This is a genomic window from Methylibium rhizosphaerae, from assembly GCF_006386545.1.
GTDB lineage: Bacteria > Pseudomonadota > Gammaproteobacteria > Burkholderiales > Burkholderiaceae_C > Pseudorivibacter > Pseudorivibacter rhizosphaerae.
On sequence record NZ_SWAR01000010.1, the window covers coordinates 112607 to 158025 of the forward strand.

The 45419-nt window shown below is 69.0% G+C and carries 44 protein-coding genes and 2 tRNA genes (1 of these 46 cut by a window edge); 21 read left to right on the forward strand and 25 right to left on the reverse strand.

Translation table 11 applies throughout. The annotated features are described in order from the left end of the window. The 12 genes from E8D38_RS10100 to E8D38_RS10155 all read right to left on the reverse strand — a co-directional run. A protein-coding gene (locus E8D38_RS10100; RefSeq protein ID WP_140628713.1) for a head GIN domain-containing protein crosses the window boundary here: on the reverse strand, positions 1–727 show its 5' portion. It extends 8 nt beyond the left edge of the window; the window shows 727 of its 735 coding nt (coding positions 1–727); the start codon lies at positions 725–727; its stop codon lies off the left edge, out of view. 23 nt (positions 728–750) lie between these two features. Beyond that, positions 751–1110: a hypothetical protein gene (locus tag E8D38_RS10105; protein ID WP_140628716.1), complete on the reverse strand. Its 360-nt coding sequence runs from the start codon at positions 1108–1110 to the stop codon at positions 751–753. Further along, complete coding sequence (locus E8D38_RS10110; protein WP_140628719.1) at positions 1094–2725, reverse strand: DUF4384 domain-containing protein; 1632 nt, start codon at positions 2723–2725, stop codon at positions 1094–1096. Before E8D38_RS10110 ends, E8D38_RS10105 begins: the two co-directional genes overlap by 17 nt. A gap of 32 nt (positions 2726–2757) precedes the next feature. Next, positions 2758–3099, reverse strand: a complete 342-nt coding sequence (locus E8D38_RS10115; RefSeq protein ID WP_140628722.1) for a hypothetical protein — start codon at positions 3097–3099, stop codon at positions 2758–2760. Between the two features lie 76 nt (positions 3100–3175). Continuing rightward, entirely contained in the window at positions 3176–3532 is a 357-nt protein-coding gene (locus E8D38_RS10120; protein ID WP_140628725.1) for a hypothetical protein, read from the reverse strand. 127 nt (positions 3533–3659) lie between these two features. Continuing rightward, a complete protein-coding gene (locus E8D38_RS10125; RefSeq protein ID WP_140628728.1) occupies positions 3660–5225 on the reverse strand; it encodes a caspase family protein in 1566 nt (521 codons plus the stop codon). Continuing rightward, a complete protein-coding gene (gene tagF, locus E8D38_RS10130) occupies positions 5222–5824 on the reverse strand; it encodes a type VI secretion system-associated protein TagF (protein WP_140628731.1) in 603 nt (200 codons plus the stop codon). Before tagF ends, E8D38_RS10125 begins: the two co-directional genes overlap by 4 nt. 26 nt (positions 5825–5850) lie before the next feature. After that, complete coding sequence (gene tssM / locus E8D38_RS10135) at positions 5851–9450, reverse strand: type VI secretion system membrane subunit TssM (protein ID WP_140628734.1); 3600 nt, start codon at positions 9448–9450, stop codon at positions 5851–5853. 16 nt (positions 9451–9466) lie between these two features. Next, the gene (gene icmH, locus E8D38_RS10140; RefSeq protein WP_140628737.1) at positions 9467–10798 is read right to left on the reverse strand and encodes a type IVB secretion system protein IcmH/DotU; all 1332 of its coding nucleotides are present in this window, start codon (positions 10796–10798) and stop codon (positions 9467–9469) included. Positions 10799–10824: 26 nt separating this feature from the next. Further along, the gene (locus E8D38_RS10145) at positions 10825–12261 is read right to left on the reverse strand and encodes a serine/threonine-protein kinase (protein ID WP_140628740.1); all 1437 of its coding nucleotides are present in this window, start codon (positions 12259–12261) and stop codon (positions 10825–10827) included. A 40-nt stretch (positions 12262–12301) separates the two neighbouring features. Further along, entirely contained in the window at positions 12302–13174 is an 873-nt protein-coding gene (locus E8D38_RS10150; protein ID WP_140628743.1) for a c-type heme family protein, read from the reverse strand. Positions 13175–13183: 9 nt separating this feature from the next. Further along, positions 13184–14119: a FecR family protein gene (locus tag E8D38_RS10155; RefSeq protein ID WP_140628746.1), complete on the reverse strand. Its 936-nt coding sequence runs from the start codon at positions 14117–14119 to the stop codon at positions 13184–13186. A gap of 311 nt (positions 14120–14430) precedes the next feature. Between E8D38_RS10155 and tagH the strand changes: the two genes are divergently transcribed. Beyond that, entirely contained in the window at positions 14431–15480 is a 1050-nt protein-coding gene (gene tagH, locus E8D38_RS10160) for a type VI secretion system-associated FHA domain protein TagH (RefSeq protein WP_181179019.1), read from the forward strand. Here tagH and E8D38_RS10165 read toward each other — a convergent pair whose 3' ends face one another. The 3 genes from E8D38_RS10165 to E8D38_RS10175 are packed head-to-tail and all read right to left on the reverse strand — an operon-like array spanning position 15481 to position 17985. Further along, on the reverse strand, positions 15481–15849 hold the full coding sequence (locus E8D38_RS10165; protein ID WP_140628753.1) for a DUF2784 domain-containing protein: 369 nt from the start codon (positions 15847–15849) through the stop codon (positions 15481–15483). A gap of 54 nt (positions 15850–15903) precedes the next feature. Continuing rightward, positions 15904–16413 carry a hypothetical protein gene (locus E8D38_RS10170; RefSeq protein ID WP_140628756.1) on the reverse strand — a complete coding sequence of 170 codons (510 nt, stop codon included), beginning with the start codon at positions 16411–16413 and terminating at the stop codon, positions 15904–15906. A gap of 15 nt (positions 16414–16428) precedes the next feature. Further along, on the reverse strand, positions 16429–17985 hold the full coding sequence (locus E8D38_RS10175) for a helicase HerA-like domain-containing protein (RefSeq protein ID WP_140628759.1): 1557 nt from the start codon (positions 17983–17985) through the stop codon (positions 16429–16431). 56 nt (positions 17986–18041) lie between these two features. Between E8D38_RS10175 and E8D38_RS10180 the strand changes: the two genes are divergently transcribed. From E8D38_RS10180 to E8D38_RS10225, 10 genes are all read left to right on the forward strand, one after another. After that, on the forward strand, positions 18042–18767 hold the full coding sequence (locus E8D38_RS10180; protein ID WP_140628762.1) for a YebC/PmpR family DNA-binding transcriptional regulator: 726 nt from the start codon (positions 18042–18044) through the stop codon (positions 18765–18767). After that, positions 18764–20044, forward strand: a complete 1281-nt coding sequence (purD, locus tag E8D38_RS10185) for a phosphoribosylamine--glycine ligase (protein WP_140628765.1) — start codon at positions 18764–18766, stop codon at positions 20042–20044. The genes E8D38_RS10180 and purD overlap by 4 nt, the downstream gene beginning before the upstream one ends. Then, positions 20041–20976, forward strand: a complete 936-nt coding sequence (hemF, locus tag E8D38_RS10190) for an oxygen-dependent coproporphyrinogen oxidase (protein ID WP_140628768.1) — start codon at positions 20041–20043, stop codon at positions 20974–20976. The genes purD and hemF overlap by 4 nt, the downstream gene beginning before the upstream one ends. Before the next feature lies 1 nt (position 20977). Then, a complete protein-coding gene (gene nadD / locus E8D38_RS10195) occupies positions 20978–21610 on the forward strand; it encodes a nicotinate-nucleotide adenylyltransferase (RefSeq protein WP_181179020.1) in 633 nt (210 codons plus the stop codon). Continuing rightward, positions 21611–22321 (forward strand): ribosome silencing factor, encoded by a 711-nt coding sequence (gene rsfS, locus E8D38_RS10200; protein WP_140628774.1) that lies wholly within the window; start codon positions 21611–21613, stop codon positions 22319–22321. 24 nt (positions 22322–22345) lie between these two features. Further along, complete coding sequence (rlmH, locus tag E8D38_RS10205; protein WP_140628777.1) at positions 22346–22816, forward strand: 23S rRNA (pseudouridine(1915)-N(3))-methyltransferase RlmH; 471 nt, start codon at positions 22346–22348, stop codon at positions 22814–22816. A 1-nt stretch (position 22817) separates the two neighbouring features. Next, positions 22818–23420, forward strand: coding sequence for a Maf family protein (locus E8D38_RS10210; protein WP_140628780.1), 603 nt, complete (start codon positions 22818–22820; stop codon positions 23418–23420). A gap of 73 nt (positions 23421–23493) precedes the next feature. Then, positions 23494–24966, forward strand: coding sequence for a ribonuclease G (gene rng, locus E8D38_RS10215; RefSeq protein ID WP_140628783.1), 1473 nt, complete (start codon positions 23494–23496; stop codon positions 24964–24966). A gap of 34 nt (positions 24967–25000) precedes the next feature. Next, the gene (locus tag E8D38_RS10220) at positions 25001–25936 is read left to right on the forward strand and encodes a hypothetical protein (protein ID WP_140628786.1); all 936 of its coding nucleotides are present in this window, start codon (positions 25001–25003) and stop codon (positions 25934–25936) included. Further along, on the forward strand, positions 25933–27054 hold the full coding sequence (locus E8D38_RS10225) for a glycosyltransferase family 9 protein (protein WP_140628788.1): 1122 nt from the start codon (positions 25933–25935) through the stop codon (positions 27052–27054). Before E8D38_RS10220 ends, E8D38_RS10225 begins: the two co-directional genes overlap by 4 nt. A 9-nt stretch (positions 27055–27063) precedes the next feature. Here the strand turns inward: E8D38_RS10225 and E8D38_RS10230 are convergent, their stop codons facing one another. Genes E8D38_RS10230 through msbA form a run of 8 tightly spaced genes read right to left on the reverse strand, consistent with a single transcriptional unit; the run spans position 27064 to position 35603 of the window. Then, positions 27064–28056, reverse strand: coding sequence for a glycosyltransferase family 2 protein (locus tag E8D38_RS10230; RefSeq protein ID WP_140628791.1), 993 nt, complete (start codon positions 28054–28056; stop codon positions 27064–27066). Further along, entirely contained in the window at positions 28053–29165 is a 1113-nt protein-coding gene (locus E8D38_RS10235) for a DegT/DnrJ/EryC1/StrS family aminotransferase (RefSeq protein WP_140628794.1), read from the reverse strand. The genes E8D38_RS10230 and E8D38_RS10235 overlap by 4 nt, the downstream gene beginning before the upstream one ends. A 13-nt stretch (positions 29166–29178) precedes the next feature. After that, positions 29179–30675: a glycosyltransferase gene (locus E8D38_RS10240; RefSeq protein WP_140628797.1), complete on the reverse strand. Its 1497-nt coding sequence runs from the start codon at positions 30673–30675 to the stop codon at positions 29179–29181. 52 nt (positions 30676–30727) lie between these two features. Then, positions 30728–31141: a sugar 3,4-ketoisomerase gene (locus E8D38_RS10245; protein WP_140628800.1), complete on the reverse strand. Its 414-nt coding sequence runs from the start codon at positions 31139–31141 to the stop codon at positions 30728–30730. Then, positions 31138–31629: an acyltransferase gene (locus E8D38_RS29300; RefSeq protein WP_140628805.1), complete on the reverse strand. Its 492-nt coding sequence runs from the start codon at positions 31627–31629 to the stop codon at positions 31138–31140. The genes E8D38_RS10245 and E8D38_RS29300 overlap by 4 nt, the downstream gene beginning before the upstream one ends. After that, the gene (locus tag E8D38_RS10255) at positions 31626–33029 is read right to left on the reverse strand and encodes a rhamnan synthesis F family protein (RefSeq protein WP_181179022.1); all 1404 of its coding nucleotides are present in this window, start codon (positions 33027–33029) and stop codon (positions 31626–31628) included. The genes E8D38_RS29300 and E8D38_RS10255 overlap by 4 nt, the downstream gene beginning before the upstream one ends. Continuing rightward, positions 33026–33844: a glycosyltransferase family 2 protein gene (locus E8D38_RS10260; protein ID WP_181179024.1), complete on the reverse strand. Its 819-nt coding sequence runs from the start codon at positions 33842–33844 to the stop codon at positions 33026–33028. The genes E8D38_RS10255 and E8D38_RS10260 overlap by 4 nt, the downstream gene beginning before the upstream one ends. Positions 33845–33863: 19 nt before the next feature. After that, positions 33864–35603 (reverse strand): lipid A export permease/ATP-binding protein MsbA, encoded by a 1740-nt coding sequence (gene msbA / locus E8D38_RS10265; protein WP_140628814.1) that lies wholly within the window; start codon positions 35601–35603, stop codon positions 33864–33866. Between the two features lie 164 nt (positions 35604–35767). Between msbA and E8D38_RS10270 the strand changes: the two genes are divergently transcribed. The 8 genes from E8D38_RS10270 to E8D38_RS10305 all read left to right on the forward strand — a co-directional run bounded on the left by E8D38_RS10270 (position 35768) and on the right by E8D38_RS10305 (position 41447). Continuing rightward, positions 35768–36571 (forward strand): glycosyltransferase family 2 protein, encoded by an 804-nt coding sequence (locus E8D38_RS10270; protein ID WP_140628817.1) that lies wholly within the window; start codon positions 35768–35770, stop codon positions 36569–36571. After that, positions 36561–37874: a Tol-Pal system beta propeller repeat protein TolB gene (tolB, locus tag E8D38_RS10275; RefSeq protein WP_140628820.1), complete on the forward strand. Its 1314-nt coding sequence runs from the start codon at positions 36561–36563 to the stop codon at positions 37872–37874. Before E8D38_RS10270 ends, tolB begins: the two co-directional genes overlap by 11 nt. Before the next feature lie 49 nt (positions 37875–37923). Continuing rightward, positions 37924–38454 (forward strand): peptidoglycan-associated lipoprotein Pal, encoded by a 531-nt coding sequence (pal, locus tag E8D38_RS10280; protein WP_140628823.1) that lies wholly within the window; start codon positions 37924–37926, stop codon positions 38452–38454. 2 nt (positions 38455–38456) lie between these two features. After that, positions 38457–39239 carry a tol-pal system protein YbgF gene (gene ybgF, locus E8D38_RS10285; protein WP_342779529.1) on the forward strand — a complete coding sequence of 261 codons (783 nt, stop codon included), beginning with the start codon at positions 38457–38459 and terminating at the stop codon, positions 39237–39239. A gap of 48 nt (positions 39240–39287) precedes the next feature. Next, positions 39288–40406 carry a YeeE/YedE family protein gene (locus E8D38_RS10290; RefSeq protein WP_140628826.1) on the forward strand — a complete coding sequence of 373 codons (1119 nt, stop codon included), beginning with the start codon at positions 39288–39290 and terminating at the stop codon, positions 40404–40406. Between the two features lie 7 nt (positions 40407–40413). Then, a complete protein-coding gene (locus E8D38_RS10295) occupies positions 40414–41262 on the forward strand; it encodes a tRNA threonylcarbamoyladenosine dehydratase (RefSeq protein ID WP_140628829.1) in 849 nt (282 codons plus the stop codon). 13 nt (positions 41263–41275) lie between these two features. Further along, positions 41276–41351, forward strand: a tRNA-Lys gene (locus tag E8D38_RS10300). Positions 41352–41371: 20 nt separating this feature from the next. Then, positions 41372–41447 (forward strand) — tRNA-Lys (locus tag E8D38_RS10305). A 69-nt stretch (positions 41448–41516) separates the two neighbouring features. Here the strand turns inward: E8D38_RS10305 and E8D38_RS10310 are convergent. Together E8D38_RS10310 and E8D38_RS29480 are read right to left on the reverse strand one after the other, a co-directional pair. Further along, positions 41517–42629 (reverse strand): tyrosine-type recombinase/integrase, encoded by a 1113-nt coding sequence (locus E8D38_RS10310; protein WP_140628832.1) that lies wholly within the window; start codon positions 42627–42629, stop codon positions 41517–41519. Then, positions 42629–43282, reverse strand: coding sequence for a DUF4224 domain-containing protein (locus tag E8D38_RS29480; protein ID WP_425462763.1), 654 nt, complete (start codon positions 43280–43282; stop codon positions 42629–42631). Before E8D38_RS29480 ends, E8D38_RS10310 begins: the two co-directional genes overlap by 1 nt. A 35-nt stretch (positions 43283–43317) precedes the next feature. Here E8D38_RS29480 and E8D38_RS10320 point away from each other — a divergent pair, with 35 nt between their 5' ends. Then, positions 43318–44607, forward strand: a complete 1290-nt coding sequence (locus E8D38_RS10320) for a DUF1173 family protein (RefSeq protein ID WP_181179026.1) — start codon at positions 43318–43320, stop codon at positions 44605–44607. Further along, on the forward strand, positions 44604–45419 hold an 816-nt coding region (locus E8D38_RS10325), incomplete at its 3' end, for a spermidine synthase family protein (protein WP_219851700.1). The genes E8D38_RS10320 and E8D38_RS10325, both read left to right, overlap by 4 nt.

Sequence of the window (45419 nt, forward strand, 5' to 3'; positions counted from 1 at the left end):
TCTGACCGCCCGATGCCGGGCGCACGCTGCCGGCGCCGTCGACCGTCTGCTGCACCTGCGGGCGGCCGTGGTAGCTCACGTCGCCGCTGCCGCTGCCGCTGATGCGGGCGACCAGCCGCTCCCGCACCGCCAGCTCGATGTCGCCGCTGCCCTCGAGGGTGGCGTGAGCTTCGCGGCTGGCCAGCGCCGGGGCGCTGTGGCGGCCCGAGCCGGCCAGGCGCACACGCTGGGTCAGCACGCTGCCGCCGTCGATGGTCACGTCGCCGGAGCCTTCGAGCTGCACGTCGAGCGAGCGAGCGTCGAGGTGGGCGAGGTGGAGGTTGTCGCTGCCGGTGAGCCGCAGCGCCAGCTCCGGCGTGGCCAACGCGCCGATGCGGATCTCGCCCGAACCGCCGGCTTGCAGTGCGCGCAGCGACTTCAGCTCGAGCCGGAAGCGGATGGGAGCCTGGGTTTGCACCCGCCCGGGCGCGAAGGCGATGCGCAGCAGGCCCTGTCGGACTTCCGCGATCACCTTGGCCAGCACGGCGGGTTCAGCTTCGATGGTGAGGCGCTCCCGGCCGGTCTGCTCGATGTGCAGCTCGCCGACGGCGTGCCAGTCGATGCGGTCGAAGTTCGCGACCGGACGCTGCTCGGTGGTGGTGGCCGCATGGGCCCGCGGGCTGAGCCGCAGGCCGAGGGCGGCCCCGACGAGGGTGGTGAGCGCGAGGCGGCGGTTGGGGTGGTCCATGAACGGGGTCCGTTGTTCGCGACCTACCGCGTCAGCGCCCGCTCCGCCGGCATGCCCTTGACCATGCAGGTGGCGTTTTTCGTGTCGGCCAGGTAGATGGGGCGGCGCTGCCGGTCGTGGCCGCGCAGCTTCAGGCCCTGGGCGGTGAGGTCGTTGGGGAACTGCACGTCGTTCTCTTCCAGCACCAGGCGGCCTTCCTGCCAGCAGCGCACCTGGTAGAGCGTGCCCTTGGGCTGGCTGGCGGCCGCGGCGGTGGCGGCGTCGAAGCCGTTCTTGCGGTCCTCGGTCGTGACGCCAGCCCGGGTGATGCCGGCCACCAGCGGCAGCAGGCAACAGGCGGCAGCGGCCAGGGCGACGGCGCGCTTCTTACTTGGGTTGAACATGGAAGTACTCCTGGGCGATGTTGCCGCCGCTCACGGTGACGAAGGCTTCACGCAACTGCTCGAGGCTGGCGATCGGCAGGGGTTCGAAGTCGACGCCGGCAAAGCTGCTGGGCAGGTCGGCCATGATGTCGCGCTCGGTGGCGAAACACGACACCGTCTCGGGCTTGGCGCGCGGGTTCATGCGGATCTCGAAGCGCATGGCGCCCGGCAGCTGCAGCCCGCGGCCGGCTTCGACCCGCGAGTCCTTGCGGAAGCGGTTGGGGAAGAAGCGGCTGATCTGCAGGTTCTCGTCCTGCAGGTAGCAGTAGACGTGGGCGTTGCGGGTGGGCATGACCGACAGCAGCACCGGCTCGCCGCCGGCGAAGCGGGTCACGTTGTTGAGCGTGCCCAGCTGCAGGGCCAGCCGGCCGCCGCTGGCCGCCGCGGCACCTGCTGCCGCGGCAGCCTTGGTGCCGCCCGCGGGCGCGGCGGCTGCGGCTGCGGCCACCGCGGGCGCCGCGGCGCCCGCCGGGGCCACCGCTTCGCTCACCACCGGCTCCACCCGGGCCGACACCTCGCGGTGGTTGGCCGACAGGTAGGCCTGGAAGAAGTCGTAGCTGAGCTTCGGCTCCCGCGACAGGCCCAGCGCCTCGCGGTAGCGGGCCACGGCCTCCTTGATCTGCGGGTTCACCACGCCGTCGATCGGGCCGTCGTACACGCGGCGCGCGCGCATCTGCTGCTGGAAGTACTCGATGATCTCGGTGGGGTTGGCCAGCATCGCGTCGTACCAGTCGCGCATCTCGCTCTGCACCGCTTCGTCGTTGTTGCTCGCGCCCAGGCAGCTCCAGTAGGGCACCTTGGCCAGGCGGCCGAAGAGTTCGATGGCGGCCAGCTCGACCAGCGAGCGCAGCGCCTGCGACTGGCCTTCCTGGGTGGCGGTGGACAGCGAGAAGTTGATGCCGAACTTGTGGTACTCGGCTTCGCCGTCGAAGCCCTTGCCGGCCTTGAACAGGATGACCGAGTTGCGCGAGGCGACTCCCGGCACCACGCCGAGGTCCTGTGTCGACAGCATGGTGAGGTCGATGCCCAGCACCGAGGCCTGCGAGGTGGAGGCATAGCCCAGGCCGAGGTAGGGCGTGATGCTCACGCCGGCGTCGATGTTGCGGCGCACGATGGCGTCGTCGAACTGGCTGATGGAGCCGCGCAGCGAATACTGCGGCACCACCGAGAAATGCTCGCGGCGCAAGGCCTGGAACAGGAAGCCCACGGTGTTGCCCGAGTCCTGCCCGTAGGCCACCAGGCGGATCGCGCGGCTGCGGCGGGTCATGTCCGACACGGCCGAGATGAGCATGTCCTTGGTGCCGGCATTGACCTTCTTGGTCTGGTCGGCCAGGTCTTCCACGATCACCGCGACGTCGCGGGTGCCGTATTCGAGCAGCAGGTTGTCCATGCAGCGCAGGCCGTTGGCGAAGCTGGTGATGGACTTGTAGGGCGCCGATGTCGGGCCGGTCTTCATCTCCTTGGCCTTGGCGGCCACGTGCTTGTCGGCGTCCAGCGTGGAGCAGGCCGACAGCGCGGCCACGCACAGCGCGAGCGTGGAGCGCAGGAACAGGCGGGCGGGGGAGCAGCGGCTCATGGCGTCGTCCTCGTGGGGTTCTCGTGTCGTCGTCAGCGGCAGCGGTTGTTGGCGTTGATCACGTCGCCGGTGATCACCACCGTGACTTCACGCGGCGTGAAGCCGATGCGGCCGTTGGTGTTGATGTTTCCGATGGAGAGCGCGCCGCATTCGGCCACCGGGCTGGCGCCGGCATCGGAGGTGGAGCGCTTCAGGTCGCGCGAGGCGGCGCTGCGCTGGCTGCTCGTCTTGGCGCGCTCCAGCGCCAGCTTGGACAGCATCTCCGGCTCCAGATCCATCGGCTCGGCATTGGCGTTGCCGGCCTGGGCGGCGGCACAGGCGAGCGCCAGCACGACGATGAGGCCGGTCAGCAGCAGGGGCTTGTTGATCGACATGGCGAGGTCCTCGAATTGGGCGGGCAAACAAAAAGGGCCGAGGCTTCGATGCGAAGCCTCGGCCCTGGCGCTGATCTCACTCGATCACGCCGATCTTCAGCTTCTGCTCGTTGCGGCTGCCGCTTTGCGTCTGCGCGATGTTGCGGGCGTTCACCTGCACGGTGTGGCTGCCCAGGTTCTTGTCGACCTTGCCGATCACCATCGACTGCGTGTTGCGCGAGCCGGACTGGGTCTGGCGGATGTCGCGGGCATTGACGGTGGTGCGGCTGGTGCCGAGCGGGGTGTTCATGTCCACCACACCCATTTCGAGGGACTGCTTGTTGCGCGAGCCGGTCTGCGACTGGTTCAGGTCGTCGACCGTCACGCGGGACTGGTCGGCGAAGGCGGCGCCGGCGGCAGCCAGGGAGGCGGCGAACAGAATGGTCTTCAGCATGGTGAGCTCCTATCGAAGGTTGAGGTTGCGTTCCGGGGTTTCGGTCTGAGCGTTTCGTCTCAGCCTGACCTTCAGTTGCAGCGGCTTCTCTGGCGGTTCAAAGAAGTTTTCTCAACGTTCTAGGGAGTCAGTGCACCCTGAACTCCACCAACTCAAACACCGTCGCCTCCCGCAACGACGCCCCCACATAAGTCGACACCGTGTACTTCACCGGCCGCTTCACCTGCGCCGCGTACCACACCACATGCTCCGCGCTCACCGCCGCGCCGCGCGCGCGGCCCTGGCCTCGCAGCACCACCTTGGTGGCGCGGAAGCGCCCGGCGCCCACCACCACCTCTTCTTCGCCTTCGACGCTCACCCGCAGCGGCACGCTCACCTGCTCGATGCGGCGCTGCTGGTCGCCCAGGCGCTGCCCGGCGCGCAGCGGCCCGGCGGCCAGCAGGTAGGGCGAAAACTCGGGGGGTGACAGGGTCCAGCCCGGCAGCGGGTGGAAGCCTGCCTCCAGCGCCGCGACGGTGGTGCGCACCTTTGCATCCGAGGTGGTGGTCCAGGTCTCGGCCACACCGTCGGCCGAGACGCCATCGACACGTGCCGTGATGAACAGGTCGCCCAGGCGGAACTGGTCCTGCACGCGGTAGCGCCAGGTGTCGCCGCTTTGCGGCAGCAGCTCGGCGCGTGCGCTCGGCGCGGGGCTCGTCGGCTGGGCTGCCGGAGCGGCGGCCGCGACCTGCGGCGCCAGGGCCGCGAGCCGTGTCTGCGCCAGTGCCACGAACCTCCCCTGGGGGTACTGGCGCAGGTAGGCGCGGTACTCGTCGGCGCGGTTCGAGTTCTGGATGCTGTTCCAGAACGCCAGCTCGCCTGCGGTCTCGAGGTCGGTGGCATTGGCCTCGGCGCGCGGCGCCACGCCGGGCACGAAGGCGAACTCGCCTTGCAGCGACGAACTTTCCCAAGGCACCTGCTGCTCCTTCGTGTCGCGCACCACGCCTTCGCGCACCCGCTTGAACACGCTTTCCACCGGCAGCCCCGGCGTGAGCAGGTGCCTGGCGAGGTAGCTCGCGTACAGGCTGTTGGCGGCGCTGCCGCCGCCGCTGTCGGCGGCCAGCTTGCCGGGCGCGGTGGCGAAGGCCAGCAGGGTGCCCACCGGTGCATCCATCTGCGCCAGGCCCTGCGCGGTGGACGACGACGAACGCCCGGCGAACGGGTTGTTGCGGCAGGCGTCGAGGATCACGATGTTGATGCGGCTGCGCGCGAACTGCATGCGCCCGAGGATGAAGCCCAGGTCCAGCCCGGCGATCGGGATCTCGTCTTCGCTGCGGATCTCGGCGTCCACCGGGATGAGGTAGTTGCGGTCGCGCAGCTGCAGCCCGTGGCCGGCGTAGTAAAGCACCGCAACGGTGTTCTCCGACAGCCGCGTGCCGAACTCGCGCATCGCGTTCACCAGCCCGGCGCGGTCGAGGTTCTCGCGCAGCGTCACCGCAAAGCCGGCGCGCCGCAGGCTCTCGGCCACCAGGCGCGCGTCGTTCACCGGGTTGTCGAGCGCGTCGGTGCGGTAGGCCGCGTTGCCGATCACGAGCGCGAGGCGCTCCTCGGTGATGGCGGTGCCGCGCATCTTCTGCGCCAGGGCCGGCGGCAGGGCAAGCACCAGCAGGCAGGCCGTCAGCGCCAGCACGGACCTCAACGACAGCCGGCTCATGCAACAGCCTCCGGCGCGGTGAGCAGCGACACGCTGGCCGCGGCCGAGGGCAGGGCCGCGAAGCAGCGGTACCGGGAGGCGTCGTCGGCATCGCCGCACCACCACACGCTGGCGCAAGTGCCGGCTTCGCCGCCGGACTGCAGCAGCGTGGCGGCAAGCCCGGCCGACGCATCGTCGGCCTCGGCCGGCATCGCCTCCAGCGCAGCCAGCGCTGCTTCGAAGGCTTCGACGGTGTACCCGGTATCGAGCACGCGCCGGGCAGTGGCATCGAGCTGCGCGAACCACGCGCGTGCCGCAATGGCTTGGGCGAGGCTGGCGCCGGGCATCACCAGCGTGAGCGGGAAATGCCGCCCGACGCGATCGACGCTGGGCATCAGCAAGCCGGCCCACGACGTGTCGCCCAGCAGCTGCGGCGCCAGCCAGAAGCGCCGGATGGGCGCCACCAGGTAGCGGGCCAGCCATGCTTCGCCGCCGAGCTGCTCCTGCGCACAAGCCATGCCGCGCTGCAGCCACTCGTCCCATGCATGAACGAAAGCATCCGGCAGCCGGCGCGACGCAAAGTCCCCGAGGCCCGGGAGCTTGCCGTACCAACTGATCATGTCGGCCCGCACTCGATCTACAGGGTCTACAGGCGCTTCGGGCATTGGAACTGCTCCAGCTCGGACCGCAGCAGCGGGTTGTGCGGCGTGCTGCTGCGGATCTCGAAGCGCGCCTTGCGGCCTTCGACGTCGAAGGCGGCGATCACCCGGTCGGGTGTCGGGCCGGGCTCGAGCCGCACCCGGTCGAACAGGCGCAGCAGCGCCCACGGCCCTTCGAACACATGGCCGGGGCCGGCACTGCCGCCTTGCGGTGTGAGCTGCACCTGCACGCGCCCTGCCGGGCCGGCGCCGGGCCAGCGCACGCTTTGCACCGCTGCTTCGGCGCCGCGCCGGCCGGCCGCCCCGCGGGCAAACCGCATCACCTGGCCATCCACGTCGAGCGAGAACGCGGCGGCATCGGCATCGAGTTCGATCAGACGGAAGTCGAGCTGCACGCCGAGGGTGCGCCCGCCTTCGCGGAAGAAGGCCTCGCGGATCGCCTGGGCCCGCTGGAACTGCAGCAGTGCGTCGCTCGACTCGGCCCGAGCCCCGTCGGGCTTGCGGTAGGCCCACGGGCGGATCGACGTGTCGAGATAGGGAAGGAGGTAGCGCTGGAAGAAGCCGTCGACCACGCCGCCGGCGGCGAAGGTGCGCAGGAATTCCTCGCGCGACATCTCTTCGCGGCTGGTGCGCACGAACGGATAGCGCCCGCCGGTGGCGCGCGTGCAGGGGCCGGCCAGCTCGCCGGCCATCTGCCGGGCCAGCGGTTCGCGCATGACGGCAAAGGCCTGGCCGGCGCCGGTGTGGGCCAGGTCGATCAGCATGCCGCGCAGGGGTTCCGGAGCGCGCTGGGCCGCCAGGGCCAGTTCGCGGGTCACGTTGCTGGCCGGCAGCACCGTCTTGCGCCTGGCTGCATCGTCCACCGCGTTGAGGTGCTGCGACAGCCGGCCCAGCAGGGCCTGCATCTCGTCCACCTGGCTCGGCGGGCCGGCGATGAAGGCTTGCAGCGCTTCGAAGCTGGGGTCGAGCAGCGTTTCCGCCGCGGCCGTGGTGCTGGTGCCCGAAGCGCCCAACTGGGCCGGCGGCGCCAGGCTCACCTCCCTGACGACATGGCGCAGCAGGGTGGCCAGCGGCGAGTCGGCATGCGACAGCAACTGGGCGGCTTCGGCCGTGGCCGTCAGGTCGGCCGTCGGTGCCAGGCGCAGGTCGGCGACGAACTCGCCCCACAGGCGCTTGTAGTCGGCCAGGTACAGGCGCTCCACCTCGTCGGCCACCCGGGCCTGGCCCGCCGGGTCGGTGGCCCCGGCGTCGGCCGTGCCCAGCACCCAGGCCTGCTCGGCGGCCAGCTGGCGCAGCACTTCCGCCGTTCGTGGCCGCAGCGACTGCTGCAGCACCGCGCGCGTGTAGAGGCCCGGCACACCGGTGTCGAGCGACTTGCCGCTCGCGCGGGTGAACACCCGGCGCGCGTGGGGCCCGCCTGCCGATTCGATGGAAAAGACGGCGGCCTGCGGGCCCAGGTCCATCTGGCGCAGTCGGCTGTAGGCCCGCTGCGCCAGCGGCACGCCGGCCACCCGCTCGCGCGCCTGGGCAATGACCTGCGGCTGCGCCTGCGACGGCGCGCCGACCTCGCCGCGCGCCAGCAGCTGCTCGAGGTGGCTGCGCAGCGCCTCGCGTTCGGCCGCGGTGGCGGCCACCGGCGGTGTGCTGCCGTCCCAGTCGGCCAGCAGGAAGCCGCGCAGCGCGGCCGCGTCGAAATGGCGGCCGCCGAAGAGCATGAGATAGGCCTTGAGGTCTTCGTACAGGCGCGAGGCCTGGGCCGCCGGGTCGGCGTTGCCGGTGCTGCCTGCACGCAGGCGGGCTTCGAGCCGCGCGGCGATGCGCGGCACGAAGGCGTCCTTCAGCAGGCGCTCGTAGCCGTCGTGCGCGGCGGCGGCGAGCATGCTGCCCTGGTCGAACCCCAGCGCCTGCCACAGCCTCGGCAGGCTGCCGGCCGCGCGCCCGACCGCGGCTTGTCTTTCCACGGCCTGCAGGGTCTGCAGCACCGGCAGCAGGGCGGCCAGGTCGGTGGGAGGCGACTGTGCTGCCTGGGCGGCATGCCGGCCGAGCGTGGCCACTTCGTCGCCGAGCGACGCGATCTGCGCGCGGCTGTGCGCAAAGCCAGCCCAGGTGAGGGCCGCCCCGCCCCCTGCCAGGCACAGGCTCGCGGCCACGGCCGCCCAGCCGAGGCCGGCACGCCGGCGCTGCCATCGCAGGTTGGTCCCGGCCAGCCCGGCTTCGGCGAACACCACGTCGCGCAGCAGCCGCGTCACGAAGAAGCTCTTGCCGCTGGGCCGGGCGGGGGCGACCAGCCGGCTGGTGAGGCCCATGGCGCGGGCCACGCCGCCGATGGCGCGATCGACCGGCGTGCCTTCCTGGGTGGCGCTGGTGAAGTACACGCCGCGCAGGAAGGGCGGCGTGCGGTCGTCCCGGGCTTCGCCGAACACCGCCTGCAGGAAACCCTGCAGGGTTTCGCGCAGCACCCCCCACTGCTGCGGAAAGGCATAGATGGCCGGGCGCCGCTCGCGGTCGTGCTGGGCATGCAGGCGGTCGATGAGGCACTGGTTCAGGCGCTTCTCCAGCACCGCGAAGTCGTTCGCCAGGCGGGCCAGCGGGTCGTCGCAGGTGAGCTCGGTGTCGTAGGGGAAGGTCACGCCCCAGACCTGCGCTCGCTCGTCCTTGTCGAAGTCGGCAAAGAACTCCATGAAGCCGGCCAGCAGGTCGCACTTGGTGACCATTGCATAGATCGGGAAGCGGATGCCCAGCCGCTGGTGCAGCTCGTCGATGCGGGCGCGCAGCTCCCTCGCATGCGCCGCACGCTGCAGCTCGCTGGCATTGAGCAGGTCGCTCACGCTGAGCGTGAGCAGCACGCCGTTGATGGGGCGGCCCGGGCGGTACTGCGCCAGCAGGTCCAGGAAGCCCAGCCAGGCGGTGCGGTCGGCGGCGCGGTGGCTGTCGTGTGTGGTGTAGCGGCCGGCGGTGTCGATGAGCACCGCGTCGTTGGTGAACCACCAGTCGCAGTTGCGGGTGCCGCCGATGCCGCGCACCGCCTTCTTGCCCAGCTGCGCGGCCAGCGGGAACTCGAGGCCGGAGTTGACGAGTGCGGTGGTCTTGCCGGCACCCGGCGCGCCGATGATCACGTACCAGGGCAGTTCGTAGACGTAGGGCCGGCCGGCGAGCGCGGCGAGCCAGGGGTGCCGTCCGCCGACGCGGCGGTGCTTGAGCAGGCCGACGGCCCGCTCGAAGCGCTGGCCGAGCAGCTCCACTTCCTGTTCGCCGGGGCCGGGCAGCACGGCGGTGTCGTGCGAGCCGTCGGCCGCGTTGCGCGGCTCGGCCGATGCCTGCGTGACCATGCGGTCGATCAGCCGCCGGTTGTTGCGCGCGGCGCGCAGTGCCATCCAGACGGCCTGCAGAGCGGCAACGGCAATCAGCACGCCGATGGCCACCCAGCGTTCGCGCTCGCCTGCCAGCGGCGTGCGCCCCGCCAGCGTGACCAGCGGGCCGACGAACCACACCAGCGTGGCCGCGGCAACGAGGCCGACCAGGCTCAGCAGCCCGCGTGCCAGCGGTTGCAGGCTGTGCGAGGCGGGTGGCGCGGCAGCGCGTTTCATCGTGCCCTTCGTTGGCTCAGGCGTCGGGCCGCGGCAGCAGCAGCTCGATCTCGATGCGCCGGTTGCCTGCACGGCCGGCGGGCGTGTCGTTGGGGCCGCGCGGCTCGGCGTCGGCGCGGCCCTCGGCACGGGTGCGCTCGCCGGCAAGGCCCTGCCGGGTGAGCTGCGCCACCACCGCCTGTGCCTGCTCGCGCGACAGGTGCCAGTTCGACGGGAACTGCAGCGACGCGGTGGGCGTGTTGTCGGTGTGCCCCACGGCCACCACCACGCCAGGCTGGCCCTTCAGGGCCAGGGCGATGCGGCCGAGCAGGGCGATGCGCGCAGGCTGCAGGCGGGCGCTGCCGGCTTCGAACAGCTCGTCGGCCGGCAGCGTCACGACCGAGCGGGCGGCCTCGTCGCGCACCTGCAGTGCGCCGCTGGCGACGTCGGCCTGCAGCAGCGGCGCCAGGCGCGGCCTGGCGGCGGCCACGATGCCGGCCGCCGCCGCCGGCAGGCGCTCGGCACGCAGCGCCGCTGTGTCTTCGTGGATCCGGCGGAACAGCGGCTGGGCCAGGGCATCGAGCCGGGCATTCGCCAGCAGCCAGGCACCCAGCACCAGCGTGGCCCCGGTGGCGAGCACCGCCCACAGCGGGAGCACCGACAGCCGGCCGCTGCCGGGCGAGCGCACGCCCTCCCAGCGTTGCGACAGCGCGCGCGAGGCGGGCGAGCCGCGGGCTGGATGCACCTGGTCGAGCACCCGCTCGGCAATGCCGTCGAGCTGCTCGCGCCCGCCGCGCATGCCGCGGTAGCGACCTTCGAAGCCGAGCGACAGGCACACGTAGAACAGCTCCAGCAGGTCGTGGTTGGCCTTCACGTCCTCGCCGAGACGCTCGAGCAGCTTGAAGGCCTTGTCGCCGCCCGAACGCTCGTCATGGAACTCCTGCAGCAGGTTGCGCTGCGGCCAGGGCGGCTCGTTGCCCCAGGGCGTACCGGCGACCACTTCATCGAGAAAGCTGCACAGCAGGTAGCGCGCGGCGGAGATCTGGTGCACCGCCACGCCGTTGGCCTTGGCCAGCGCCTCGAACTCCTTCACCCGGTCGAGCAGCTGTTCGCGCAAGGCACCGGGGTCGGCATGCGAGGTGGTGGAGCGCAACTGCTCCACCAGCGCGAGCAGCGTGTTGGCGGCACCCAGCAGCGGGTTGATGCCGGCGACCAGGCGCTGGAGTTCGGCCGCGGGCCTGGCCGGCCGCGGCTGCGGCGGCGCTTCGGGCCGCGGCATCACCAGCGTGGCCTGCCCGCCGGGCGAGGGCATCAGGATGGTGTGTTCCGGATCCGGGACGATGATGGTGCGCTCGTCATCAGCACTCACGACTGCACCCCTTGCCGGGCTGGGCGTCAGGCCGCCCCGGCTTCGCGCAGGAAGCGCTCGCGCTGCGCGTCGTTGTCGAGGTTCTGCGCCACGATCTTGAAGAACTCGTTGCGGTTGGAGCAGCTGCCGGCGGCGCGCTTGGTCACCACCTTGGCGATGGGGCCGATGTAGGCGGTGAGCAGCTGGGCGGCGCGTTCCACGTCGGCCGGCGTGAGCGCCTGGCCGGGCGGCACCGAGCCGGGGCTGGAATTGCCGTCACGTGTGTTGACCACCGTGGGCGGCAAGGTCACCGGGCGGCCGGTGACGGCGCGGGCAAACGCCTCGCGGTCCTCGGCCCGGTCGAGCGATTCCATCAGCGAGGCGGTGAGGGAGTCGATGTCCTTGTGCACGTGGGCCGCCTTGCGCACCAGCACCCTGGCCACCGGCCCCACAAAACGCGCGAGCGCCATTTCGACGCCCGACAGCACCGGGGCGCTCCAGCCGGTGGGCGGCGGCGAGCTGGTGCCGCCGGAGCTGCTGCCCGGCGCGACGTTGCTGCCCAGCGAAGGCGCGCGCGGGCCCGAAGGCGTGGGATCGACGCCGATGGGCCGCACCACGTTGGAGATGATGGTGGCCTCGGAGATCGTGCTGCTCACCGGGTGCGCGTACTCGGCCAGCAGGGCGGCGCGGAACGCATCGGCCGTCTGGTAGCGCTGCGCCGGGTTCTTGGCCAGCGCGCGGGCCACCACCGCGTCGTACTGCGGCCAGCGCCGGCGCGGGTCCACCTCCGACGGCGGCTGCGGGTCGTGGTAGCACACGTCATGCATGATCGCCTCGGGCCGGCCGCGGAACGGCGCCTGCAGCGCGAGCAGCTCATAGAGCAGCACGCCGGCGGCGAAGATGTCGATGCGGTGGTCGATGTGCTCGCCGAGGTAGTACTCCGGCGCGATGTAGCCGGGCGTGCCCATCAGCAGGTTGGCCCGCGTGCGGTCGGCGTTCTCGATGCGCGCGATGCCGAAGTCGGCCAGCTTGATGCGGCCGTTGCTCATGATGATGATGTTGGCCGGCTTGATGTCGCGGTGCCAGATGCTGTTGCGGTGCGCGAACTCCAGGGCGTCGAGCAGCTGCGCCATGATGCTGACCGTGTCGCGCTCGTCGAAGCCGACGCCGCGCGACAGGTATTCGCGCAGCGTGTTGCCCTCCACGTATTCCATCGCGATGAAGGCGAACTGCTCGTCCTCGCCGTATTCGTAGACGCCCACGATGCCCGGGTGGTTGAGCGCGCCGGCGGCCTGCGCCTCGCGGCGGAAGCGGCCCGACATGGTCTCGGCCTTGTCGTCGTCGTCGATCAGCTCCTTGCGGATGGTCTTGACCGCCACGCGACGCTTGATGACCGGGTCGGTGGCCAGGTAGACGGTTCCCATCGCGCCTCTGCCGAGAACACCGATGACGGGGTACTTGCCCAGACGTTCAGGAATGTTCATGTGTGGGGCTGGCTGCCGAGCTGCCGCGAGTATGACGGGCTCAGGAGTCCAGCATCTTCATGGCCTTGACCAGGCTCGTTCGCATGCGGCCGATCGACTGCGCGAGCACGCCGATCTCGTCGCGCGAGCTGCGCTTGAACTCGGGGATCTCGAGCTCGCCCATGCTCACCCGGTCGGCAAAGCTCGACAGCTTGCCGATGGGCCGGATCACCATGGCCCACAGCATGAGGTTGAGCATCAGGCCGATGACGATGAAGACCACGGTGATCGACGTCATGAAGACCTCGAAGGCGCGTTCGGCCCGCTCGAGCGGCACCTTGGTGGGCACCGAGATGATCTGGGCGCCCACCACCTCGTTGAGCGTCCAGCCGAAGCCGTTGGCCGGGCCGTAGCGCTCGATCATGGTCTTGGGCGCGGCGTCCACCGTGCTGTGGCAGCGCAGGCAGGCCGGGTTGGCGATGCGGATGGGCCGCGCGATGTAGAACGAGCGGCCGGTGGGCGTGTCGCGGTCGCCGATGATCTCGGCGGCGTCCTTGTTGCCGCGGAACTGGGTCACGATGTCGGTTTCCCACTCGACCGCACGGTTGCGCGGGTTGGTCGGGTTGAGCACCGCTTCCTTGTAGCTGTATTCGGTGTGCTTCTTGCGCAGGTCGTTGAACACTTCGGTGGCCGAATAGGCCGGCACCGACTGCGGCAGGAAGGTGTACTTCATCTGCGTCTCGAGCAGCGGGTTCACCTGCGTGGACGTGTAGGTGCGCGCGGCCAGCGCGGTGTCCATCAGCAGCCGCGCGTTCTCGGCGATCTCGGCGCGGGCGTTGCGCTCCAGCAGCGTCCACGACACGCGGCCGGCGGCCACGATGCCGATGGCGAAGATCAGCAGGAACACCAGGTTGAACTTGAGCAGCAGCTTCATGGGGCGACCTCAGCGAGTGGGGGAGGAGGCGGCGGCCGCGCTGGCCGCGCCATGGGCCGCCGGCGCGGCGCGCCGGGGCTCCTTGTCTTTGTCCTTGGGCAGGTACTTCTCGGGGAACAGGATCGGGTCCCATTCCGGATGGAACGACAGGTTCTCGATCAGCGCCGCCCGGAACGCGGGCTCCCTGGCCTTGGCACGCCAGCGCTGCATCAGCGGGCGGCGGATCCACGGCTCGGCCTTGAGCCACACCTCGACGTCGGCATAGGCGAAGGCCGGTGCGTCCTTCGGCTTGAGATCCACGTCGCGGAAGCGGTCGAGGCGCAGCGGCAGCGAGTCGCGGAAGCCGCGCGGCATGTCGCTCACGAAGCCCTGCATGCCGCCCGGGTTGACCGCACCGCGCGCGCCCGCCTTGCGCAGGTAGTAGTCGCCCTGCCTGAGCGCCACCGCGACCGGGGCGCCGCTCGCCTGGTGCTCGGCCAGGCGGGTCTCGCCGCGTTCGACGAACAGCGCGGCCTCGGCGGGCACGACCTTGAAGACCACCACCGAACCGGAGGGGGAGGACATCCAGAACGGCCGTGTGCGCAGCTCGTACGCCGCCGCCTGTGCCTTGGCGCCAGTGACTTTCGTCCACCCCTCCATCACGTACAGCCAGCGCTCCTGCTTCTGCTTGGCGCCGGCCGCGCCGCCACCGATCCAGGCGCGGGTGGACGGGCCGAACTGCACCACCGCCTGCTCGCCCAGCTCGACCTGCACGAAGGTGGAAGTGCCGGTCTCGATGAGGTCGCCGGGTGCGAGGCGCAGGCCCTCGGCGGCGTGCAGGCGGCCGGTGCCCCGATAGACCAGCGCGTCACCCTCGAGGATGGTGACCATGCCGGTCGCATCGGCAGCCTTCGCGCTGCAGCACAACACTGCCGTCAGGGCAGCGGCGACGAGTCCCCGCATCATTTGCTCCGCACCTCTCATGTCGGGCGCATGCCCGGTGTTCACGATGAGAAATCAATCTAGACCCCCCCTCGCGGCACTGTCAATCACTCGAACGCGGAGGGCGCGAGGTGCATCCGGGCCCGTGTTTTTAGGGGCTCGCACAGAGGGGCGGCAGCAGTAATATGGCCCGCGACCCCCCGGCCCGAAGCCGCTGCGCGGCCGTGGTTTGGAGAGGTCTCCCGAATGTGTTGGCCCCGGTCGCGAAGCAGTGCGCCCACCCCCGAAAGGGCGTTGAGCAGTTCCCCGCAAGCGGCCTGACGACGGTGGCTCGAATGATCGGCATACGCATCGTTTCCCCCGAGGGAGCGGCGCAGGGTGCGCCGCTGCCGGTCATGTTCGGCGAGGCCGGCGGGGCCATCGGCCGCAGCGCCGAATGCGCGCTGATGCTCAGCGACCCCGAGCGCAGCATCTCTCGCAAGCAGCTGCTCGTGAGCTGTCGCGACGGGCAGCACTTCATCCGCCAGGTCGGCACGCACCTCGATGTCGAACTCGACGGCGAGGTGATGCCGCTGAACGTGGACATGCCCCTGCACGCCGGGGCCCGCATCACCGTGGGGCCTTATGTGCTGCTGGCGGCCGAGCCGCCCGCAGCGGCACCGGTGGACGTGGTGGTGGGCGAAACCAGCAACGTGCGCCGCCCCGGCCGGCGCCGCCGCGCCTCCGACGTCGACCCGGCGGCGGCCGAGGCCGCGCAGGCCCGCGGCGCGCAGCTCGAGGCCTTCCATGCGGCGCTGTACCGCGGCCTCGGCCTGCCGGTGCCACCGCTGGCCGAGCGGTCTGCCGAGCAGCTCGTCCTCATCGGCAGCCTGCTGCGCCGTGCCGTTGCCGGAACGCTGGCCTTGCTGGCCACCCGCACCATCGCCAAGCGCGAGCTGGGCGCGAGCCGCACGCAGATCCGCACGCGCGAGAACAACCCGCTGAAGTTCTCGCCCGACGTCGATGCGGCGCTGAACCACCTGCTCGGGCCGCCGCGGCGCGGCTTTCTCGAGCCGCTGCCCGCGCTCACCGAAGCCTTCGACGACCTGCGCGCGCATGAGGTGGCCCTGCTCACCGGCATGCGCGCAGCGGTGGACGAGGTGCTTGCCCAGTTCGACCCCGGCACACTGGAACGCCGCCTCGCGCCGCGCGGCGTCTGGGAAAGCCTGCTGCCCGCGGCGCGCAAGGCCAAGCTGTGGGAAAGCTATGACGAGCAGTACGGCGAGATCGTGCACGAGATCGAAGGGGACTTCGACTCGCTGTTCGGCCGGGCCTTCCTGCAGGCTTATGAACGCCAGCTGGCGGAACTCGGCCGCCCGCCGGCGCAGGAGCGCCAGCAGGGCTGATCAGCGCCGCCGGCGACGGCGATACAGCACCAGGCCGTAGATCGCCAGGTTGATGCCCACGAGCGCGCCGCCGAGCAGGTACTGCAGCTCGCGCGTCAGCTCGCCGGGGTAGATGAGCGGCACGATGTAGCGCTCGACGAAACCCTGCGAATACACCGCGCGCCCGGCCGCCGCGCGCAATGCGTTCTCGAGCGGCGTGAGCGGGCAGATGCCGCCGCTGAATTCGATGAAGGCGCCCCAGGCCAGCGCCGGCAGGTGCAGCCAGGCGGCCCGGCGCCAGCGCAGCACCAGCAGGCCGCCCAGCACCGCGAAGGCGATGAAGGCCAGGTGCAGCAGCAGCACCGTGTCGGCGAACAGCGCGTAAGGCATGGCTTGCGGCGATGGCGGGTGAATCCGCAGGCTTGCCGCGGGCTCACCGCGGGCTCAGAACACCTGCTCGATGCGGGTGTCGTGGTAGATCCAGTGGCTGCGGCCGGCGTGCTGCACCTCGACGTTCACCCGCACCTCCTGGCCGGCCCTGGTTTGTGCATTCGGGCAGCCGCGGGCCACCGCGGCCAGTTCGCTGCTGCCCGGCTGTTGCGGCTGCTCGGCCACCAGGTCTGCGGCCCAGGCGGTGCGCCCGCCGACGCCCAGCACGACCTTGCGCAGGGCGAGGCCGGCGGGCAGGGCCGCGCCGCCGGCGCTGCGCAGCGTGGCGGTCACGATGAAGTTCTCGCAGCGCCGCTGACCGCTCGCGTCCACCACGGTCGGCATGCGGTTCAGGTAGGGGTAGCTGTCGAGCACGAGGCGCGCACCGGCGAGCTCGAGCCGGGCCTGCGCCGTGGGTTGGGCGGTGTTGTCCATCGGGGCCTGGGCCTTGGGCATGCCGGTGCCGCAGGCGCCGCACAAGGCGAGCAAGGCGGCACCGGCGGTTCTGGAAAACGCGCGAAGCATCGCGGTCCTTGCAGGTCAGCGGCGCCGGCGGGTGGTGCTGCCGCCGCCCAGCAGGCCGCCCAGCACGCCGCGGATGATCTCGCGCCCGACGGTGGAGCCCACCGTGCGGGCGGCCGACTTGGCCAGCGTCTGGGCAATGCCGTCACGCCTGCCGCCGCGCGGCCCGGTGCTGCCGAAGAGCAGGTCCGACAGGCCGCCCATCAGGCCGCCGCCGGCTTCCTGGGCAGCATCAGTGGCGCCTCCCTTGGCGGCCTCGATGGCTTCGTCGCGCATGTTCTGCGCGGCATCGGCGGTGGCGGCGGCGCGGCCCTTGAGCTTTTCGTAGGCCGATTCGCGGTCGACCGCCTTTTCGTAGGCGCCGGCCACCAGCGAGCCCTGCAGCAGCGCCTTGCGCTGGTCGGGCGTGATGGGGCCGATCTGGCTGCCCGGCGGCAGCACGTACACACGCTCGGTGATGCCCGGGCGGCCTTTTTCGTCGAGCAGGCTCACCAGCGCCTCGCCGACCGCCAGCTCGGTGATGGCGGTGGCGATGTCGAGCCTGGGGTTGGCCCGCATGGTTTCAGCCGCCGACTTCACCGCCTTCTGGTCGCGCGGCGTGAAGGCGCGCAGCGCATGCTGCACCCGGTTGCCCAGCTGGCCGAGCACGCTGTCGGGCACGTCGAGCGGGTTCTGCGTCACGAAGTACACGCCCACGCCCTTGGAGCGCACCAGCCGCACCACCAGCTCGATGCGGTCGACCAGCGCCTTCGGCGCGTCGTCGAACAGCAGGTGGGCCTCGTCGAAGAAGAACACCAGCTTGGGCTTGTCGAGGTCGCCCACCTCGGGCAGCGTCTCGAACAGCTCGGACAGCATCCACAGCAGGAAGGTGGCGTACAGGCGCGGCGCGTTGAGCAGTTTGTCGGCGGCCAGGATGTTCACGACTCCCTTGCCGTCGACCGTCTGCATGAAGTCGCTGATGTCGAGCATCGGCTCGCCGAAGAACTTCTCGCCGCCCTGGCTTTCGATGGTGAGCAGCCCGCGCTGGATGGCCCCGACGCTGGCGGCGCTCACGTTGCCGTATTCGGTGGTGAACTCGCCCGCGTTGTCGCCCACGTGCTGCAGCATCGCGCGCAGGTCCTTCAGGTCGAGCAGCAGCAGGCCGTTGTCGTCGGCGATCTTGAAGACGATCTGCAGCACGCCCTGCTGCGTGTCGTTGAGGTTGAGCATGCGCCCCAGCAGCAGCGGCCCCATGTCGCTCACGGTGGCGCGCACCGGGTGGCCCTGCTCGCCGAACACGTCCCACAGCGTGGTGGGGCAGGCCAGCGACTGCGGCGCGGGCAGGCCGCGCTCCTCGATCACCTTGGCCACCTTGGGCGGCAGGCTGCCGGCCTGCGAGATGCCGGTGAGGTCGCCCTTCACGTCGGCCATGAAGACCGGCACGCCGATCTTCGAGAAGTTCTCGGCCAGGGTCTGCAGGCTGATGGTCTTGCCGGTGCCGGTGGCGCCCGTGATGAGCCCGTGGCGGTTTGCCAGCGCGGGCAGCAGGTGGCATTCGGTGTCGCCGTGCTTGGCAAGCAGGATCGGATCGGCCATGAGTGCTCCCTCGTTAAAATCGCGGCCATCGTACAACCCCAGAACGTGAGCACTCCATGGCCGGTCATTCCAAATGGGCCAACATCCAGCATAGAAAAGGCCGCCAGGACGAAAAGCGCGGCAAGGTCTGGACGCGCGTCATCCGCGAGATCATGGTCGCGGCCCGCCAGGGCGGCGGCGACGTGTCGGCCAACCCCCGCCTGCGCCTGGCGATCGACAAGGCCAAGGCCGCCAACATGCCGGCCGACACCATCAAGCGCAACATTGACAAGGCCACCGGCAACCTCGAAGGCGTGAGCTACGAGGAAATCCGCTACGAGGGCTACGGCATCGGCGGCGCCGCCATCATCGTCGACTGCATGACCGACAACCGCGTGCGCACCGTGGCCGAGGTGCGGCATGCCTTCAGCAAGTACGGCGGCAACCTGGGCACCGAAGGTTCGGTGGCCTTCCAGTTCAAGCACTGCGGCCAGTTCATCTTTGCGCCGGGCACCAGCGAGGACAAGGTGATGGAAGTCGCCCTCGAGGCGGGCGCCGAAGACGTGGTGACCGCCGATGACGGCGCCATCGAGGTGCTGTGCGCGCCGGCCGACTTCGAGGCGGTGAAGAACGCGCTCGAAGGCGCCGGTCTCAAGGCCGAGGTGGCCGAGGTCACCATGCGCGCCGAAAACACCATCGAGCTCGCCGGCGAGGATGCCGCGCGGATGCAGAAGCTGCTCGACGTCATCGAGGACCTCGACGACGTGCAAGAGGTCTATCACAACGCCGAGATCAACGAATGAAAGTACTAGTCATCGGCGGGGGAGGGCGCGAACACGCACTGGCGTGGAAGATCGCGCAGTCGCAGAAGGTGCAGATGGTCTACGTGGCGCCCGGCAACGGCGGTACCGCGCTCGACCACCGCCTGAAAAACGTCGCCATCACCGACGTGAACGCGCTGGCCGACTTCGCGCAGGCCGAGAAGATCGGCCTCACCGTGGTCGGCCCGGAGGCGCCGCTGGCGGCCGGCGTGGTGGACGAATTCCGTGCCCGCGGCCTGCGGATCTTCGGCCCGACCAAGGCCGCGGCCCAGCTCGAAAGCTCCAAGGCCTTCTCGAAGGACTTCATGAAGCGCCACGGCATCCCGACCGCGGCCTACGAGACCTTCAGCGACGCCGCGGCGGCGCATGCCTACGTCGACCGCATGGGCGCGCCCATCGTCGTGAAGGCCGACGGCCTCGCGGCGGGCAAGGGCGTGGTGGTGGCTGCCACCCTCGAGGAAGCCCACCAGGCGGTCGACTGGATGCTGCTGGACAACAAGCTCGGCGTCACGCACAACGCGGGCGGCGCGCGGGTGGTCATCGAGGAATTCCTGCAGGGCGAGGAAGCCAGCTTCATCGTGCTGGCCGACGGCAGGAACGTGGTGCCGCTGGCCACCAGCCAGGACCACAAGCGCCTGCTGGACGGCGATGCCGGCCCCAACACCGGCGGCATGGGCGCCTACTCGCCGGCACCGGTGGTCACGCCCAACATCCATGCCAAGGCGATGCACGAGATCATCCTGCCCACGCTGGCGGGCATGGCGAAGGACGGCATCCCGTACACCGGCTTCCTGTACGCCGGCCTGATGATCGACGCGCAGGGCAACCCCAGGACGCTCGAGTTCAACTGCCGCATGGGCGACCCGGAAACGCAGCCCATCATGATGCGGCTCAAGAGCGACCTGCTCGAAGTGCTGACGCATGCGGCCGACGGCACGCTCGACCAGGTGGAGCTGCAATGGGACCGCCGGTTTGCGCTGGGTGTGGTGATGGCCGCGCACGGCTATCCCGACAAGCCGCGCAAGGCCGACGTCATCACCGGCCTGCCGCCCGAAGCGCCCGATGCCATGGTGTTCCACGCCGGCACCACTCAGCTCAGCAAGGAGCTCGTCACCAGCGGCGGCCGGGTGCTGTGCGTCACCGCGCTGGGTGATTCCGCGAAGGTGGCGCAGGCGCGCGCCTATGAAATGCTCGCCGGCATCCGCTTCGACGGCATGCAATACCGTCGCGACATCGGCTACCGGGCCATCAAGCGATGACACCCACCGAGGTGGTCCGCGAGTACCTGCTGGACCTGCAGCAGCGCATCGTCGATGCCATGGAGGCCGAAGACGGCCAGCGCTTCCTGCGCGACCACTGGATGCGCCCGCCGGGCGGCAAGCTCGAAGGCGAGGGCCTGTCGCGCCTCATCGAGCAGGGCGGCCTGCTCGAGCGCGGCGGCTGCAGCTTCTCGCATGTGAAGGGCCAGGCGCTTCCGCCTTCGGCCACGCAGCACCGGCCCGAACTGGCCGGCGCGCCGTTCGAGGCGCTGGGCGTGTCGCTGGTGTTCCACCCCCGCAACCCCTACGTGCCGACCGCCCACATGAACGTGCGCATGCTCGCCGCCCACAAGCCGGGCGGCGGCAGCGTGACCTGGTTCGGCGGCGGCATGGACCTCACCCCCTACTACGGTTTCGACGAAGACGCGGCGCACTTCCATGCGACCTGCCGCGATGCGCTGGCGCCCTTCGGCGAGGACAAGTACCCGCGCTTCAAGAAGTGGTGCGACGAGTACTTCTTCCTCAAGCACCGCGACGAGCCGCGCGGCGTGGGCGGCGTCTTCTACGACGACTTTTCCGAGCTGGGGTTCGAAGGCGGGCTGGCCATGACGCGCGCGGTGGGCGATGCCTTCCTGGCGGCCTACCTGCCCATCGTGCGGCGCCGCAAAGGCACGGCCTATGCCGAGCGCGAGCGCGAGTTCCAGGCCTACCGGCGCGGGCGCTATGTCGAATTCAACCTGGTGTGGGACCGGGGCACCCTGTTCGGCCTGCAGTCGGGCGGGCGCACCGAGTCGATCCTGATGTCGATGCCGCCGGTGGTGACCTGGCGCTACGACTGGAAGCCCGAACCCGGCACCCCCGAGGCGCGGCTGTACACCGACTTCCTCAAGCCTCGCCGCTGGGCCGAGCCCGGTGCGCCTTTCGAAAGCTGACGTGGCAAGGCAGGCCGAGCGCATCGGACTCTTTGGCGGCAGCTTCGACCCGGTGCATGTGGCGCACCTGGCGCTGGCCCGCACCGCCCTCGACACCCTCGGGCTCGACCGGCTGCACTGGGTGCCCACCCGGCCCTGGCAGAAGGCCGGGCGCGAGCTGGCGGCCGATGAACACCGGGCCGCGATGGTGGCCCTGGCCATCGACGGCGAACCTCGCTACCGGCTCGACCGGCGCGAGCTGCGGCGCACCGGCCCGAGCTACACCGTCGACACCGTGTGCGAGCTGCATGCCGAACACCCCGGCGCCTGGGTCTTCCTGCTGCTCGGGCAGGACCAGTACGCCAATCTGCACACCTGGAAAGACTGGCAAAGCCTGTTGCCGCTGGTGACGCTGGCGGTGGCCGCGCGCGACGGCCGCCGGCCGGAGCCGGCCCCTGAACTTGCCGCCGTGCCGCATCGCCTGGAAATGCTGGCCATGCCGCGGCTGGACGTGTCGGCCACCGACATCCGCACCCGGCTGGCGCGTGGCGAGCCGGCATCGGCCCTCGTTCCCTCGCTGGTGACCGCCCCGGTCGCGCGCTATATTGACCAGCACCGGCTCTACGCCGCTGCCCCTACCACCCCACGGAGCTGAATGGACATCCGCAAACTGCAACGCGCCATCGTCGATGGCCTGGAAGACGTGAAGGCCCAGGACATCACGGTCTTCAACACCGAGCACCTCTCGCCGCTCTTCGAGCGGGTGATCGTCGCCTCGGGCAATTCCAACCGACAGACCAAGGCGCTTGCCGCGAGCGTGCGCGACGCGGTGAAGTCCAGCGGCTTCCCGGTGATGCGAACCGAAGGCGAAGACAACGGCGAATGGATCATCGTGGACTGCGGCGCCGCCGTGGCGCACATCATGCAGCCCGCCATCCGCCAGTACTACCACCTCGAGGAGATCTGGGGCGGCAAGCCGGTCAAGATGAAGCTCGGCGACGGCAAGTCCGGCGGCCTGGTCAAGGCCAGCGAGCCGATGGACGACGACGAGGCCGAGGCCCTGCCCAGGGCCGCGGCGAAGAAGGCGCCCGCCCGGAAGGCGGCTCCCGCGAAGAAGCCCGCCGCGAAGTCTGCCGCCGGCAAGGGTGCTGCGGCCAAGGCGCCGGCCAGGAAGTCCGCTTCCGGCAAGGCTGCCGCCAAGCCGGTTGCCAAGCCGGCGGCCAAGAAGGCGCCCGCCAAGAAGCCTGCGGCCAAGAAGGTGGCGGCGACCAAGACGGTCGTGGTGAAGCCGGGCCGCCCGAGCACGGCTGCAGCGAAGAAGCCGGCGGCCAAGAAGGCGGCGCCCACGCGCAAGACCTCGCGCTGACCGCGCTCGCGCCGCAGCGCCGTCATGAAGCTCGTGATCGTGGCCGTCGGCCAGCGCCTGCCGGCCTGGGCAGAAGCCGCCTGCGACGACTACCTGAAGCGCTTTCCGCCCGACCTGCGCTGCGAGCTCAAGGCGGTGAAGACCGAGCCGCGAACCAGCGGCAAGCCGGTGGAAGCGCTGATGGCGGCCGAGCGGGTGCGCATCGAGGCCGCGGTGCCCAAGGGCGCGCGCCTGGTGGTGCTCGACGAGCACGGCGCGCGGGCCACCACCCAGCAGCTGGCCGCCCGGCTGGAGGCCTGGCGGCATGACGGGCGCGACGTGGCGCTGCTCATCGGTGGCCCCGACGGGCTGGCGCCCGAGCTCAAGCGCGCCGCCGACGAGTCGCTGCGGCTGTCGGACCTGACGCTGCCGCACGCCTTTGCACGGGTGCTGCTGTCCGAGGCCCTGTACCGGGCCTGGTCGGTGATGGCTGGCCACCCGTATCACCGCGAATGACATGCACTCGATGATCTACCTCGCTTCCCAGAGCCCGCGCCGGCGCCAGCTGCTCGGCCAGATCGGCGTGGCGCACGAGCTGCTCCTGCCCGGCGACGACGAGGATGCCGAGGCGCTGGAGGCCGTGCTGCCCGGCGAACTGCCCGACGCCTATGTCGAGCGGGTCACCCGGGCCAAGCTGCAGGCGGCGCTCGCCCGCCTGCAACGGCGCGGCCTGCCGCCGGCGCCGGTGCTGTGCGCAGACACCACGGTGGCGCTGGGCACGCACATCCTGGGCAAGCCGGCCGGCGACGCTGAGGCCGCCGCCATGCTGGCCCGGCTGTCGGGGCACACCCATCGTGTCATCACCTCGGTGGTGGTGAGCGACGGCCGGCCGCCGGCGCTGGCCACCAGCGTGTCGCACGTGCGGTTCCGGCCGCTCGAGGCCGCCGAGATCGAGCGCTACGTGGCCAGCGGGGAGCCGCGCGGCAAGGCGGGGGCCTATGCCATCCAGAGCCAGGCGGCGGCCTGGATCTCCCACATCGAAGGCAGCTACAGCGGCATCATGGGCTTGCCGCTGTTCGAAACGGCGGAGCTGCTGCGGCGCTACGGCTGGGCGTTCTGAGCGGCCCGGCGTTTCCTCGAGAGCGCGGGTGCCTCCCGAGGCGGCGGCGCTGCCGCTCGCACACAATCGCCCCATGCAAGACATCCTGATCAACTGGTCACCCCAGGAAACGCGGGTCGCCATCGTCGAGAACGGCGCGGTGCAGGAGCTGCACATCGAACGCACGCTGGAACGCGGCCTGGTGGGCAACATCTACACCGGCCGGGTGGCACGGGTGCTGCCGGGCATGCAGTCGGCCTTCATCGACATCGGGCTGGAGCGGGCGGCCTTCCTGCACGTGGCCGACGTGCACCACAACGGCGGCACGCAGCGCAGCCTGTCCGACGGCGCCGGCGCGGCGCCCATGCCCATCGAGAAGCTGGTGTTCGAAGGCCAGACCCTGATGGTGCAGGTCATCAAGGACCCGATCGGCACCAAGGGCGCGCGGCTGTCCACGCAGATCAGCATCGCCGGGCGGATGCTGGTGTTCCTGCCGCAGGACGACCACATCGGCATCTCGCAGAAGATCGGCTCGCCCGAACTGCGCGAGCAGCTGCGCGAGCGCATGCAGCGCCTCACGAAGGGCGCGGGCGGCGGCTTCATCCTGCGCACCAATGCCGAGGACGCGACCGATGCCGAGCTCGCCGACGACATCGACTACCTGCGCAAGGCCTGGGCCGCGGTGCGCGAGCGCAGCTTCAAGGTGCCGGCCGGCACGCTGCTGCACGAAGACCTGAACCTCACCCAGCGCGTGCTGCGCGACCTCACCAACGACCAGACCGGCAGCATCCGCATCGACTCCGGCATGCAGCACGATGCGCTGCGCGCGTTCGGGATGGAATACACGCCCTCGGCGGTGAGCAAGCTGGAGCTCTACCGCGGCGAGCGGCCGATCTTCGACCTGTACAACGTCGATCAGGAGATCGAACGCGCGCTCGCGCGCCGGGTCGACCTGAAGTCGGGCGGCTACCTCATCATCGACCAGACCGAGGCGCTCACGACCATCGACGTGAACACCGGCGGCTATGTGGGCGCACGCAACTTCGACGACACGATCTTCAAGACGAACCTCGAGGCGGCGCTCGCCATCGCGCGGCAGCTGCGGCTGCGCAACCTGGGCGGCATCATCATCATCGACTTCATCGACATGGTGCGCGAGGAGCACCAGGACGCGGTGCTGGCCGAGCTGCGCAAGCAGCTGGCGCGCGACCGCACCAAGATCACCGTGAGCGGCTTCACCCAGCTGGGTCTGGTGGAAATGACCCGCAAGCGCACGCGCGAGTCGCTGGCGCACATGCTGTGCGAGGTGTGCCCGGTGTGCGAGGGCAAGGGGCAGGTGAAGACGCCGCGCAGCGTGTGCTACGACATCCTGCGCGAGATCCTTCGCGAGGCGCGGCAGTTCAACCCGAAGGAGTTCCGCGTCGTCGCGTCGGCCGCGGTCGTGGAAATGCTGCTCGACGAGGAGAGCCAGCACCTGGCGGGCCTGTCCGACTTCATCGGTAAGCCCATCTCGTTGCAGACCGAACCGTCGATGTCGCCGGAGCAGTACGACATCGTCCTGATGTAGTAGCCTTCGCGCCCCTGCCCAAGCATGCATCCCGATGAGAAACCTCCAGAACTTTGCGGCCCGTGAGTGGCTGGAACTGCTGCCGTTGCAGCACGCGCTCAAGCAGCTTCGCAACGACGTGTGGCTTGCCGCCTACGAGCGCAGGCAGCCCGGGGAGTTGCAGGCGTTCTTGCAGCGTGTCCGAGCGTTCGACACCAGGAACGTGCTGGTTTCCGTGGCGTTCGAGCAGCCCTGGGTGCTGGGCTGGCAGCTGCGCATGGCGCGCCGGCACATTGCTGATGCGACGGTCCTCGTGCTGGACAACTCGCGCAGGCCGCAGGCCAGGCAGGAGATCGAGCGAGTTTGTCGCGAGCAGGACGTGCCCTACCTCGGCCTCCCGTTCAATTCGACACGCCACGTCAATCGGTCACATGGCATGGCCATGGCGTGGATCTACCGCAACGTGGTGCAGCAGATCAAGCCGCGCCTGTTCGGCTACATCGACCACGACCTGATCCCGCTTGTGCCGATGAGCATGGCCGAGCGAGTGTCCGGGCAGCCTTGCTTCGGCATGCCGGTCGAAAGCCGCTGGGCCTGGCAGCTTTGGGCCGGCTACTGCATGTTCGACTACCAGGCCGTTGCCGGACTGCCTTTGAACTTCCTCTACGACTTTTCCAATGGCCTCGACACGGGCGGGCGGAACTGGCGCAGCCTGTACAGCAGGCTGGACAAGCAGCAGCTTCGGTTCGCGATCAGCGAGATGAAGGAGGTCTGCGATCCGGTGACAGGCGAAGCGGCGGCGCTGCAGATCGTTGACGAACGCTGGCTCCACATTGGCGGCATTAGCTACAACGACAACTTCAGCTCGAAAGAGGAACTCTGCCGCCGCCTCGCAGGTGCCTTCGATGAAGGCCTGGACTGGACTCAGGTTCGCGCGAGGGGCCAGCAGCGGCACAAGGACGGCCTGCCGGTCGGAGCGTCGTCGCAATGACGCGCAGCGGCAATCCGAAAGGGCGAGCGGAGTTTCAGCGCATCCTTGTCATCTGCACCCGTCAGATCGGCGATGTGCTGCTCACCACGCCGCTCATTCATGCCGCGAAGCGGCGTTGGCCGAATGCCTCGATCGACGTGCTGGGCTTCGCAGGCACTCTTGGCATGCTCAAGGGAAACCCGGACGTTCACGAGCTGGTCGAGGTCCCCGCCGGCAGTGGGTGGCTGCGGTCGATTTCGCTGATTCGCCGGCTGTGGCGGCGCTACGACCTCGCGCTCGTGGCGCAATCCAGTGATCGGGCACATCTGTATGGCTGGGTGGCAGCCAGGGTTCGCAGCGGGCAGGTGCCGGACGAGCCGCGGGCCTGGTGGAAACGCGCGCTGCTCGATCACGTCGTACCTCTGGGCGTGAACCACTCGCACGTCGTGATCGAGAAGATGCGAATGCTGTCGCCATGGGCGGATCTGGCCGACGCGGAAGTGGTGCCGCCCCCGGCCCGTGAGCTGCCTGCGCAGCTGACGGAACAGCTGCGAAGCCCCTACGTGGTCATGCAGGTGCCCTCCCTGGTGCGCTACAAGCAATGGCCCGCCGCTCACTTCGCCGACGTGGCCCGTGCCCTGGTGAACGACGGCTTCCAGGTGCTGTTGAGCGGAGGCCCCTCCGAGGCGGACCGCGCGATCGTCGGCGAGGTGGTGCGCATGGCGGCGTTGCCGGCACCGGCGCTGTTTCCGGTGGCGGGTCTGCTGGACCTGAACCAGTTGACCGCCCTGCTGCAGGGCGCACGCCTGTATATCGGCCCTGACACCTCGGTGACCCATCTGGCCGCGGCTTGCGACATACCGGTGATCGCACTGTTCGGTCCGATCGACCCGAGGCTCTGGGGGCCGTGGTCCGGACGGTTGCCGCTGGAGATTCCCTATGTGCAGCGAGGGCTGTCCCAGCGCAGCGGCAAGGTGATCCTGCTGCAGGGCACGCCGCCTTGCGTGCCCTGCAATCAGGCAGGCTGCGACAGGCACAACGCCAGCCGCAGCGAATGCCTTGAAACCATGGAGCCTGCGCGGGTCATCGAGCAGGCGCGTGCTGCGCTGGGCGTCTCTCCCGGCGTTGCCGCGAGGTGACCCGGCGGGTCAGCGGCCCTCGCCGTGGCGCAGTCGTTTGAACGAGGACTGCATGGCGCGGATGCGCGCCGCCAGCGCCGGCATGCTGAGGTAGGCGAACTTGCGCAGGCGCCAGCCCAGGGCCACCTCCGTGAACTGATGCACCGCGGCCCACCGGCCGGCAAGGTCGGGCGCCGCCAGCAGCGCCTCGATGAAGCGCTCGCGCTGGTACTCGCGCTGGATCACGCGGCACACAAGCTCTTCATGGCCGGCGGTGCGGGCGTCCTGGAGCCATTGCTGGTGCAAGGCCACATGGATGCCGTTCAGCCTGCGCATCCAGGCAAGGAACTGTTCGGCTGAGAAGTTGCGCATGCGATCCGACACGCCGCCACGGCGGTAGCGCACCAGCGGCTCGTCGATGGTGCAGGCGCCTCCGCCCAGCAGGGCACGCAGGACATTGACCTGGTCTTCGTACGACACCTTGGGCCCCAGCGGGCCGAAGCGGTCGAACATGCGGCGGGTGAAGGCATGGCCGGCACCGACGATGTAGGGCCGTTGGCGAGCCCAGTCGTCGAGCGAGCGCCATTGGGCCAGGTCATCGACCTCGAGGACGCCCTGGTCGACGCCTTGCTGGTCCATGTCGATCAGGTGGCTGGCGATCAGGTCGAGCTGCTGGTTCGATGCATCCCAGGCAGCCGCCACGCGGGCCACGCGCTGCGGCAGCGACTGGTCGTCGCCCGCCATCATCACGATGAGCTCGCCTCGCGCCGCACGGACGACCTCGTTGATGTGGTCGCCGATGCCCAGGTTGCGGGCGTTGCGGCGCACCACGACCTGGTGAGGGCCGCGATAGGCCGCGGCGAGCACCTGCATCTGTTCGTGGGTCGTGTCCGGAGAAGCGTCGTCCGACAGCAGCACCTCGACCGGCTCGCAGACCTGGCTGAGGGCGCTTTGCACCGCGGCATCGATGAAGCCGGCCTGCCGGTAGGCCAGCACCGCCAGCGTGATGCGAGGCGCCGTCATGCGGGTGTGCCCCTGCGCGGCCCGGCGATCTGCGCCAGCGCCGCAATGACGGTGTCGATCTCCTGCGGCGTGTGGACCGGGCTGATCGGCAGGCTGAGGATGCGGTCCTGCAATCGTTCGCTTGCCGGCAGCGCCGGCCACGTCTGGCCGGCGAACGCCGGCTGGCGGTGGCAGGCGATGGGGTAGTGGATCATCGTGCCGATGCCGCGGGCGGAGAGTTCCTGCTGGACGCGCGCGCGGTCGTCGACCTGCACCACGAACAGGTGCCACACCGGCTCGCAGTGCGCCGCGATGGTCGGCAGCTCCACTGCCACGTCGGCCAGCCCCTTCATGTATTGCGCGGCGAGGCGGGCGCGGGCGGCGTTCTCGCCATCGAGCGCCGGCAGCTTGGCGCGCAGCATGGCTGCCTGCAGTTCGTCCAGGCGCGAGTTCACGCCGATGACTTCATGGCGGTATTTTGCGCGGGAGCCGTAGTTGCGAAGGGTGCGGATGCGCTGCGCCAGCTCGTCATCGTTGGTCGTGACCGCGCCCCCGTCGCCGAGCGCGCCCAGGTTCTTGCCGGGATAGAAGCTGAACCCTGCCGCCACGCCCAGCCCGCCGACCCGTGTGCCCCGGTGGCGTGCGCCATGCGCCTGCGCGGCGTCTTCGATGACGTGCAGCTTGTGCCGGGCGGCAAAGGCCGAGATGGCGTCCATCTCGGCCGGCTGGCCGTACAGATGGACCGGCATGACGGCGCGCGTGCGCGGCGTGAGGGCCGCCTGCAGTTGATCGGGATCGAGGTTGCCGGTGCCGGGCCGCGGATCCACCGGCACGGGGCGTGCGCCCACCTGGCAGACGGCCAGCCAGGTGGCGATGAAGGTGTTGGCCGGCACGATGACCTCGTCGCCGGCGCCTATGTCCAGGCCGCGCAGTATCAGCACCAGCGCATCGAGGCCGTTGGCAACGCCGATGCAGTGGCGCACGCCGCAGTAGCTCGCGAACTCGGCCTCGAAGGCGGCCGTTTCCTCGCCGAGGATGTACCAGCCGGAGCGCAGCACGCGCAGCTGCGCGGCTTCGAGTGCGGCCTCATGCGGCGCGTTGACGCGGCGAAGGTTGAGGAAATCGACCATGTGATCTGTCACCTTAGCGCAGGCCCAGCTTGGCAGGCAGTTTGCGGAGCGAATTCTTCCACTTGGCCACACGTTGGGCGGCCGTGCGGCGGCGAACCGGCTCATCGAAGACCTGGGGCAGCGAAAGACGCTGTTCGAAGCGCACGACGGCCGCCTGTGCGCGTGCGACTTCCGGCGGTGACCATTCGGCCGCGTAGGTGGGCAGCGCCTGCTTCAAGCGCGTCATCTCCCTGGTCGCCATGTCGATCTCCCGGCCGACCAGCTGGTCCGGAAACCGGTGCTCCCGCAGGAGCTGGGCGAGCCGCAACCGCGTGTACGGCCAATCGAACCTGCCTGGGCTCATGCGCTTCGTGACGGCATCGGGGTTGTCTTGGCGGTAGAGGAACCTGCCGCCGCTGAAGACCACCTTGTTGCATTGAAGGAAGAAGCGCCGCACCGAGTATTCGTCGCTGTTGAGCCCGAACTCCTCGAAGCCGAGCCGGCGCACGAGTTGAGCGTTCCACAGGGCGTTGCCCGGAATGGACCAGTCCAGCGAGTGCTGGCATGCTTCCCGGCCCGAGAGCTCCACGCCGGCATCGCCGGCCAACCCGACGAGCGAGCGGTCCTTGCCGGGCTGGCCTTCATGGTGGAGCACGACTTCGGGGATCACTGCATCCGCCCCGGTCTCCAGCGCCCGCGCATGCATGCTGGCAAGCCAGTCCGCCGAGAACAGGTCGTCCTGCGAGGCGTAGACGAAGTAGCCGCCGGTCATTGCCCCGAGCGCGCGATTCAGTGCCTTTGGTGCCGATCCGAGATTGCGTTCGCAAGTGATGATGCGGACCCTGGAGTCCTTGTCCGCATATCGTTTCAGGATCTGCGCGCTGCCGTCAGTGGAGCCGTCGTCGATGCAGATGAGTTCGAAATCGCGAAAGGTCTGCGCGAGCACGGAGTCGAGGGTCTTCTCCAGGTGCCTTTCGCCGTTGTGCACCGGGATGAACACGCTGACCCGCGGGTTGACGCCGCCCGGCCGTGGCGCTGCCGCTTCCGCAGAGGTCTTCTGGAGCACCGTCAGCAAGTGGGGTCCCTGCCAGCGTTGCAGGCGGATCTTGAAAGCGCCGTTGAATCCGTAGATCGAAGCGGCGCGGCTCTCGTCGTCGAAGTAGATCGGAAAGGTCTCTTCCGTGATGATGTTGACATGCGTGGGATCGCGAAAGGCCACGCCATGGGGGTACGCCGGCGTGTGCGACAGGAACAGGCCTCCTGGCTTCAGCACGCGATGGACCTCGTTCATCACCTCGACAAAGGGATGGCGTCTGTGCGGCGCGTACACGATGCGCGGCACGTGTTCGATGAAGTCGAACGCCGTCACGTAATCGAAGCTTTCGTCGTCGAACGGTATCGGCCCGAGTACCAGGTCGGCGCTCCTGATGTTGCCGCTCAGGTCACTGCGCACGTCGACGCCGCACAGGTCGTCGGCGTGGAACGGGTTGCGCGGGACGTCTCCGCAGCCGAGGTCGAGCGTCCTGCTCATGCCACATCCTCCGTGCGCGCGCCGGCGACCGCCTGATGTCCGGCCCGGCGTCTCATTGCGCCGTCCTCAACGCTCGCTGGAACTCTCCGTAGTCGCGGTAGTAGTCGGATTCGTCGTAGAGGTTGGATGCCAAGACCATGCATACCGAGCCGGAGGAAAAATTGTCTAGTTCGCGCCAGATCATCGGGCAGACGTACAAGCCGTAGTACGAGCGATTCAGGTGGAAGCGCCGCTTGCCGCGGCCATCGTCGAGGACCACGTCGAAGCTGCCCGACATCGCGACGATCAACTGGTGCAGAGCCTTGTGCGCATGGCCGCCGCGCTCCGAGCCACCCGGCACGTCGTAGAGGTAGTACACCCTTCGAATGTCGAAAGGGACGTGCCGCTGCCCTTCGATGAAGGTCAGGTTGCCTCGCGGGTCGCTGATCTTCGGCAGGTCGATGATCTTGCATCGTTCGAGTGTCATTCCCGTTTCCCGGATCCTTGGCTGGCGTCGATGATGCGTGCCGGGTTGCCGGCAACGGTGGCGCCATCCGGGACATCCCGTGTGACGACGGCACCTGCCCCAACGGTGGCGCCTGCGCCGACTCTGATGCCCGGGAGCAGCACCGCGCCGGCGCCGATTGATGCGTCGCGCGCCACCGTGGTGCGTTCAAGCTTGAAATCACGATTGCCGCTGCGCGGTCGGCGGTCGTTGGTGAAACTGACGTTGGGGCCGACGAAGACGCCGTCCTCCAGCGTGATCCCATTCCACAGCTGCACGCCGCTCTTGATCGTGACCCGGTCGCCGACGACCACGTCGCTCTCGATGAAGCAATGCGAGCAGATGTTGCATTCGCAGCCGATCCGGGCTCCCTGCAGTACCACCACGTACTGCCAGATGCGCGTACCGCTGCCGATGGCTGCCGTCTGCACGTCGGACGACGGGTGGACGAAATACGGGGCGCCGCTCATGTCGGCCCCTCGGCCGGCGAGTACGCCGGCCGATCCCCCGGGGAGATGCGGGCCGGCTTGGGAGCGGCCCGGCGCTCGGCCCGCTGGGATGTCGGCCCCTCGTCCGGCGGGTACGCCGGCCGATCCCCCGGGGGGATGCGGGCCGGCTTGGGGGCGGCCCGGCGCTCGGCCCGCAGGGATGCCTGCCCCTCGTCCGACGGGTACGCCGGCCGATCCCCCGGGGGGATGCGGGCCGGCTTGGGGGCGGCCCGGCGCTCGGCCCGCAGGGATGCCTGCCCCTCGTCCGGCGAGTACGCCGGCCGATCCCCCGGGGGGATGCGGGCCGGCTTGGGAGCGGCCCGGCGCTCGGCCCGCAGGGATGCCTGCCCCTCGTCCGGCGAGTACGCCGGCCGATCCCCCGGGGGGATGCGGGCCGGCTTGGGAGCGGCCCGGCGCTCGGCCCGCGAGATCGAGGTCGAAACAGGGTGTCTCATGTGCGGTTGGCGAACTCGTAGGCGGACAGTATCTCGCCGGGAACCAGTTGCTTGAGGTCGTGCGTGTCCCAATAGGCTTCGAGCACATCCGTCTTGAGGTAGGGCATGCCTTGGCGTGCCAGATCGGCCCAGGTCCGGATGCTGTTCATGGGCCCGCTCGGGGAAGCGGTAGAGCGTCTCGGTGGTGCAGCCGGCACTCTTCATCCTGGCGGTGAAGTAGGCCTCGTACGCGAGGATGACGAGCTCTTTCGTGGGCAGGTTGGCAATGCGAGCCATGAAGGCAGGCAGCGCATCGCTCTGCAACGCGCGGCGCTGAGCCGCCAGGAAGTAGCTCTGCAGGTGGTGCCGCGGAAACCGGTTGTCGGTCAGACCCACCACATCGGCCTGGCTGGTGCGAATGCGTTCGAGCACCTGTGCAAGGCTGTCATGCGCGTTCGGTCCTACGATGCTGTCGTTGACCAGCAGCAGGCGAGAGCAGCCACTCAGTTGCTTCTCGTACATCACGTGCGCATGGGCCCAGCCTCCGAAGTCGAACCCGGAGTTCTCGCGCACGATCAATCCGCGCAGCCCTTCCACGAAGCTTGTGTCGAAAGCAAACTCTTCCGCCGGGAGCGGTGAGTTGACGATCAACAACACGCCCACGCCGTTGGCCTGCAGCGCGGCAATGTGTCGATGGACGTGACGCTTCAGGGCGGGCTGAGGTGCGTAGCTGACGAACAGGCAGATTTCCGGGTCGAGATCATGGCCCGGTGCCTTGAGCACCTTCACCGCGGCGCGGCTGGCGATGCCCGCCCCCGTGAACAGCCCGAGCAGCTCTTCGTGGCGCAAACGCAGCTTCTCGATTTCGCGTCGCCTGACATACGGCAGCCGATCCTTGAGCCGGCGGCGCCAGGCCTTCCACCATGACACCGGCTGCGTCTGGCTCATAGGTACTCGACATCGGTCCATCGCGCATCGGCGCGATGCATGTGCATCACATAGCCGTGGGCCTTGCGCTCCGAGGCGACCCAGTCTCTTGCCGATCGCACCCGATCGCGCTTGAAACGCTTGCGCTCGAACCAGTTCAGGCCGAGCTTGCGATAGAAGTGCTGCCGGTCGCCAAGATCGTGCTGGCCCGTTTCGAGCTTGATGGCCTTTTGCGTGATGGAGCCGAAGTGGTGCAGCAGTGCGTCGCCTACGGTGCCGACGGGCACACCATTGCGCAGGCAACGGACGAGGAACTCCACGTCTTCGCGGCCTCCCAGTTGGCGGTCCGTGTCGGGAAATCCGACCGTCTCGAATACCTTGCGGCGCACCGCAAAGCACACCCCGTGAAACCAGCCGCGGCGCAGCGTGCCCCGCATGGCCTGCCTGAATGCAGACTGATGCTGTGCGAAGTCGTAGTCCAGTGCACCTTCGGCCAGTGCAGGGCTCACCACGTCGAGCCCGTGGCGTTCGGCGGCGGACAGCATGTCGTCCATGCCGTGGTCGCAGACGATCACGTCGTTGTTGAGCAGCACGGTCCACTCGTTGTCGCTGCGCAAGGCGCCTTGCGTCCAGGCTCCGCCGCAGCCCAGGTTGACCCGGTTGCGGATCGACGGGACATCCGGTCTCGACGCCAGCCACTGCGGGGTGTCGTCCGTGCTGCCGTTGTCGATCACGAGCAGGGACTGCGCCGGCGTGCCGCCTTGCAGCAGGCTCTCGACACACTGGCGCGTGTATGCGAGCTGGTTGAGCACGGGGATGACAACGGTGTACGCCATGACGGTCTTTCGTGCGGAATCAGGTGTTGAACTGCAGGGCATGCAGGCGTGCGAACAGCCCTCGTTGTGCCAGCAACTGCGCATGGGTGCCTTGCTCGGCCACCCGGCCCTGGTCCAGCACGATCACCCGGTCGGCCGCTTCCACGGTCGACAGCCGGTGCGCGATGACGATCGAGGTGCGACCGGCCATCAGGCGCTCGAGGGCCGTCTGCACGAGCCGTTCGCTTTCGCTGTCGAGTGCGGAGGTGGCTTCGTCGAGGATGAGGATGGGCGCGTCCTTGTAGATGGCCCGGGCGATGGCCAGCCGCTGGCGCTGCCCGCCGGACAGCTGGCTGCCGTTGTGCCCGATCGGGCTGTCGATGCCCTGGGGCAGGCTGTCAACGAAGCCGCGCAGGTTCGCCCCTTCGAGCGCCGCGAGGACGCGTTCCCTGTCCATGGGGGCGCCCAGGCATACATTTGCAGCCACGCTGTCGTTGAACAGCACGACGTCCTGGCTCACCAACGCGAATTGGCGGCGCAGCGCTGCGAGGTCCCAGTCCGGCAGCGGCACGCCGTCCAGAAGGATCTCGCCTTCCGATGGGGTGATGAAGCGCGGCAGCAGGTTCACCAGCGTGGACTTGCCGGCGCCGGAGGGCCCGACCAGCGCGACCGTCTCTCCAACGTGGATGTGCAGGTCGATGCCCTGCAGAGCCGGCGCCTGGTCAGCCTTGTAGCGCAGGGTCACGTGCTTGAGCTGAAGCTCGCCGCGGGCGCGTTCGGGCGCGTGCGAGCCACCGGTCTCGACCGGCGTGGCTTCTATCAGGTCGATTCCGCGTTGCACGGCTGCCAAGCCGCGAGTCACAGGGCCGGCGACGTCCGTCAGATGTCGCAGCGGCGTGATGAGCATCAGCATCGCGGTGACGAACGCAACGAAACCGCCAACGGTGCCGCCTTCGGCGCTGTTTTGCCACAGGGCCGCGACGATCACTGCAGACAGCGCGCAGGCCGAGAGGAGCTGGGTGATCGGCGTGACGGTGGAGGCGGCGACGGTGGCTTTCAGCAGCAGCTGCCGCAGTGCGTTGCTGGCTCGCTGGAATCGGCCGGCCTGCTGCCCTCCAGCACCGTGCAGTCGCACCAGCCGCCAAGCCAGGACGTTTTCTTCCACCACATAGGCGAGCTCGTCTGTCGCTGCCTGGCCTGCCACGGTGATGCGGTGCATCCGCCGGCTGAAGATCCGCATGGTCAAGGCCACGGCCGGAAAGAGCACGCCGATGAAGAGGGTCAGCTTCCAGTTCAGCCAGACCAGGTAGCCCAGCAGGGCAATTGCCGTGAAGCTGTCCTTGATGAGCGTCTGCACCGCATTGACCAGCATCGCCGAGCCGCCTTGCACCTCGTACACGACCGAGTTGATGAGGCTGCTGGCCGACTGGCGGCTGAACAACGACGGCTGCGCGTCCAGCAGCCGGGCGAACATCGCATTGCGCATGCCCAGCGTTGCATGGTTGGCGGCCCATGCGAGCGCGTAGTTGACCAGGAAGCCAGAGACGCCGCGCACGAAGAAGAGGCCGACGATCGTGGCCGGCACCGCCCACAGCGGGATCGTGCCCTGGGTGAAGCCGCTGTCGAGCAACGGCTTCATCATCGACGCCATGGCCGGCTCCGTGGCGGCACCGACGGCTGCGCCCAGGACAGCGACGACGAAGGCCCAGCGGGCACTTGAAAAGTACGGCCAGACGGTGCGCAGGAGATTCCGGAGGTTCTGATTGCTGGAGGCGGACATGCTGGCTCGGATCACTGACCACCGCTTTCTGGTGGGTTGCAGCCGGGGCGGCTTCATGGTCCCCGACCCTGGGCCGGGACCGCGAATTATGCGCGGCGCCGCCAGGGCCACGGAGCTGCCGCCAGAGCTGCCTACAATTCGCGCTTCGCCCCAAGAACGGTTCAATGTCTCTGTCGGTCATCGTCATCACCAAGAACGAAGCAGCAAGCATCGAGGCTTGCCTTGCCTCGGTGCCCTTCGCGAGCGAGTGGATCGTGGTCGATTCGGGCAGCACCGACGACACGCGCGACATCGCGCGGCGGCTTGGCGCCCGGGTGGTCGAGACGGCCGACTGGCCGGGATTCGGGCCGCAGAAGAACCGTGCGCTGGCCGAGGCTCGCGGCGACTGGGTGCTCAGCCTGGACGCCGACGAGCAGGTGAGCCCCCGGCTGGCCGAGCAGATCCGTGCCGTGGTGCAGGGCGGCGAGGAGCGCGGGGCGGTGGCCTACACCCTGTCGCGCCTGTCGTCCTTCTGCGGCCAGTGGATGCGCCACGGCGACTGGTATCCGGACCACGTGCTGCGACTGTTCCGGCGCGGCCAGGCGCAGTTCAGCAACGACCTCGTGCACGAGTCTGTCCAGTGCTCGGGCAAGGTCGGGCACCTCGACGGCCACTTGCTGCACGACAGCATGCCGAGCCTCGAGGAATGCCTCGACAAGATGAACCGCTACACCAGCGGCCGGGCGCGCGACCAGCGGCGTGCGGGCAAGCGCGGCGGCCTGGGCACGGCCATCGGCCACGGGCTGTGGGCATTCGTCCGGTCGTATTTCGTGCGTGGCGGGCTGCTGGACGGCCGCATGGGTTTCATCGTGGCGTTCAGCATCGCCGAGGGCACTTACTACCGTTACCTCAAGTTGTGGATGCTGGAGCGGGGACTTGGGTCACCATCAGCGCAAGTCGTCAACAAGAAGGGTCTGCATGCAGAGTGATCATCAGCATCGGCGTGGTGCCTGGTCGCGTCGTTCGTTTCTCGTCAAGCCTTCCGTCGCGGCCCTGGGAGCCGCCTGGGCGGGTAGTGCGCTGGCGCAGTTCAGGGTCGAGATCTCGGGGGTGGGGGCGACGCAGCTGCCCATCGGCATCGTGCGCTTTCGCGACGAGCAGAAGGGACCGCAGCCGGTGTCGGCCATCGTGCGGGCCGACCTCGAACGCAGCGGCCTGTTCCGCAACCTCGACACCAATGGCATCGCGCTGGACGAAAACGCAAAGCCGGTGATGGGCGACTGGCGCGCCAAGGGCGCCGACGCGCTGCTGGCGGGGTCCGTGATGCGCCTGGCCGATGGCCGCTTCGACGTGCGCTACACGCTGTGGGACGTGGTGAAGGGCACCAACATCGGCGGCGGTGCCCTGGCGGTGCCGGTTGCCGACCTGCGGCTGGCGGCGCACCGCGTGGCCGACGACGTCTATGAAAAGCTCACCGGCGAGAAGGGGGTGTTCTCCACCCGCATCGCCTACGTCAGCAAGATCGGCAGCCGCCACACGCTGTGGATCGCAGACGCCGACGGCGAAGGCGCGCAGTCGGCGCTGGCGAGCCCCGAGCCGATCATCTCGCCGGCCTGGTCGCCCAACGGCAAGGAGCTCGCCTACGTCTCCTTCGAAAGCCGCAAGGCGGTGGTCTACGTGCAGGACGTGGCCAGCGGCGCCCGCCGCGCGGTGGCCAACTTCCGCGGCACCAACAGCGCGCCGGCCTGGTCGCCCGACGGGCAGCAGCTGGCTGCGACGCTGAGCCGCGACGGCATCTCCCAGCTCTACGTGATGAGCCGCACCGGCGACAATGTGCGCCGGCTCACGTCCAGCAACGCCATCGACACCGAAGCTGCATGGTCTGCCGATGGCCGCTCGATCTACTTCGTGAGCGACCGGGGCGGCAGCCCGCAGATCTATCGCATGAGCGCCACGGGCGGCTCGCCGGACCGGATCACGTTTGCAGGCAGTTACAACATCAGCCCGGCGCTGAGCCCCGACGGGCGTTCCATGGCGTTCATCTCGAGGGTGAACGGCGCGTTCCGGCTGCATGTGATGGACCTCGCCAGCGGAACCGTAACGGCACTGACTGACACAAATGACGACGAAAGTCCGAGCTTCGCGCCCAATGGCCGGCTCATCATCTACGCGACCCGCCTGCAGGGTCGCGACGTTCTGATGACCACCACCGTGGACGGCAAGATCAAGGCGCTTCTGCCTGCCCCGCAGGCAGACATGAGAGAACCCGTTTGGGGCCCGTTTGGGCGTTGACTAGAGTGCCGCACAGGCACGTTTCGCAATGAGTAGAAGGAGAGAAATCATGACCGCAATTCGAAGCCTGGCGCCGTTGGCGGCGCTGCTGGTGCTGGCTGGCTGCGCCTCGAGCGTGAAACTCGACGAGACCCCCGTGGAATCTCGCACTGCCACGTCCACCACAGCCCCGGGTGCCGGCGCGACGAGCGGCCAGACGAACCAGTCGCAGGTCGCCCGTGTCGACCTGGGCCGGCAGGACAATGCCGCTGCCGTGGGGCGCGTGGTGTATTTCGACTTCGACAGCTTTGTCGTGAAGGACGAGTTCCGCCCGGTGGTCGAAGGCAACGCCAAGACGCTCACCTCCGATCGCAAGAAGCGCGTCATGGTCGAAGGCCATACCGACGAGCGCGGCGGTCGCGAGTACAACCTCGCGCTCGGCCAGAAGCGTGCCGAAGCGGTGGTGAAGTCGCTCACGCTGCTTGGCGTGCAGGACGGGCAGGTCGAGGCCGTGAGCTACGGCGAAGAGCGTCCGGCCGCTTCCGGCAGCGACGAATCGTCGTGGGCGAAGAACCGCCGCGCCGAACTGAAGGACCGCTGATCGTGAGCGCGGCAATGTTGTTGCGTGGCCTGCGCGGCATCGCGATCGCGTCTGCCGCGGCTCTGATGCTGCCCGCCGCACAGGCGGGCCTGTTCGATGACGAAGAGGCCAGGCGCGCCATCCTCGACCTGCGCAAGCAGATCGATCAGGGCAACGAGCAGAGCCGGGCCCGCCAGGCCGAGCTGGCCGAGCAGCTCAGCCAGCTGCGCCGCAGCCTGCTCGACCTGAACGCGCAGCTCGAGCAGACCCGCGCCGAGATGGCCAAGCTGCGCGGGCAGGACGAACAGCTCGCCCGCGACGTGGCCGAGCTGCAGCGCCGGCAGAACGACCTGCAGCAAGGCCTCGACGACCGTGTGCGCAAACTCGAGCCGCAGAAGGTCTCGGTGGACGGCAAGGAGTTCCTGGCCGACCCCGAGGAGAAGCGCCAGTACGACGAGGCCATCGCGGTGCTGCGCAAGGGCGACTTTGCCGGCGCGGCCGCGTCGCTGGCCGCCTTCACCCGCCGGTACCCGGCCAGCGGGTTCAACGACTCGGCGCTGTTCTGGCTGGGCAATGCCCAGTACGGCCGGCGCGAGTACAAGGAAGCGATCAATGCATTTCGCTCGATGGTGCAGACGTCTCCCGACCATCCGCGTGCACCGGAGGCTTTGCTCTCCATCGCCAACTGCCAGGTCGAGCTGAAGGACCCCAAGACCGCCCGCAAGACGCTCGACGAGCTCCTCAAGGCCTACCCGAAGTCCGAAGCCGCGCAAGCAGGCCGCGAGCGGCTGGCCTCGCTGAAGTAGTTGCCTGCGTCGCGGGCTCGCGCGGCACGGCCTGCCTAGAATTCGGGCATGCCGGACGCAGCCCCTCTCGCTGATATCGCGGCCCAGGTTCTCTGGGCCGCTTTTGCCTTGGCCGTGGTATTTGGCGCAGTGGCCCAGCGCACGCATTTCTGCACCATGGGGGCGGTGGCCGACATCGTGACCATGGGCGACTGGACCCGCATGCGCATGTGGGTGCTGGCCATGGGCGTGGCCATCATCGGATTCAACGCCATGGTGGGGCTCGGCTGGGTCGACGCCGGCAAGAGCCTCTACGGCGGCCCGCGCTGGATCTGGCTCTCGGCGCTGGTGGGCGGTGCGATGTTCGGCTTCGGCATGGTGCTGGGCTCCGGCTGCGGCAGCAAGACGCTGGTGCGCATCGGCGGCGGCAACCTCAAGTCGCTCGTCGTGTTCGTCGTGCTCGGCGTGTCGGCCTGGGCCACGCTGAAGGGCGTGACCGCGGTGCTGCGCGTGGCCACGGTGGACACGGTGGCGGTGACCTTGCCGGCCTCGCAGGACCTGCCGTCGCTTCTCGCGCCGGTGCTCGGGCAGGGCAGGCAGACCCTGGCCTGGATGCTGGGGTTGGCGGTGGGCGGCCTTTGCGTCGCCTGGGCGCTGCTGCCGCAAAGTGCTCGCTCGTTCGACAACCTGCTCGGCGGGCTCGGCATCGGCCTCGTGATCGTGGGCGCCTGGTGGGTGTCCGGGCGCCTGGGCTACGTGGCCGAGGACCCGGACACGCTGCAGGAAGCCTTCCTGGCCACCAACTCGCAGCGCATGGAGTCGTTCAGCTTCGTGGCACCCATGGCCTACACCATCGACTGGTGGGTGTTCTTCAGCGACAAGAGCAAGGCGCTCACCATCGGCATCGTGTCCACCGCGGGTGTGGTCGTGGGTTCCGCCGTCGCGGCACTGGCGGCGGGCAGCTTCCGCTGGGAAGGCTTCCGCGATGCGGAGGACACCGCGATGCATCTGGCGGGGGCGGCGCTCATGGGCATCGGCGGCGTGACCGCCATGGGCTGCACGATCGGCCAGGGGATCTCCGGTGTCTCCACGCTCGGTCTTTCCAGTTTCACAGCACTGGCGGGCATTCTCGTGGGGGCAGTCGCGGCGCTGAAGCTTCAGACCTGGCGACTGCTGCGCGCCGCATGACAAACGCATGAGCACACTTTCCGAACAACCAGCCAACCCTGCCGTTCTGGAGGCAGACCTCGAGCGACGCTTCGGCGGGCTGAGACGCCTCTACGGTGACGCCGGCTATCGAGCTCTGCGCGGGGCCCGCGTCGCGGTGGTGGGCGTGGGCGGGGTCGGGTCCTGGGCCGTCGAGGCACTGGCCCGCAGCGGCGTGGCCGGGCTGACGCTCATCGACCTCGACCACATTGCCGAGTCGAACATCAACCGTCAGGTCCATGCGCTGGACAGCACCCTGGGCCAAGCCAAGGTGCTGGCGCTCAAGGAGCGCATCGCGCAGATCCACCCCGGCTGCGAGGTGGCTGCGGTGGACGAGTTCGCCACGGAGGAGAACGCCGCCTTGCTGCTCGGCGGTGGCGCACTGGACGGCGTGCTCGAGTGCTGCGACCAGGTGAGGGCCAAGGCGGCCATCGCAGCCTGGTGCCTGCAGCATGCCGTACCGCTGGTGGCGGTGGGCGCGGCCGGCGGCAAGCGTTCGGCTCATGCGGTCGAGGTGGCCGACCTCGCCGAAACCACGCATGACCCGTTGCTGGCGTCGGTGCGCCAGCGCCTGCGGCAAAAGCATGGCGCAGCGCGCAAGGGTCCGATCGGCGTGCGCTGCGTGTTCTCGCGCGAGCCGGTGATGCGGCCCGTGACCGACAGCGGCGAGAGCTGCGACATCGACAGCAGCCTCAACTGCCACGGCTATGGATCGTCGGTGGCGGTGACGGCGGTGTTCGGGCTCACCGCTGCCGGCGACATGCTGAACACCCTCGCATCGCGAAAGGCGGCAGACTCGCCCGTGGTGCTTGATCCGGTTGCGAAAGCCTGGCTATAATGTTAGGCTTCGCGGGTTGTTAGCTCAGTCGGTAGAGCAGCGGACTTTTAATCCGTTGGTCGCAGGTTCGAATCCTGCACAACCCACCAGGCGAACGACGAAAAGCGTGGGGCTCTTAGCTCAGTTGGTAGAGCAGCGGACTCTTAATCCGTAGGTCGAGTGTTCGAGTCACTCAGGGCCCACCAAGTACACAGGCATGTTGGCGATAGTGGTTGCCAACATGCCTTTCTTTTTTGCGGAACACTTCCGCAAAATCACCGCAGCGGCTTGACCTTGCGGCCCGCCTTGTGGCGGATGTACTCGGCAGTCATCGACTCGGTGGTGTGGCCCAGCAGCGCCTGTGCGCCTCTCGTACCCGAGACGTCATCGGTCTCGGTGGCGGCCTTGGCCCGCAGGTCGCGAAACTGGAAAGCCGTCTTGTCGATACCGGCCGCATCGCGTGCACTGTCGAAGCGCTTGCGCAACATGGCCGCGGTCAGGCGCTCACCCTTCTCATTCACCAGCAGCTGCAGGGCGCGAACCTTCGACTCCGGGGTCCGGGCCGCCTTGTAGGCGGCGAGCTCAGCGAGCAGCACCTTGAGCTCGCCCTCGATGACGATGCGCAGCTTGGCCTTCGTCTTACCCTGCTTGACGCGCAGGATGCCGTCGGCGACGTCGGTCTCACTCATGCGCAGCACGTCGCCTGGCCGTTGTCCGGTGAGATGCGCGAGCCGGAGTGCAAGCTGGAGAGGGCGTCCCGCATGCTCCATCACGCGTTCCAGCAGTTCGTCGTCGACATAGGCATCGCGGCCTTCCTCCCGAAAGCCCTTGATGCCCTGGCACGGGTTGGGTGCCTTGGTGAAGCCGTGTTCACGGGCGTAGTTCCATACATGCGAGAAGAGCGCCTTCTCGCGGTTCGCACGGACCTGTCCGTACTTGGCTGGGATCGGTATTGCGGGCCTGCCGTCCTTGCGCCGCTCGGCATTGCGCGCCTCGGCGGCCTTTCTCGCTTCCCTGGCACGCCAGTCCAGGTACTTGCGGATGTGCACCGGCTCGATCGCATCGAGCGGTGCGGGCGGGTCGTTGAAGAACCTGAGCAGCCAGACCTTCTCCGCCTCGTTGTCCTTCTGTGTGCGCGGCGCCTTTGTCGGGATCACGTTCTTCCAGTAGTGCTCCAGCACTTCGGCAAACGTGCCCGCAGCGACTGCGGGTGGCTTCACGCAAGTCAGCTCCGCCCACTTCTGCACAGCGCGCGCGTAGTCGGACCCGAGTGGAATCTCCTTGCGCGGCTTGCCCCCGGAGTCGAGGTAGTAGTGGACGAGCCTGCCGCGCGGACGTGCCCGCATGCCTCGAGGCAGGTTCGTCCATCGCGTCGGCTTCCTGCCCATCACGCCTCCAATGCCCTGGGCTGCCAACCCTCGGGCGCCCGGACGTCCTTCCCTTGCAAGGCAGACCACAGGACCACCGCGTGGCCGGTCGCGTTGATGCGAAAGGGTATGCCGGCCGAGCGCAGCCACTCGATCTGGCGCGACTTCTGGCATCGTCCGGTCAGGCGCTTCAGATCAGCGTCATCCAGGAATGGGCTGGAGTCGCTCATGATGCTGACTCCTGCAGCGCGGCATCCCCTAGTGCGGGATGGTGCAAGACGAGGAACGAGACCCGGTGGGTCCCCACTCGCGGAATGGGAGCGGCAGAGGGGAACATCGGCAAGGCTTCCGGCACGGCGGCTCGCCAGCGGCGCGGGCGAACGCCAGGCGTCCTCGTGCAACTCGCACAGGGACGCTTGTTCAGGGAACTCCGGTCTGATGGCGCCCGGCGAATCGGCAATTCGCCGCGATGGCGAGCCATGCTCAAGAGGGGTCGACGGCAAAGGGCCGAAAGAACCGATTCTCACATCGCGACGGTTTCTTCGCGTTGGCACATGCTGTCCTCTGGCCGTTGCCCTCGTCAACGTCACATCTGAGCCGAAGCGGGGGCTGGTTCCGCGTTGACCTGTGGCGCTGTTCTTCAGGATCCTCAACCAATGGGATTGATCCTGCATCGTCCCGAACCTTGCGTATCACGACACCGGCTATCGTGGCAGACCTCGATCCCGAATATCTCGTAGGCAAGACCCGTTTGCGACCCGGCGACGCTTGCTGGCAGCAGGCTCTGGAGGACGCCTATGCGACGGACGAGAAGCCGCGGTGCCTTTGCCGGCGGGAAGGTGTGCCGATGTACATCGCGAAGTACCAGCACTTCGTCGTGAAGCGGCTGCCCGACACTGGACATCGCCACCATCCGACGTGCCCGTCGTATGAACCGCCGCCAAACCAGTCCGGCCTCGGCGAGGTGCTCGGCGACGCCATCATCGAGCGCGCGCCCGATCGAGTCGAAGTACGGCTCGACTTCCCGCTCACGCGTCGGCTCGGCCGGCCGGTTGCCCCCGGTGATCCGACGGCCGTTCGCACCGAGGTCGCCGCTCCGCGGCGCCGCCTGGGGCTGCGCGGCCTTGTGCACCTGCTGCTGCAGCGCGCCGGCTTCAACCGCTGGTACCCGCGGATGCACGGCAAGCGAAGCTGGTACGTCGTACGCAAGCACCTGATGGCCGCGGCGCACGAGATCGAGACGAAGGGCGCGCGCCTGGCCGACATCCTTCTGATCCCCGAGCCGTTCTCACTCGAAGACGCAACGACCATCGCGAAGCGCCGCATGCGCGCGATGGCCGTGCTGTTGTCGCCCGGTGAGGACGTGCAGTTCAAGCTGATGCTCGTGATGAGCGAGCTTAAGGAATTTGCGGCCACCGACGTCGACTACCGCATCGTGCTGCGCCACATGCCCGACTGCCCGCTCTACATAGAGCGCAACGCCGGCGAGCGTTTCAAGAAGGTGTTCGAGTGCGAGTACGAGGCCTGGGCCCACGGGCGCTCGGCCGAGCAGTCGGGGCAAACCGACCCGTGGAGGCTGAGGTTTCTCTTCTGCGGGCTGATCTACGCCAAGCGCGAGGGCGTGTACTTCGTCGACACCGCGACCCTCGTGATGCTGTCGTCGACATGGATCCCGCTCGATCACCCATACGAGCAACTGCTGATCGACGACCTGGTACGCCAGGAACGGCGCTTCCTCAAGCCACTGCGCTTCGAGTCGAAGCAGGGGGCGACGTTTCCGAACGCAGTGCTGCTCGACACCGGCGACGCGGAAACCCCACTGGACATCGTCACGCCGTTCATGATCGACAGGGACCGCGCGCTGAAGCAACAGGCCCTCGCCAAGCGGGCAGCGGGGTGGACCTGGGACATGCAGACGCAGCAGGAGCCGCCGCCGCTGCCGCGCGCGATCCATCAGGGCTCGCCGGCGGTTCCTGCGCACACGACGGCGGCGACATGAGCGCGCGCCTGCTTGTGCTCCTCGTCTTCGTCGAGGGCTTCGCGTCGCTGGGCATCGAGGTGATCGCGCTGCGCCGGCTCGTGCCACACATGGGTAGCGCGATCACGGTCACCGCTCCCACCATTGCCATGTTCCTGCTCGCGCTCACGCTCGGCTACTGGACCGGCGGCCGCATCAAGAGCGGCTTCGGTGCCCGCATGCAGGCCAACTTCCTCATCGCCGCCGGCCTCGCCGGGGTGGGCTTGTCGACTTCCTTCGTGCAAGTCTTGTTCGCGGCGATCCCGAACTCCGGGGCGGCGTTCATCGTCTTCATCGCCGCCGTCGTGTGCCCGCCGGCGTGTCTGCTTGCACAGACCGTGCCGCTGATGGCCAACCTGATCGAGCGCGACCGCGCCGGCGCCGCCAGCGCAGTCGCGCTGACCGCATCGACGGCGGGCTCGGTGCTTGGGGCGCTGGTCATCTCGCTGGGCGTGATGCAGCTTGCCGGTGTGTCGGCCGCCGTCGCGCTGTGCTGCGCGGTCCTGTGCCTGGCGGCGGGCATCCATGCACTGGTCAGCGGGCGATCAATACGCGCTGCGACGGCGGCGATGGCGTCGGCTGCCCTCGTCGCCTGGAACATTGGCGGCCCCTCGCTGAACACGCTGGAATCGGCCTACGCCGACTACCGCGTTACGACGCGCAGTGTTCGCCCGCTGGGCCCGGGCTATACGGACCCCGCGCGCGTGTTCCTGGTGAACAACCAGCAGGCCTCGCTGCTCGATGCGAGCGAGCCGCCGAAGCGTTCGCCCTACATCGAGCGCATGCAGCGGTTG

What these genes read in the sequence shown, in the direction of transcription:
- hemF (WP_140628768.1), top strand. Translation starts at nt 20,041, where the DNA reads ATGACACCCACCGAGGTGGTCCGCGAGTACCTGCTGGACCTGCAGCAG.
- E8D38_RS10155 (WP_140628746.1), bottom strand. Translation starts at nt 14,119, where the DNA reads ATGATGCGGGGACTCGTCGCCGCTGCCCTGACGGCAGTGTTGTGCTGC.
- E8D38_RS10120 (WP_140628725.1), bottom strand. Translation starts at nt 3,532, where the DNA reads ATGCTGAAGACCATTCTGTTCGCCGCCTCCCTGGCTGCCGCCGGCGCC.
- E8D38_RS29300 (WP_140628805.1), bottom strand. Translation starts at nt 31,629, where the DNA reads ATGAGCGGCGCCCCGTATTTCGTCCACCCGTCGTCCGACGTGCAGACG.
- purD (WP_140628765.1), top strand. Translation starts at nt 18,764, where the DNA reads ATGAAAGTACTAGTCATCGGCGGGGGAGGGCGCGAACACGCACTGGCG.
- E8D38_RS10245 (WP_140628800.1), bottom strand. Translation starts at nt 31,141, where the DNA reads ATGACACTCGAACGATGCAAGATCATCGACCTGCCGAAGATCAGCGAC.
- pal (WP_140628823.1), top strand. Translation starts at nt 37,924, where the DNA reads ATGACCGCAATTCGAAGCCTGGCGCCGTTGGCGGCGCTGCTGGTGCTG.
- E8D38_RS10115 (WP_140628722.1), bottom strand. Translation starts at nt 3,099, where the DNA reads ATGTCGATCAACAAGCCCCTGCTGCTGACCGGCCTCATCGTCGTGCTG.
- E8D38_RS10240 (WP_140628797.1), bottom strand. Translation starts at nt 30,675, where the DNA reads ATGAGCAGGACGCTCGACCTCGGCTGCGGAGACGTCCCGCGCAACCCG.
- rng (WP_140628783.1), top strand. Translation starts at nt 23,494, where the DNA reads ATGCAAGACATCCTGATCAACTGGTCACCCCAGGAAACGCGGGTCGCC.
- E8D38_RS10290 (WP_140628826.1), top strand. Translation starts at nt 39,288, where the DNA reads ATGCCGGACGCAGCCCCTCTCGCTGATATCGCGGCCCAGGTTCTCTGG.
- E8D38_RS10260 (WP_181179024.1), bottom strand. Translation starts at nt 33,844, where the DNA reads ATGGCGTACACCGTTGTCATCCCCGTGCTCAACCAGCTCGCATACACG.
- E8D38_RS10310 (WP_140628832.1), bottom strand. Translation starts at nt 42,629, where the DNA reads ATGGGCAGGAAGCCGACGCGATGGACGAACCTGCCTCGAGGCATGCGG.
- E8D38_RS10110 (WP_140628719.1), bottom strand. Translation starts at nt 2,725, where the DNA reads ATGAGCCGCTGCTCCCCCGCCCGCCTGTTCCTGCGCTCCACGCTCGCG.
- rlmH (WP_140628777.1), top strand. Translation starts at nt 22,346, where the DNA reads ATGAAGCTCGTGATCGTGGCCGTCGGCCAGCGCCTGCCGGCCTGGGCA.
- E8D38_RS10230 (WP_140628791.1), bottom strand. Translation starts at nt 28,056, where the DNA reads ATGACGGCGCCTCGCATCACGCTGGCGGTGCTGGCCTACCGGCAGGCC.
- E8D38_RS10255 (WP_181179022.1), bottom strand. Translation starts at nt 33,029, where the DNA reads ATGAGCCAGACGCAGCCGGTGTCATGGTGGAAGGCCTGGCGCCGCCGG.
- rsfS (WP_140628774.1), top strand. Translation starts at nt 21,611, where the DNA reads ATGGACATCCGCAAACTGCAACGCGCCATCGTCGATGGCCTGGAAGAC.
- E8D38_RS10165 (WP_140628753.1), bottom strand. Translation starts at nt 15,849, where the DNA reads ATGCCTTACGCGCTGTTCGCCGACACGGTGCTGCTGCTGCACCTGGCC.
- E8D38_RS10105 (WP_140628716.1), bottom strand. Translation starts at nt 1,110, where the DNA reads ATGTTCAACCCAAGTAAGAAGCGCGCCGTCGCCCTGGCCGCTGCCGCC.
- E8D38_RS10180 (WP_140628762.1), top strand. Translation starts at nt 18,042, where the DNA reads ATGGCCGGTCATTCCAAATGGGCCAACATCCAGCATAGAAAAGGCCGC.
- E8D38_RS29480 (WP_425462763.1), bottom strand. Translation starts at nt 43,282, where the DNA reads ATGCAGGATCAATCCCATTGGTTGAGGATCCTGAAGAACAGCGCCACA.
- tolB (WP_140628820.1), top strand. Translation starts at nt 36,561, where the DNA reads ATGCAGAGTGATCATCAGCATCGGCGTGGTGCCTGGTCGCGTCGTTCG.
- E8D38_RS10295 (WP_140628829.1), top strand. Translation starts at nt 40,414, where the DNA reads ATGAGCACACTTTCCGAACAACCAGCCAACCCTGCCGTTCTGGAGGCA.
- E8D38_RS10125 (WP_140628728.1), bottom strand. Translation starts at nt 5,225, where the DNA reads ATGAGCCGGCTGTCGTTGAGGTCCGTGCTGGCGCTGACGGCCTGCCTG.
- E8D38_RS10170 (WP_140628756.1), bottom strand. Translation starts at nt 16,413, where the DNA reads ATGCTTCGCGCGTTTTCCAGAACCGCCGGTGCCGCCTTGCTCGCCTTG.
- E8D38_RS10175 (WP_140628759.1), bottom strand. Translation starts at nt 17,985, where the DNA reads ATGGCCGATCCGATCCTGCTTGCCAAGCACGGCGACACCGAATGCCAC.
- E8D38_RS10150 (WP_140628743.1), bottom strand. Translation starts at nt 13,174, where the DNA reads ATGAAGCTGCTGCTCAAGTTCAACCTGGTGTTCCTGCTGATCTTCGCC.
- E8D38_RS10145 (WP_140628740.1), bottom strand. Translation starts at nt 12,261, where the DNA reads ATGAACATTCCTGAACGTCTGGGCAAGTACCCCGTCATCGGTGTTCTC.
- E8D38_RS10220 (WP_140628786.1), top strand. Translation starts at nt 25,001, where the DNA reads ATGAGAAACCTCCAGAACTTTGCGGCCCGTGAGTGGCTGGAACTGCTG.
- msbA (WP_140628814.1), bottom strand. Translation starts at nt 35,603, where the DNA reads ATGTCCGCCTCCAGCAATCAGAACCTCCGGAATCTCCTGCGCACCGTC.
- E8D38_RS10210 (WP_140628780.1), top strand. Translation starts at nt 22,818, where the DNA reads ATGCACTCGATGATCTACCTCGCTTCCCAGAGCCCGCGCCGGCGCCAG.
- tagF (WP_140628731.1), bottom strand. Translation starts at nt 5,824, where the DNA reads ATGATCAGTTGGTACGGCAAGCTCCCGGGCCTCGGGGACTTTGCGTCG.
- E8D38_RS10235 (WP_140628794.1), bottom strand. Translation starts at nt 29,165, where the DNA reads ATGGTCGATTTCCTCAACCTTCGCCGCGTCAACGCGCCGCATGAGGCC.
- tssM (WP_140628734.1), bottom strand. Translation starts at nt 9,450, where the DNA reads ATGAAACGCGCTGCCGCGCCACCCGCCTCGCACAGCCTGCAACCGCTG.
- E8D38_RS10225 (WP_140628788.1), top strand. Translation starts at nt 25,933, where the DNA reads ATGACGCGCAGCGGCAATCCGAAAGGGCGAGCGGAGTTTCAGCGCATC.
- E8D38_RS10270 (WP_140628817.1), top strand. Translation starts at nt 35,768, where the DNA reads ATGTCTCTGTCGGTCATCGTCATCACCAAGAACGAAGCAGCAAGCATC.
- tagH (WP_181179019.1), top strand. Translation starts at nt 14,431, where the DNA reads ATGATCGGCATACGCATCGTTTCCCCCGAGGGAGCGGCGCAGGGTGCG.